The 57,671-nt window shown below is 69.0% G+C and carries 53 protein-coding genes (1 of these 53 running past the window's edge); 9 read left to right on the top strand and 44 right to left on the bottom strand.

All coding sequences use genetic code 11. The annotated features are described in order from the left end of the window. Both RN729_RS00265 and RN729_RS00260 read left to right on the top strand, forming a co-directional pair. A protein-coding gene (locus tag RN729_RS00265; protein WP_310781477.1) for an SPFH domain-containing protein crosses the window boundary here: on the top strand, positions 1-183 show its final stretch. Its footprint begins 1,143 nt before the window's first position; the window shows 183 of its 1,326 coding nt (coding positions 1,144-1,326); its start codon lies off the left edge, out of view; its stop codon occupies positions 181-183. Positions 184-210: 27 nt separating this feature from the next. Then, positions 211-1,092, top strand: a complete 882-nt coding sequence (locus RN729_RS00260; RefSeq protein ID WP_310781476.1) for an outer membrane beta-barrel protein — start codon at positions 211-213, stop codon at positions 1,090-1,092. Between the two features lie 39 nt (positions 1,093-1,131). Here RN729_RS00260 and RN729_RS00255 read toward each other — a convergent pair whose 3' ends face one another. Further along, entirely contained in the window at positions 1,132-2,244 is a 1,113-nt protein-coding gene (locus tag RN729_RS00255; protein ID WP_310781475.1) for a 6-bladed beta-propeller, read from the bottom strand. Between the two features lie 249 nt (positions 2,245-2,493). Here RN729_RS00255 and RN729_RS00250 point away from each other — a divergent pair, with 249 nt between their 5' ends. Next, a complete protein-coding gene (locus RN729_RS00250) occupies positions 2,494-2,736 on the top strand; it encodes an AbrB/MazE/SpoVT family DNA-binding domain-containing protein (RefSeq protein ID WP_310781474.1) in 243 nt (80 codons plus the stop codon). Then, positions 2,714-3,115, top strand: a complete 402-nt coding sequence (locus tag RN729_RS00245) for a hypothetical protein (RefSeq protein WP_310781473.1) — start codon at positions 2,714-2,716, stop codon at positions 3,113-3,115. Before RN729_RS00250 ends, RN729_RS00245 begins: the two co-directional genes overlap by 23 nt. An 84-nt stretch (positions 3,116-3,199) precedes the next feature. Here RN729_RS00245 and RN729_RS00240 read toward each other — a convergent pair whose 3' ends face one another. The 11 genes from RN729_RS00240 to RN729_RS00190 form a co-directional block, all read right to left on the bottom strand. Continuing rightward, the gene (locus tag RN729_RS00240) at positions 3,200-5,023 is read right to left on the bottom strand and encodes a DsbA family protein (protein ID WP_310781472.1); all 1,824 of its coding nucleotides are present in this window, start codon (positions 5,021-5,023) and stop codon (positions 3,200-3,202) included. A gap of 938 nt (positions 5,024-5,961) precedes the next feature. Beyond that, entirely contained in the window at positions 5,962-6,261 is a 300-nt protein-coding gene (locus RN729_RS00235; RefSeq protein WP_310781471.1) for a hypothetical protein, read from the bottom strand. Then, positions 6,258-7,313: a BF3164 family lipoprotein gene (locus tag RN729_RS00230; RefSeq protein ID WP_310781470.1), complete on the bottom strand. Its 1,056-nt coding sequence runs from the start codon at positions 7,311-7,313 to the stop codon at positions 6,258-6,260. Before RN729_RS00230 ends, RN729_RS00235 begins: the two co-directional genes overlap by 4 nt. Positions 7,314-7,323: 10 nt before the next feature. Beyond that, the gene (locus RN729_RS00225) at positions 7,324-7,530 is read right to left on the bottom strand and encodes a hypothetical protein (RefSeq protein WP_310781469.1); all 207 of its coding nucleotides are present in this window, start codon (positions 7,528-7,530) and stop codon (positions 7,324-7,326) included. Then, complete coding sequence (locus RN729_RS00220) at positions 7,527-9,698, bottom strand: zf-HC2 domain-containing protein (RefSeq protein WP_310781468.1); 2,172 nt, start codon at positions 9,696-9,698, stop codon at positions 7,527-7,529. Before RN729_RS00220 ends, RN729_RS00225 begins: the two co-directional genes overlap by 4 nt. A 15-nt stretch (positions 9,699-9,713) precedes the next feature. Then, the gene (locus tag RN729_RS00215; protein WP_310781467.1) at positions 9,714-9,956 is read right to left on the bottom strand and encodes a sigma factor-like helix-turn-helix DNA-binding protein; all 243 of its coding nucleotides are present in this window, start codon (positions 9,954-9,956) and stop codon (positions 9,714-9,716) included. Between the two features lie 69 nt (positions 9,957-10,025). Next, positions 10,026-10,244, bottom strand: coding sequence for a hypothetical protein (locus RN729_RS00210; RefSeq protein ID WP_310781466.1), 219 nt, complete (start codon positions 10,242-10,244; stop codon positions 10,026-10,028). Between the two features lie 714 nt (positions 10,245-10,958). Next, positions 10,959-12,242, bottom strand: coding sequence for a TRAP transporter large permease (locus RN729_RS00205; protein WP_310781465.1), 1,284 nt, complete (start codon positions 12,240-12,242; stop codon positions 10,959-10,961). Continuing rightward, positions 12,239-12,778 (bottom strand): TRAP transporter small permease, encoded by a 540-nt coding sequence (locus RN729_RS00200; RefSeq protein WP_310781464.1) that lies wholly within the window; start codon positions 12,776-12,778, stop codon positions 12,239-12,241. Before RN729_RS00200 ends, RN729_RS00205 begins: the two co-directional genes overlap by 4 nt. 7 nt (positions 12,779-12,785) lie before the next feature. After that, a complete protein-coding gene (locus RN729_RS00195; protein WP_310781463.1) occupies positions 12,786-13,808 on the bottom strand; it encodes a TRAP transporter substrate-binding protein in 1,023 nt (340 codons plus the stop codon). Next, entirely contained in the window at positions 13,805-14,974 is a 1,170-nt protein-coding gene (locus tag RN729_RS00190) for an aminotransferase class V-fold PLP-dependent enzyme (RefSeq protein ID WP_310781462.1), read from the bottom strand. The genes RN729_RS00195 and RN729_RS00190 overlap by 4 nt, the downstream gene beginning before the upstream one ends. 50 nt (positions 14,975-15,024) lie before the next feature. Between RN729_RS00190 and RN729_RS00185 the strand changes: the two genes are divergently transcribed. Beyond that, positions 15,025-18,027: an FAD-linked oxidase C-terminal domain-containing protein gene (locus tag RN729_RS00185; RefSeq protein WP_310781461.1), complete on the top strand. Its 3,003-nt coding sequence runs from the start codon at positions 15,025-15,027 to the stop codon at positions 18,025-18,027. On the opposite strand, the gene RN729_RS00180 is transcribed toward RN729_RS00185, so the two are convergent. Beyond that, positions 17,955-19,103, bottom strand: coding sequence for a hypothetical protein (locus RN729_RS00180; protein ID WP_310781460.1), 1,149 nt, complete (start codon positions 19,101-19,103; stop codon positions 17,955-17,957). The two genes, RN729_RS00185 and RN729_RS00180, sit on opposite strands and share 73 nt — an antisense overlap. 10 nt (positions 19,104-19,113) lie before the next feature. Further along, the gene (locus RN729_RS00175) at positions 19,114-19,575 is read right to left on the bottom strand and encodes a thioesterase family protein (RefSeq protein ID WP_310781459.1); all 462 of its coding nucleotides are present in this window, start codon (positions 19,573-19,575) and stop codon (positions 19,114-19,116) included. Between the two features lie 79 nt (positions 19,576-19,654). On the opposite strand from RN729_RS00175, the gene RN729_RS00170 reads away from it, so the two are divergent. Continuing rightward, on the top strand, positions 19,655-20,335 hold the full coding sequence (locus RN729_RS00170; protein ID WP_310781458.1) for a hypothetical protein: 681 nt from the start codon (positions 19,655-19,657) through the stop codon (positions 20,333-20,335). A 25-nt stretch (positions 20,336-20,360) separates the two neighbouring features. Here RN729_RS00170 and RN729_RS00165 read toward each other — a convergent pair whose 3' ends face one another. The 24 genes from RN729_RS00165 to RN729_RS00050 form a co-directional block, all read right to left on the bottom strand. Further along, complete coding sequence (locus tag RN729_RS00165) at positions 20,361-20,588, bottom strand: hypothetical protein (protein WP_310781457.1); 228 nt, start codon at positions 20,586-20,588, stop codon at positions 20,361-20,363. Between the two features lie 19 nt (positions 20,589-20,607). Further along, positions 20,608-21,135 (bottom strand): RidA family protein, encoded by a 528-nt coding sequence (locus RN729_RS00160; RefSeq protein WP_310781456.1) that lies wholly within the window; start codon positions 21,133-21,135, stop codon positions 20,608-20,610. A 22-nt stretch (positions 21,136-21,157) separates the two neighbouring features. Beyond that, a complete protein-coding gene (asnS, locus tag RN729_RS00155) occupies positions 21,158-22,459 on the bottom strand; it encodes an asparagine--tRNA ligase (protein ID WP_310781455.1) in 1,302 nt (433 codons plus the stop codon). Positions 22,460-22,523: 64 nt separating this feature from the next. Further along, on the bottom strand, positions 22,524-24,653 hold the full coding sequence (recG, locus tag RN729_RS00150) for an ATP-dependent DNA helicase RecG (RefSeq protein WP_310781454.1): 2,130 nt from the start codon (positions 24,651-24,653) through the stop codon (positions 22,524-22,526). Between the two features lie 4 nt (positions 24,654-24,657). Further along, complete coding sequence (gene ftsY / locus RN729_RS00145; RefSeq protein ID WP_310781453.1) at positions 24,658-25,599, bottom strand: signal recognition particle-docking protein FtsY; 942 nt, start codon at positions 25,597-25,599, stop codon at positions 24,658-24,660. Beyond that, on the bottom strand, positions 25,596-27,566 hold the full coding sequence (locus RN729_RS00140) for a VWA domain-containing protein (RefSeq protein ID WP_310781452.1): 1,971 nt from the start codon (positions 27,564-27,566) through the stop codon (positions 25,596-25,598). The genes ftsY and RN729_RS00140 overlap by 4 nt, the downstream gene beginning before the upstream one ends. Continuing rightward, complete coding sequence (locus RN729_RS00135) at positions 27,563-28,846, bottom strand: M23 family metallopeptidase (protein ID WP_310781451.1); 1,284 nt, start codon at positions 28,844-28,846, stop codon at positions 27,563-27,565. Before RN729_RS00135 ends, RN729_RS00140 begins: the two co-directional genes overlap by 4 nt. Before the next feature lie 6 nt (positions 28,847-28,852). Further along, a complete protein-coding gene (gene ftsZ / locus RN729_RS00130) occupies positions 28,853-30,319 on the bottom strand; it encodes a cell division protein FtsZ (protein WP_310781450.1) in 1,467 nt (488 codons plus the stop codon). A 17-nt stretch (positions 30,320-30,336) separates the two neighbouring features. Beyond that, the gene (gene ftsA, locus RN729_RS00125; RefSeq protein WP_310781449.1) at positions 30,337-31,563 is read right to left on the bottom strand and encodes a cell division protein FtsA; all 1,227 of its coding nucleotides are present in this window, start codon (positions 31,561-31,563) and stop codon (positions 30,337-30,339) included. Continuing rightward, entirely contained in the window at positions 31,560-32,324 is a 765-nt protein-coding gene (locus RN729_RS00120) for an FtsQ-type POTRA domain-containing protein (protein WP_310781448.1), read from the bottom strand. The genes ftsA and RN729_RS00120 overlap by 4 nt, the downstream gene beginning before the upstream one ends. Continuing rightward, positions 32,321-33,214, bottom strand: a complete 894-nt coding sequence (murB, locus tag RN729_RS00115; protein ID WP_310781447.1) for a UDP-N-acetylmuramate dehydrogenase — start codon at positions 33,212-33,214, stop codon at positions 32,321-32,323. The genes RN729_RS00120 and murB overlap by 4 nt, the downstream gene beginning before the upstream one ends. Then, the gene (gene murC / locus RN729_RS00110; protein WP_310781446.1) at positions 33,198-34,616 is read right to left on the bottom strand and encodes a UDP-N-acetylmuramate--L-alanine ligase; all 1,419 of its coding nucleotides are present in this window, start codon (positions 34,614-34,616) and stop codon (positions 33,198-33,200) included. The genes murB and murC overlap by 17 nt, the downstream gene beginning before the upstream one ends. Continuing rightward, on the bottom strand, positions 34,613-35,764 hold the full coding sequence (locus RN729_RS00105; protein ID WP_310781445.1) for a UDP-N-acetylglucosamine--N-acetylmuramyl-(pentapeptide) pyrophosphoryl-undecaprenol N-acetylglucosamine transferase: 1,152 nt from the start codon (positions 35,762-35,764) through the stop codon (positions 34,613-34,615). Before RN729_RS00105 ends, murC begins: the two co-directional genes overlap by 4 nt. 3 nt (positions 35,765-35,767) lie before the next feature. After that, complete coding sequence (locus RN729_RS00100; protein ID WP_310781444.1) at positions 35,768-36,922, bottom strand: putative peptidoglycan glycosyltransferase FtsW; 1,155 nt, start codon at positions 36,920-36,922, stop codon at positions 35,768-35,770. Further along, positions 36,919-38,328 carry a UDP-N-acetylmuramoyl-L-alanine--D-glutamate ligase gene (gene murD / locus RN729_RS00095; protein WP_310781443.1) on the bottom strand — a complete coding sequence of 470 codons (1,410 nt, stop codon included), beginning with the start codon at positions 38,326-38,328 and terminating at the stop codon, positions 36,919-36,921. The genes RN729_RS00100 and murD overlap by 4 nt, the downstream gene beginning before the upstream one ends. Further along, positions 38,328-39,434 carry a phospho-N-acetylmuramoyl-pentapeptide-transferase gene (mraY, locus tag RN729_RS00090; protein ID WP_310781442.1) on the bottom strand — a complete coding sequence of 369 codons (1,107 nt, stop codon included), beginning with the start codon at positions 39,432-39,434 and terminating at the stop codon, positions 38,328-38,330. Before mraY ends, murD begins: the two co-directional genes overlap by 1 nt. After that, positions 39,434-40,831 carry a UDP-N-acetylmuramoyl-tripeptide--D-alanyl-D-alanine ligase gene (murF, locus tag RN729_RS00085; protein ID WP_310781441.1) on the bottom strand — a complete coding sequence of 466 codons (1,398 nt, stop codon included), beginning with the start codon at positions 40,829-40,831 and terminating at the stop codon, positions 39,434-39,436. Before murF ends, mraY begins: the two co-directional genes overlap by 1 nt. Then, on the bottom strand, positions 40,828-42,222 hold the full coding sequence (locus RN729_RS00080; RefSeq protein ID WP_310781440.1) for a UDP-N-acetylmuramoyl-L-alanyl-D-glutamate--2,6-diaminopimelate ligase: 1,395 nt from the start codon (positions 42,220-42,222) through the stop codon (positions 40,828-40,830). The genes murF and RN729_RS00080 overlap by 4 nt, the downstream gene beginning before the upstream one ends. A 162-nt stretch (positions 42,223-42,384) precedes the next feature. Continuing rightward, on the bottom strand, positions 42,385-44,409 hold the full coding sequence (locus RN729_RS00075; protein ID WP_310781439.1) for a penicillin-binding transpeptidase domain-containing protein: 2,025 nt from the start codon (positions 44,407-44,409) through the stop codon (positions 42,385-42,387). Beyond that, positions 44,406-44,711, bottom strand: a complete 306-nt coding sequence (locus tag RN729_RS00070; protein ID WP_310781438.1) for a hypothetical protein — start codon at positions 44,709-44,711, stop codon at positions 44,406-44,408. Before RN729_RS00070 ends, RN729_RS00075 begins: the two co-directional genes overlap by 4 nt. A 53-nt stretch (positions 44,712-44,764) precedes the next feature. Beyond that, entirely contained in the window at positions 44,765-45,727 is a 963-nt protein-coding gene (rsmH, locus tag RN729_RS00065; protein ID WP_310781437.1) for a 16S rRNA (cytosine(1402)-N(4))-methyltransferase RsmH, read from the bottom strand. 49 nt (positions 45,728-45,776) lie between these two features. Further along, the gene (locus RN729_RS00060) at positions 45,777-46,208 is read right to left on the bottom strand and encodes a hypothetical protein (RefSeq protein ID WP_310781436.1); all 432 of its coding nucleotides are present in this window, start codon (positions 46,206-46,208) and stop codon (positions 45,777-45,779) included. Positions 46,209-46,385: 177 nt separating this feature from the next. Then, positions 46,386-48,176, bottom strand: coding sequence for a tetratricopeptide repeat protein (locus RN729_RS00055; RefSeq protein ID WP_310781435.1), 1,791 nt, complete (start codon positions 48,174-48,176; stop codon positions 46,386-46,388). A gap of 142 nt (positions 48,177-48,318) precedes the next feature. After that, positions 48,319-48,786, bottom strand: a complete 468-nt coding sequence (locus RN729_RS00050; RefSeq protein ID WP_310781434.1) for an SRPBCC family protein — start codon at positions 48,784-48,786, stop codon at positions 48,319-48,321. A 174-nt stretch (positions 48,787-48,960) separates the two neighbouring features. Between RN729_RS00050 and RN729_RS00045 the strand changes: the two genes are divergently transcribed. Together RN729_RS00045 and RN729_RS00040 are read left to right on the top strand one after the other, a co-directional pair. Further along, on the top strand, positions 48,961-49,845 hold the full coding sequence (locus RN729_RS00045) for a MoxR family ATPase (RefSeq protein ID WP_310781433.1): 885 nt from the start codon (positions 48,961-48,963) through the stop codon (positions 49,843-49,845). Further along, positions 49,842-50,978 carry a VWA domain-containing protein gene (locus tag RN729_RS00040; RefSeq protein ID WP_310781432.1) on the top strand — a complete coding sequence of 379 codons (1,137 nt, stop codon included), beginning with the start codon at positions 49,842-49,844 and terminating at the stop codon, positions 50,976-50,978. Before RN729_RS00045 ends, RN729_RS00040 begins: the two co-directional genes overlap by 4 nt. A 78-nt stretch (positions 50,979-51,056) precedes the next feature. On the opposite strand, the gene RN729_RS00035 is transcribed toward RN729_RS00040, so the two are convergent. Together RN729_RS00035 and RN729_RS00030 are read right to left on the bottom strand one after the other, a co-directional pair. After that, the gene (locus RN729_RS00035; RefSeq protein WP_310781431.1) at positions 51,057-51,350 is read right to left on the bottom strand and encodes an HU family DNA-binding protein; all 294 of its coding nucleotides are present in this window, start codon (positions 51,348-51,350) and stop codon (positions 51,057-51,059) included. 111 nt (positions 51,351-51,461) lie between these two features. Further along, positions 51,462-51,782, bottom strand: coding sequence for a hypothetical protein (locus tag RN729_RS00030; RefSeq protein ID WP_310781430.1), 321 nt, complete (start codon positions 51,780-51,782; stop codon positions 51,462-51,464). 124 nt (positions 51,783-51,906) lie between these two features. Here RN729_RS00030 and RN729_RS00025 point away from each other — a divergent pair, with 124 nt between their 5' ends. Further along, entirely contained in the window at positions 51,907-53,010 is a 1,104-nt protein-coding gene (locus tag RN729_RS00025) for a carboxylate-amine ligase (protein WP_310781429.1), read from the top strand. Between the two features lie 23 nt (positions 53,011-53,033). On the opposite strand, the gene RN729_RS00020 is transcribed toward RN729_RS00025, so the two are convergent. The 4 genes from RN729_RS00020 to RN729_RS00005 form a co-directional block, all read right to left on the bottom strand. Further along, positions 53,034-54,434, bottom strand: coding sequence for an aspartate aminotransferase family protein (locus RN729_RS00020; protein WP_310781428.1), 1,401 nt, complete (start codon positions 54,432-54,434; stop codon positions 53,034-53,036). Beyond that, positions 54,431-55,738 carry a Zn-dependent hydrolase gene (locus tag RN729_RS00015; protein WP_310781427.1) on the bottom strand — a complete coding sequence of 436 codons (1,308 nt, stop codon included), beginning with the start codon at positions 55,736-55,738 and terminating at the stop codon, positions 54,431-54,433. The genes RN729_RS00020 and RN729_RS00015 overlap by 4 nt, the downstream gene beginning before the upstream one ends. Before the next feature lie 73 nt (positions 55,739-55,811). Then, positions 55,812-56,747, bottom strand: a complete 936-nt coding sequence (locus RN729_RS00010) for a CopD family protein (protein WP_310781426.1) — start codon at positions 56,745-56,747, stop codon at positions 55,812-55,814. Positions 56,748-56,775: 28 nt separating this feature from the next. Next, on the bottom strand, positions 56,776-57,671 hold an 896-nt coding region (locus RN729_RS00005), incomplete at its 5' end, for a hypothetical protein (RefSeq protein ID WP_310781425.1).

The following is a 57,671-nucleotide window of genomic DNA, read 5'->3' as shown; positions in this document are numbered from 1 at the left end:
GACGGCGGCCAGGGAGAGGGCGTGTCCAACGCTCTCAACCAGCGGGTGCGAGGCGCCTACGGAACGATGGAGGGACTCGCCTCGGTGCTGGGACTTGACATCCAGGAAGTGCTGCAGCGCGCCGTGGGTTCAGGAGACGCGGACGGCGGTGAGGCGTCAGCCCCCGAGCTTCCGCCCGCCTGACCCGCGAATTCACACGAGGGACGACCCATGAGAGGAGCCGTTTTCGCGCTGGCGCTCGGCTTGGCGGCGGGCGAGGTCGCCGCGCAGCCGTACGTCGGGTCGGAGTTAGGGTTCACGCTCGCTCCGGCCATGCGGCTTGTCGGCACAGACAACGACTGGGGCACGCGCTGCGACCTGCTCATCAACCCCGATGGGGTGGAGGCGGGATCGGAGTGCGACACCCCGCCGCCGCCGACCGAATGGGCGAACGAGTCCGGCGGCACGAGGGGGATGGCGACGGGAATCGCGGCCGGATACCGGTTCGGCAGGTTCCGGGTCGAGGCCGAGTACCGGTACCGAGCCGCGCCGTATCACGACTACGCGCCGACGGAGATCGGCGACGTGGTGACCGCGCAGAAGGCCGACCAGGAGCTGGAGAGGGCGGTCGGCGGCGCCGGCGACGTGAGCGTACACGGCGCATTCGCGAACCTCGCGGTCGATCTCGCCACCGGCGGTGCGCGGCTGACGCCGTACCTGGGGGTCGGCGCCGGCGTGCAGCGCATGGCCGTCGACTATTTCAGCCTGTGGAAGCGCAACAACGATCCGGTGCGGATCAGCACGTTCGAGGATCCGGTGCTCCGCGCGAAGCTGGCCGGGACAACGACGCTGGGCTCAGCGGTGCTCCACGACACCATGTTCGGCGCCCAGGCGCTGGCGGGCGTGGACTACCGCGTCGCCGACCGCTTCACGGTCGGAACCCGAATACGCTACGCGAAGACCCTCGGACCGTTCGAGAGCGAACCTCGCGAGTGGGACCAACTCCGCAGCCACGACTCCACCGTGGGCCGCGGCTCCCGCATCGTGTACACCGTGGAAACACGCGACACGAGCGCCTTCACCGTGACGCTCAGCCTGAGATACGATCTCTAGTGCCTTCGAACGCGAGTCGCCCTACGGAGCGCCTCGGGACTATCCTCCGCCGGGCCGGATACGGTGCACGACCAGCCGTTCCACATCCAGGGCACCGCGAGCGATCCCCACGAGACGGTCCTCCGTGATAGCAAGTGGGGTCACGCCGTCCGGCATCTGAACCGCACCCCTGGCTTCTCCGCCAGAGCCGACGACTCGCCATTCGCCGCCTGCGCCCGGGAGCAGAGGATCGCCGATCCACAGTGCGTCGACAGACGGATCGTACACCTTGACCCAGAGCTGGCTGGCATTATCGACAAGCAGACCCCCGATCTGCGGTATCTCATCCGGCGGCGGTAGTCGGTCCATCAACTGCAGAAACAGTCCGGCGTCACGTCTTTGTAGTTCCTCCCTCAAAAGTGACCATGCTTCGTCCGTCTCGAGATCAACTGTCGGTACCGCGATGGCGGGCTGGAGGTTCCCGTCGGCGTCCAGGTGCCCTATCTCGGGCCCGTACCCGTCCACTGCCCATACAGTGTCACCAAGCACCGCGACAGACGGTATCGGCGTGAACGGCAAAGGCGACCCGACCATTCTTCGAAATCCGCGCAGTTGCCCCAGGAGACCCTGCGGATCACCGTCAAGGCTGAAGCGCCCCAGTGTCCATTGATCCGCAGCCACACCGCTTGAGGCGCGCCCTGCCTCCACGGAGGCCAATATCACATCGTCGTCGTCGAACGATCCGAGGAAGAGCTCCAGGTTTCTCGGCCGTCCCGCCTGCATCTCGATCTTCACACGCTCCGCGCTCACGAGTTCGCCTTCCGCCGAAAACGTAGATATGCGCAGGTTCCCCGCATCCCAAACGCCGATCCGCCCGTCCGATACTGGCCAAACTGCATCTATCTGGAAGAACTCACCCGGACCTTCCCCCCGCCCTCCTACCCGGTGCAGGAAACTCCCATCTCGTCCGTACACACGGAGTTCCACAAGCTCTCCGTCGCACACGACGACGCGTTCGTCGTCCAGCAGAAACGCGCCCGAAATCTTGCTGAACAGGTACGGGTTTTCCCCCTCCGCAACGCCGATCTCCAACAACGGCACGTTGCTGATTTCGATTCCGTCGCGAAGCTGCCCCCCCAGCTCTCCGCCCCATAGCGAACCCAGCAGACTCACCCATACGGCAACTCTGGGACGCACCTCCGTCGCGCCCCCTGGACCGACGCCTGCCGACCGGGAGAGTCGATCCTCCGATACTCAATTCAGTTCCCACGGGACCCTCCTCCTATCCGCGTTGTCTCGAACCCCGAGATGATCTTTCCTCAAGGCGACGGTCGTAAAGCGCGCCCAGAGAGCTTGACTGCATCACCTTACGAAAATAAGCTTTATCGTAAGGTGTCGGAGTCCGCCCAGGGAGGACAACCCATGCTCGTCAAGGTACCGGCGAAGCGACAAGTCACGTTTCCGGCGCATGTCCTTGACGTCATGGGCGTCCGACCCGGCGACCGTCTCGAACTGCTGGAGGGGCCCCACGGCTTCGTCATACGACCCCACAAGATCGATCTGTCGCGTTTGGCCCCGCTAAGGGAGCAAATCGACCCCGACATCGCGCCCTTTGACGTTCACGCCTTCCGCGCCCAGCGACATGATCCTTCGCTACGGGATTGACACATCCGTCCTCGTGCGCCTGCTCACGGGCCGACCCCGGGATCGGTTCGCCCATACGGTGCGGCACCTGACGACGCTGGTCGGAGACGGCACCACCGTGGTGGTTTCCAATCAAGTGATCGGCGAGGCCTACGTCGCCCTCCAGCACCACTTCGGCGTGCAGAAGCCCGCCGCTCGTTCCGCCCTGATCCAGGTGCTGGGCAGCGGCCTGGTCGCACCTTTGAACGGGCTCTCGGTGATGAGGCTCCTGGACGCCTCGAGCGGCGCGGGGCTGCCTGATCGGCTCATCGCCGACGACTACGCGCATTCAGATCTCGACACCCTGACCCTGGACAAGGCGATGGCCAGCCTCCCCCGCGCCCGGTTACTTGACGCCTGACGTTCCCGCGGGGCATATTCGACGATATTCAGCGAAGCTCGTGTGTCACGTGATTGTCGTAATTCCTAAACGGGTAAGTGCTCGTCACACCGCAACCAACGTCTGAATCACGACCCGGTCCACTCCAAAACTGTCCATCATATGAAGCAGTACACGATCCCCTTGTGCATCGAGCAAGGTCGTCGTCCGGGCAAGCCTCACGACGAACTCCATACGCGCACTAGCGACATCCCACACTTGCCATTGCACGACATCCTGGCCGGGCATTACGAATAGACGGAGCCACAGTCGACCATCGAAATCCACGAAGAGCTTATCAACCCCTGGCGTTACCGCATTCGCTGGCACGGTTGGATGTTCCCGACTTGCCATTGCCGTTCTACCGAGTCGTTCCCTTATTTCCGGGGCGTTGAACCGCTGCTCCCTCTCGGCGATTCTCTCATGTCGAGCCAGTTGAACATGGTCCTCCGACACGTCCAGCCCTCGCGGTAACGGGATTCTCCCCGTCACCGCCCCGTCTCGGTTCAAGAGCCGTACGGTCGGTGAATCCGTCTGTGCAACCACGAGTCTCTCGCCAATCCGTCCCTCGAGGACTCGCTGGCCGAAGTGTATCCCGGTCGTACCCTTGCGCCCATCCGCTAATCTGTAACCGTACTTCTCATCGCCTATCTCCTGTGCGATCACCCTGACCTGCTCGTCACCAGACGACTCGATGTATCGCACTGCGGCCCGAGACCGACCTTCCACCCACACGCTGGTGTTCCGGGTGTCACGAAACACTACTGCGCCGTCCACGAACGCTGCCACTGGTCGAACCAGCATGTTTTCGAACTTCATCACGTCGTAGCGTCGCGTGCCGAGCAGTGCCCCTCCGGTAGAGAATGTCGTGAGCCTAGCCAACACGAAATCTCGCAATACTACACCATCGGGACGTCGCAGAACATCAAAAATGGATCTAAACTCCCCAGGTCCCTCTCCAGCCCCCCCCTGCGTCTCCACATCGCCGGTTCCAAGGTCCACGAACTGGAGCCACGCCTCGTCCACAATAAGTATGCGCTCAGGGCTGAGGAACAACGCTGTGTTGAGTTTCTCCAATTCCGACACCGAAGTATTTCCGTGCCGGAACGAGTCGAACATTGAGTGCTCAGACGGCTCACGTATCTCTACCTGCTGCCGCGTCCCAGTCTCCGGCGGCGGTAGCGACCTTACGGCTCGCTCTAGTCCCTCCGCCCCAACGAACACGCCCCCAAGCGTCACAAACGTGGGAGTACCTGCTATGCCCAGTGATGCGGCCAAGTATCCATCTTCATTCAACCGCCCTTCAGCATCCGCACTCACGCACGTACGGAAAGCTGCCGCCGCTACGTCTCCCAACCGGTCGCCGAGCGCCGACCAGTGCTCGCTATCCACCGACACGGGCTCTTCCATCAAGGCTCCGTGAATCTCTCCAAAGGCCCCGACTCGCTCTCCACACACAGCCGCCACGGCGCGATCACGTGCCGTCGCGTGAAGACCCACAAGGGGCAAGTGCCGCACAACTACGGTCACGCCCTCCCGAACTACTGCCTCCGACACCGCACTCGAAACCAATCTGCACGACGGGCACTCGTAATCCACAAACTCAACTATCGTCCTACGCTCATCCGGCGATTGCGGCTCCAATTTGCTGTCCGCGTCCGTCAACTCTACCCACAGCTCCGCGATTCGGCGTTTGACGCTCCGTTCCTCGTAACGGTCACCAATCCAACCGCCGACCGGCCCCGACGGACCAAGCAACAGCACGCACAGTGTTACAATGATTGCAACGTTCGCGACGACGTTCAGTTTTTCCTTCACGACAACCCTCTCCCCTCTCCGCGCGGGTTTTTTGCCGACTTCCTTTTCGTTTGCTTGAGAATTCACGTCCACCCGGGAGCGCTGACGCCTTTCACTTCATCCTCTATCGGACAACATCCGCTTCAGTCTCAATCCTACACTTAGGACCAATGCTAGAACACGCAGTTTGTGAGAATAGGGCCGCCGTTACACAACAGCACCCAGCAATCCGCGTTTGCTACCTCACAAATCTGGCATGTGCCAGGACCCGGGAGATCCTCGGGTCTGCATCTTGCCCAAGATCTGATCGCAGTGGCTCAATCATGTATAATGTCTCCGTTCTTTGGGTTTCGATTGGAGGCGCAGGACCGAGCGTTTCGGTTCCGCGCCCGCGTGGGTCCGCAGATGCTCGGGGTGAAGGTCGGCGGCCGCCGGAGTCGACCGACTCACGGGCACGTCCAGCGCCCAGCACCTTGTCGACGCGGGGCTGGAGCCCGGTAGCCAGATCTTCGAACCAGACGATTTCCGACACCCTGACGTCCCTCAAACCGCGAGCAACGTCGGGGTCGCGGTCGGTCACGAGAACGATGGGAACCCACGCATCGTCCGTTCCAGTTCCTTCAAGAGCCCGGTCATCTCTTTCAGACGTCGGCTGCGGCAACCCAAGACCAGACACTCGAAAGGTCCGTCGCCGTTCGGGAACTGTTTGGAGCCGTGGACCACCCGCGCCGTGCCGCCAACGGCTTGCTCGATGAGCGCGGCGTCGTGAGCGGAATCCGTAAGAACTCCAATCATCTCGCGGCCTCGCCAAGATCATCGAAGACACGCTGCGTGATCTCTGCCTCACACGATGAGAGCCCGAGGCGGTCGACGAGCTCTAGAACGGTGCGGACAACCGGCCTGTTGCGGTGGGTGTAGCTCCGGCTGATGCGCGCGTTGCCTCGAGCTTTACCCATGCGTGCACACACCTGTCCTGCCAGGTCGCTGCAACGGTGGGTGGTAGCGGCTCCGGGGCAGGGGCGACGGCGGCTTCAATCCCGTTTTCCGGCGACGCTGGCCAAGCACTGGGCGAATTCGGTCACGGCTGTCTTGAACTGAGGCACGAAGTCGGCCTGTTCCTCGGACGAGTAACAGCTGAGCGCCCGCTCGAAGTTCGGGACCTGCGATACGAAGGCATCGACTGCCGCTTCGTCGATGCCTTTGACGAGCCGGCGGAGGGTCGCCCTCATCTCCTGCTGCTGAGACGGAGTCGCCGACTTGTAGAGTTCGACGAAGGCCAACTCGAACGCGAGCCAGTCCACCCAGTCGGAGTAGGAGATGTCCGCCTTCATCGCGTGAGCTCCGGGAGCCGGAAGCGGCCGATCCACGGCGTGGGTTCGAGTCCGCTCGCGTAGAGCCACGTGTCGGAGGCGTCGATCGCGATGGCCTCCGCGCTCCGGTCGAGGCGCAGCGTCCTCACGTATGCGCCGTCCCAGGTGTAGACCTGCACCTGCTGCGACGCCCAGACGGGCCCGTCCTCATCCACCCTCCGTCCCGAGAAGACGCCGTACAGGTAGCGTTGGGTGGCGGCCAGGTCCGTGAAGCCGTAACGCGTCTCCGGACTGATGGCCATTACGCCCCGCCCGCTGCTCGATTGTCCCTGGGCCCACGCGGGCTGGAAGGGGTCGGGCACCGCCGCCCGGGCGATCGGAACGCCGTCATGGTCGAAGATCTCGAGCAGCCCGCCGAGGAGCGTCGCGGCGGCCAGGCGGTCCCCTGCGGGATCGGCCACGACCCAGCTCTCGTACGCCTGCGGGAGCGTCGTCCCCGGCGCCTCCGCCACCTCGGGCGGGAAGCCCAGGATGGTGCGGTCGTAGCTCCGGTTCGCGTGGTAGCGACCGATACGACCCTCTGTGATCCATCCGCCGGCGAACCACGTCCCGTCCGAAGCGCGCACGAGTGCTCCGGCGATCGGACCGTTCAGCGGGACGGTCTCCGGGTTCACTTCCGCCCCCGCTTCGATCTCCGGCAGGGACAACCGCGTGAGGCGCTGATGGATGCCATCGAGGATCCAGACCTCGTCGGGCGATTCCGCGGCCCCGATCACGATCTGCTCCGGGTCCTTGAACTCGCCCGGCCCGTCGCCCTGGCGGCCATAGGAACCGAGGCGCCCCGGCGTCTCGAGATCGACGACGTGAACCGACGGCTCCAGCATCGCATCCAGCGCCACCACGCGGTCTCCGGCCAACGCGATCTCGACGATCCAGCCGAGCGAGTCGTCCGCGAAGACGGCCTCCGGCGTCAACTCGGGAAGGCTGCCGGTGTCGAGCGCGGCCGGTTCCGCCTGACGACACGCGCCGATCGCCAAGATCGCGACCGCCAGCCCGATCACCGACCGCCTCATTCCGACTCGATCAGGGCTCAACGCAGCGCGGCTTGCGATTGTTCATCTGCATGTCCGGACAGATGCAATCCACCTTCGATATGCTCCCGCAGTCTGCCTCCGCACACGACGCGGTGGACAACCGCAATCCTGCGGAGCCATCTGCCTTTCCCGCGACCGGAACGGCGGCCGCGATCAGCGCGACTGCAATGATCATGGCGAATCGCTTCAGGGTCATCTTTCGCTCCCTTTCAATTGGGTTAACGACGACAGCGAGCCATCTCGCAGCATGAGTGTGAGGCGGAGTGCCGTTGCAAGATCTTCTCCGCGATACCGCAGAATGCCAGTGGCATCCACAACGAAGCACTGAACACCCTTCCAAGCACCTAGCGCTTCCCAGACTTCGGATCGGCCGTCGTAGAGGAAGGGGGGGATCGAATCGGCGCGATCAGGTGCGCCAGTCTGAGTCTCGTTCGGGGGATCGGGTTCGACGGCGACCAACAACATCTGTGCGCCCTCCGCTCCAAGGTTCGCGGCGTTGGCCTCGAGCAGGTCAAAGCTCTCGGAAGGGACAAGGCTCGGTTGCAGGCTGTGGATCACGAGGGTCACGTCGCCGCCGGTCGCCTCGTGCAACGTGCTCTCTTTGCCGGAGGCAGTCGCGAGACGGGCGCTTCCGTTGACCCACTCAGCGAGCAGTGACGCTGCCAGGTGCTCCCGCCACGCCGCGCGCGCTACAGCCAAGCGGCCTTCCGTCGGTGCAATCGCCCAGTCTTCTCCTTCAGGCACGTGTGGTTCGAGCGGGATGACGGGGTCCGCCTGCGCGAGCGCCAGCAACTGGGCGGCGCGAGTCGATGACCCGGCCTCCGCGTGGAATCTCGCTAACTCCACGAAGACACGGGGGTTCCAGCTGAGTTCGGCGGCGCGCTCGAAGGCATCGAACGCCCCTGCCCGGTCGCCTCGGGTCAGCCGCAGCCGTCCGAGGAGCACCTGCAGGCGGGCCAGACTCTCGGCGGCCTCCGCCTCGAAGTTGGCTCGCGTCCCGGCAAGCGGCCGATCCGGGCCGAGCCAGTCCGGCTGCCCGTTCAACTGTTGCAGGATCCACTCCTCGGCGATCGCCCCAAGAGCGGGCACCTCAGCCATGCCTTCCGTCACTTCGACATCGAGCCGGGAATCTCGAAACACAGCGTCGGATGCGTACCTTTCGAGCCAGACCCTTGTGAGGGCCGGATCGGACACCTCCTGGGCGAGCTGCAGCCCGACCTGGGCAACCGAGGGCATCGGTGCGAGCCTCCAACTCCGGTCCAGCGCGTCCAGTTTTTCTGCAGGGGACGTGGACGACCGCAGGATCGTCCTCAGGCGAGCCTGCGACGCGTACTCGTGCCGGGGATGTTCGGCGGTCAACTCGCTCCGCCAGTAGGCCTCGATATCCTCCCGCCCGAGGAGGCGGGCGTAGAGGCTCAAGGCATGCATTTCGCCCGGCCCGGGGGCCCTCAGCCGTGCAGCCGCGTCCATCCGTTCAAGGCGCTCGCCGTGCGCGCCCGGCGGGGTCTCCCCGGTGTCCTCAAGCGGCGCACCCCGCTCATACAGGAGGAGTGCTGCCCATAGCTCGGGTCGCTCGGGGTACTCCGACAGCGCCTGCCCGGTCACCTCGACGGCCCTCGCGGGGCTCAAATCCGCGGTGGCCAGCACCTGGTACAGGCGGGCGTCCAGCGTCGCTCGGCCTTCCGCGTCCGTCTTGAGATACTCCCAGGACCGGCCGAAGTCGCTGTCGATGTAGTTCCCGTCCAGGTGTTCGACGGCGGCGACCGCGTACACGGCGCCGGGGGGCAGACCGACCGCGCCGGAGAATACGCCGGGGTCCTCCCGGGAGAGTTCGACGACGCGGTATCCGGGTTCGGTCTGCGCGAAACGGAGGGAGTCGGGCACCCAGTATCGCAGCCGCGCCCGGAGGCCGGGTTCCGCCGCCAGCGGCGAGACCGTCTCGTACCGGAGCGTGAGCGCGCCCGGCTCCTCTCGGTGGAACCGCAGGGTGCTCGCACCGGCCATGGCGCGCTCGGGTCCGATCGTCAATGCGAGGACGGCCGCGATCCCTGCGATCAGGAAGGCCCCTCCCGAGAGAACCAAGCGTCGGGAGAACGCAACCGACTGCGCCTCCGCAACGGGGAAAGGGATCGCGGCGGCACTGCCCGCTTCCTGCGGGTAGATCTCTTCGAACAACCCATCAGGTGGATTCGGCGTGGGAAGGGCGCGGAGTGCGGCACTCAACTCGCGAATGAGCCGGACCTCGCGCCGACAGATCGCGCACGAACGAAGGTGTTGCCGCACGGCAGCGGCGGACGGTCCGGACAACTCCCCGTCTGCGTAGCGGTTCAGCGTCCATTCATCGATATGTTTGCAGGATTCCATCTCTCAGCTCCCCTATCACTCCGACAGCCTGGCGCGAAGCTGCTTCCGCGCCATGTACAACCGCCCCTCCGAGGTCGCGCGCTCGATCTGGAGAAGCTCGGCGATCTCCCGGTGTGAATACCCCTCCAGCTCCTTGAGAACGACGACCCTCCGCAGCCCCTCCTCGAGCGAAGTCAGCGCGCGTTCCAGCGCGATCGAATCCAGGATCCGGGACTCCGGCGAGGCGATCACCTCCTCCTCGTCGGGCGCGGCGGCCATCGCGATCTCCTGTCGCCTCCGCTCCGACCGGACGTGTCTGAGGGCGGTGTGAACCGTCACGGAACGAAGCTAGGGGCCCAGCGGCCGCTTGCCATCGAAGCGCCGGAACATCTCGGGAAGGTCGGCAAGGACACCGTGCATCACGTCCCGAGCATCGGCGGACGACTCCGTCAAGCGGTACGCAACGGCGAACAACTGCCCCGAGTACTCCTCGTACAGGGCGTGCAGCGCTCGGCGATCGCCGCGCGCCGCCCTGCGCGACAATTGCTGCTCCCGGTCCGCGGTCATCAAACCGCGCCACCTCGCGCAACCAGGCGTGCCCTCTTGCCTCTTTCCACGGAGGATTTCGTCCTTGTCGTCGGGCCCCTGCGCCGGAACCGATGGAGCCGGCGTGAATCATCCCTCTACAATTAATGGTCCTCCCGAGGGCAAAACTTCGCGAGCGACCATCCGGCTTTTCTCGACGGAGAGGGCCGTAAACGACGTTTTTTTGATCGATAACTGTAGTGATGACAATGTGATATAAGTGTTGAAACTTAAAAAAGCGTCATCGAAAATTGGACGGCGCTCGCTGCCGTTGGCGCTCCTCACGACGGCGTGCCAACTCGACGTGCCGGGCGCGCTTACCGGCCGCCGGGTGGGGCGACGGCGGCCTGCCCCGAGTTGCCGGGGCAGGGCGGCCGTACGCTTCGCGGGGCTCCGCGGGGAGCCGTCGTGCGCGCGGGTCTAACCGAGACGGATCACGCCGCGGCAGTGGTCGGGTCGCATGTGTTTCTCCTTTGAGCCCGGTCGTCCGTTACCGAAAGCGCGCCAGAAAACGGCGCACCCGGTAACACAAACGCCTCCGGCTTCAAAAACCTTACATCACACCCTGCTTCGTCCAGATCACGACGGCGCCGCATCGCGCGTCGGAGCCGCCGAACGCGAGGACCCCGCGTTCATGCGCCGATTCCTCCCCGATCAGGCGATCCCGGGGATACGGCCGGTGAGCACGGCGTCACATCAGTGGTAGAGGACGTTGACCAGGGCGAGGGGGATCGCGGGCACGTACGTCACCAGGAGCAGGACGGCGACGAGGACGGCGACGAAGCGGAGGTTGACCTTGCTCACCTCCCAGATGTCCGCCTTGGCGACGGAGCAGGCGGTCACGAGCACGCTCGCCACCGGCGGCGTCTGCTGGCCGATGCCGAGGTTGAGCGTGACGATGAGGCCGAAGTGCACGGGGTCGATCCCCGCCGCGCGCACGAGCGGCATCACGATGGGGACGACGAGGATGATGGCCGCGGCCGAGTGCAGGAAGAGGCCGATGACGAGGAAGAAGACGTTGAGCAGCGCGAGGATGAGCCACTTGTTCGCCGTGAGCCCCATGATCCCGGCCGCGACCGCCTGCGGGAGCCGCTGTTCGGTGAGGTAGTCGCCGAGCAGGGCGGAGGTCGCGACGAGGAGCATGACGACGGCCGTCTGTACCCCGCCCTCGAGCATCGCCTCGCGCAGGTGAGCGAGGTCGAGTTCGCGATAGATGAGTCCGCCCACGACGAGCGACGCGACGACGGCGAGCCCGGCTCCCTCCGTCGCCGTCACCCAGCCGCTGAAGATCCCGCCGAGGATGATCGCGGGCAGGAGCAGCGCCCACCCCGCCTCGCGCGCCGTCGTCCAAACGCGGCGGAGTTCGAACCGTCCCTCCACGGGGAAGTCGTGGCGGCGGGCGTAGAGCCAGGCCACGAACATCAGCAGCAGGCCGCCGAGCACCCCGGGCACAATGCCGGCGACGAACAGCTCGACGACCGAGGCCTCGGCCATGACGCCGTACAGAATCATGGGGATGGACGGGGGGATGATGACGGCGAGCGTGGCCGAGGAGGACGTCACGGCCGCGGCGAAGGGCGTCCGGTAGCCGCGTTTCTTCATGGCGGGGATGAGGATGGAGCCGAGCGCGGCGACATCGGCCACGGCGGAGCCCGAGATCTCGGCGAAGAAGAGCGAGGCGGAGATGCCGACCATCGCGAGGCCGCCGCGGATGAACCCGACGATCGCGGAGGCGAAGGCGATGAGCCGGCGCGAGATCCCGGTCGCGTTCATGATCGCGCCCGCGAGGATGAAGAGCGGGATGGCGATGAGCGGGAACGAGGTCGCCCCGTCGAACAGCACGAGGCCGGCGTTCGGGAGCATGGCGACGCCGCCCGAGGCGGCTATGGCGACGAGCGCGACGATCCCGAGCGCGACCGCGATCGGCACGCCGACGGCGATGAGGAGCAGCAGGCCGGCGAAGAGAACGAGGAGGGTCATAGCTCCCCCTCCCCGATCGCCTCACCGGCGGCCTCACCGGTCGCATCGCCGGCCGAGACCGTCTCCCCGGAGCGGGCGTCCTCCGGGGAGAGCGCGTCCCTCAGCCCCAGAAGCTGTGCGACGATGAAGAGGACGGCCCCGATGGGGATCACGGACTGCGCCAGCGCCGCGGGCACCGACGGCAGGCTGACGAGCGTCGTCCCCTCGAGCACGCGGACGACCTGCCAGCCGGCCCACGCGACGGCGGCAAAGAAGGCGATGATGGCGCCCTCGGCCGCGAGCACGACGGCGAGCCGCGCGCGCCCCGTGAGGCGCTCGACCAGCGTGGGCACGCCGATGTGCGCCCGGCGCAGCGCCGCGAGCGCGGCCCCGTAGTAGGTGAGCCATGCGAGGAGGATCGACGCGACCTCGTCGTACCACACGAGCGCCGCCCCCGCCTTCCGGAACCCGACTCCCACGACGACAACGATGGCGAGCGCCGCGAGGAGGACGAGCACCGCCCCCTCGAGGAAGCGCCGGACTCCCGTCTTCACCATGGCCCGGTTACGAGCCGGCCTCCCGGGCTCCGGCCGCGCGCGCCCTGTCGATGAGGGACTGTCCGCCTTCGACGGTCGCCGCGAACTCCTCGTACACGGGCTCGCTGGCGGACTCGAAGCGCGCCGGATCCGCCTCGTTGATCTCCATCGCCGTGGCCTCGAGTTCGGCGAGCAACTCCTCGTCCATGCGCGCGGCCGTCTCGTACACGAACGTCTGCATCTCCCGCGCGATCGCCTCCACCTCGGCGCGAACGTCCTCCGGGTGACGCTCCCAGGGCCCGGATCCCGTCGTGACGAAGGCCGGGCTGTACACGTGTCCGGTGAGGGAGAGGTAGTCCTGCACCTCGTGCAGCTTGGAACTCGTCACCTGCGTGAGCGGGTTCTCCTGTCCGTCCATCACCCCCGTCTGGAGCGCGACGAACACCTCGGAGAAGGGCATCGGCGTCGGGTTCGCGCCCAGCGCCTGGAAGAGCTTCACGCGCCACACGCCGCGCGGCGTGCGCAGCTTGATCCCGCTCAGGTCCTCCGGCCCGTGGATGGGTCTGCGGGAGTTCGTGATGTGACGGAACCCGTTCTCCCACACCGCGAGGACGCGGTAACCGCCCTCCTCCGCGCGCGGAGCCAGTTCCGGCCACACGACGGCCTCCTCGATCCGCTTCATGTGCTCGCGGTCGCGGACGAGGTACGGCATCTCGAACAGCCCGAAGGCGTCGACCATCGAGGACATGATCGTGGAGGGGATGGACATGTCGAGCGTGCCGAGCCTCAGCCGCTGAAGCATCGCGTCGTCGCCGCCGAGCTGGCTCGCGCCGTAGACGTGGAGTTCGGCGCGGCCGGCGAGCCGTTCGTTCACGCGGCGCGCGAACTCGTTGGCCGTCACGTCGTAGAGCGAGCCGGGAGAGCCGACGTGCCCAAGGGAGAGTTCGACGACCCCCGGTTCCCCGCCCTCTCCCCCGCACCCGAAGGAGAGGAGCGCCGCGGCGACCGACGCGACGGCGAGCACCGGGGTCCGTCCCACGGGCCGCTTCATGCCCCGGCCAGGAAGTCGGCGGCGGCGGACAGGCCGCCGGGTTCGTGCGCGATTCCGCTCATCTTCAGTCCCATCTCCACCCCGGCCAGCGCTCCCATCAGCGTGAGTTCGTTGAGATCCCCGAGGTGTCCGATCCGGAACACCTTCCCCTTGAGGGGGCCGAGACCCGTCCCCAGCGACATGTCGAAGCGTTCGAGCACGACGCGACGGAACGCATCCGCGTCCTCCCCATCCCCCACCATCACGGTCGTTCCGGCGCTCGACACCGCCGTCGGATCCTGACAATAGTTGCGCAGACCCCAGGCGGCGACGGCCCGGCGCGTGGCCCCGGCGTGGCGGGCGTGGCGGGCGAAGGTGGCTTCGGCCCCCTCTTCGCGCAGCATCGCGAGCGACGCCTCGAGCCCGTAGAGGAGCGTCGTGGGCGGCGTGTATGGAAAATAGCCGCCCTCGTTGTCCTTCAGCATCGCCGTCCAGTCGAAATACGAGCGCGGCGCCCCCGGCCCCGCGCGGTGGCGGGCGAGCGCCTTCTCGCTCACGGCGCAGAACCCGAGGCCGGGCGGGAGCATGAGCCCCTTCTGCGAGCCGCACACGGTGACGTCCACGCCCCACTCCGCCTGCCGGAATGGCGTGGCGGCGAGCGAGGAGACGGCGTCGACCATGAGGAGGGCGGGATGGCCGGTCGCGTCGAGCACCGTCCGCACGGCCGCGATGTCGCTGGTGACGCCCGTGGAGGTCTCGTTGTGGACGACGAGCACGGCGCGGATCTGCCCCTCCCGGTCGTCCGCAAGCCGCGCCGCGATCCTCTCCGGGTCCGCGGGGCGCCGCCAGTCCCCGTCGATGGCCTCCACTCGCAGGCCGAGGTCCCGTCCCACGTCTCCCCACTTCGAGGCGAAGAACCCGTGGTTCCAGAGGAGGACGCGGTCGCCGGGGGAAAGGACGTTGGCGAGCGCGCTCTCCCAGCACCCGGTCGCGGAGGAGGGGAAGATGAAGACGTGCGCGGGGTCTCCGAACACCCATTTGAGTCCCTCGAACAGGCCGAGCACCATCTCGCCGAACGCGGGTCCGCGGTGGTCGATGACGGACCGGTTCATGGCCTGGAATACGCGCTCGGGCACCGGGGTCGGGCCCGGAAGCTGGAGGAAGTGTCTTCCGCCGCGGTAGGTCAAAGGTGGCTCGCTCTTGTCAGGTCGGGGCTTCCGCCGATACAACTTGGCTCGTGACCCGCCCAATCTCTCACGACCGCGCCGGTTCGCAACGGCCCCGGCCCGGACTCGACACTCGACGCGAGGCCCGGCTCGAAGCTCGACTTCGGGCGGGGCTCCGGGGAGAGGTCCGGTTCGACCGTTTCACGCGCGGGCTGTACAGCACGGACGCGTCGATCTACCAGGTCGAGCCGCTGGGGGTCGCGTTCCCGGAATCCGCCGCCGACGTGCGGCGGGCGGTGGAACTCGCGGGGGAGCACGGGACGTCGGTCGTCGTGCGGGGGGCGGGGACGTCGCAGAGCGGCCAGTCGATCGGGCGGGGGTTGATCCTCGACACGAGCCGGGGGCTGGACGGGGTGCGCGACTTCGATCCCGGGGCCCGGCGCGTAGTCGTCGAGCCGGGGGTCGTCCTGGACCGGCTGAACGCGTTCCTGCGGCCACACGGGCTCTTCTTCCCGATCGACGTGGCGACGGCGAGCCGCGCGACGCTGGGGGGCATGGCCGGCAACAACAGCGCGGGGTCGCGGTCGGTGCGCTACGGCCACATGGTCGAGCACGTCCGAGGCATCGAGGCGGTGCTCGCGGACGGCCGGCGGGTCGAGTTCCGCCGCGACGCCACGCCGGGCGCGGTGCCTGGGGACGGCCTCGGAGCCGACATGCGGGCGCTCTACCGGCGCGAGGCGGACGAGCTGGCGCGGCGGGTGCCGGACGTCCCCCGGCACGTGGCCGGCTATGCGCTGCACCGCCTGGGCCGGGAGGGCGCCGGGCTATCGGATCTTCTCGTGGGTTCGGAGGGGACGCTCGCGCTCTTCACCGCGCTCGAACTCGACCTTCAGCCCATTCCCGCCGTGCGCGCGCTCGGCGTGTGCCGCTTCGACGGGACCGGCGAGGCGCTGGCCGCAGTTCCGGCGATCGTCGCGCTCGAACCGACGGCGGTGGAACTGTTCGACGCGACCGTGCTCGGGCTGGCCGCGCAGATGCCGAGTTTCGAGCGCGTGCTCCGACAGCTCGGGGAGGACGGGAGCGGCCCGCCGCGCGACATCCTCGTGGTCGAGTTCGCCGGGGACGACCCGGAGCGCGTTTCGTCCTCCCTCTCGCGGCTCGAATCCGCGCTGGGCGGGACCGCCCTGGGAGTCACCCGCGCGGAATCCCCCGCCTTCCAGGCCCGCATCTGGGCGCTGCGCAAGGCGGGGCTCAGCATTTCAATGTCCCAGCCCGCCGCGCGCAAACCGCTCGCCTTCATCGAGGACTGCGCGATCCCGCTCGAACGGCTGCCGGAGTGGTATCGCCGGCTCACCGAGATCATCGACCGCCACGCCACCCACGCCGTGTGGTACGCGCACGCGTCCGTCGGCTGTCTCCACGTGCGGCCGGCGCTCGACCTGCGGGACGGGGACGACGTGGAGCGGCTGCGCGCGATCGCGGTGGACGCCTTCGCGCTGGCGGGCGAGCTGGGCGGCTCCCATTCCGGCGAGCACGGGGACGGCTGGATCCGGTCGGAGTTCCTCGAGCCGATGCTGGGCGCGCGCCTCGTCTCCGCCTTCGGAGAGATCAAACGCCGCTTCGATCCGGAGGACGTCCTGAACCCCGGGAAGATCGTCGACCCGCCCCGCATGAACGAACCCTCGCTCCTGCGGGCCCGGTACGGACTGGAGGCCCGGAAGCTGCCGACCGCGCTCGACTGGAGGGCGTGGGGCGGGTTCTCGCCGGCCGTCGACATGTGCAACAACAACGGGACCTGTCTCAAGCGGAGTCCCGGCGTGATGTGCCCGTCCTTCCGCGCCACGAGCGACGAACGACATTCCACGCGCGGGCGCGCCAACGCCCTGCGGCTGGCGCTGTCGGGGCAGCTGGGGGAGGACCCGTGGACGTCGCCGGAACTGTACGAGGCGATGGACCTCTGCCTGGGCTGCAAGGGGTGCCGCCGCGAGTGTCCGACGGGCGTGGACATGGCGCGCATGAAGGTGGAGTTCCTGCACCGCCTGCGCGCCGAGCAACCGCTCTCGCCCCGGGACCGCGCGCTCGCGTACCTACCGCGCTACGCGCCGCTCGTCTCGCGCGCGGCCCCGCTCGTCAACCTGCGGAACCGGATCCCCGCGCTCGCCCGCCTCGGGGAACGCGTCGGGGGTCTGGCGGCCGACCGGCCGCTCCCGCGCTGGTCGTCGCAGCCGTTTTCCCTGCCCTCCCGGCTTCCCGCCGGGCTTCCCGCCCGGGAGAACGGCGCGCCGAGGGTCGCGCTCTTCGTCGACACCTTCACGCGCTATTTTGAGCTGGAGAACGCCCACGCCGCCGTTCGCGTGCTGTCGCGGGCGGGCTACCGGGTGGAGGAGGCCGTCACCGCGGGCCGGCCGCTCTGCTGCGGGCGCACCTTCCTCAACGCGGGTCTGGTCGAGGAGGCGCGGGTCGAACTCGACCGGACCGTCCGGGCGCTGAGCCGCTTTGTGGCGCGGGGGATCCCGGTGGTGGGACTCGAACCGTCGTGTCTCCTCACGCTGCGCGACGAACTGCCCGCGCTGGACTCGGGGCCCGAGGCCGCGGCGGTCGCGGACCGGGCCCGGCTGCTGACCGAATGGCTCGTCGAAGCGGCGGCGCTCGACGGGCTCGACCTCGCTCCTCTTCCCGTCCGGCGCGTCCGCGTCCACGGCCACTGCCACGAGAAGGCGTTCGGCGCGGACGGCCAGACGCTGGAAGTCCTCCGCGCGATCCCCGACCTCGAGGTCGAAGCGATCCCCGCCGGCTGCTGCGGCATGGCCGGCTCCTTCGGCTACGAGGCGGAGCACGCCGAAGTCTCGCGACAGGTCGCCGAACTCGAACTCCTCCCCACCGTCCGCGAACTGCGCGACGACGAATGGCTCGTCGCCAACGGCACAAGCTGCCGCCACCAGGTCGCCGACCTCGCCAACGCCACAGGCCGCCACGTCGTCACTGTGCTGTCGGACGCAACCTACCCTCCAGGCCGGGTGCTCAGCCAGTCGCACCCCTCGTCCGAGACCAGGAACATCAGAATCCAGGTCTGAAGTTTCTCCGAATCGTCGATTCGCCGGTCCAGAACGAATAGCGTATCGCCCCGGAAGGTCTCCATCGGCCGGATCTCGAAGTCGTGCGGAACGAGGGTGTCCACACACGCTTGTGAGAGGTCTGGCGAGAGGATCCCGACCCAGGTCTTGGCGGTGAGCACCGGCGTCGGCTCCATCCTCAGTGCCGTCTGGTCGTGGTGGGTGAACAGGAAACCGCCGCCCGGCCGCGGAAAAAGTTGGCGCAGTCGCGAACTCTCCTCCAACTGCTCGCGGCCCGGGATGCGCTCGATGTCGATGCGTTCCCTGAGGTCGGCCGGGACCCCCTTCCGCCTCGCCACCGGGATGGCCGCCGTGTCCACCACCTCGCCCCGCAGGTTCAAGACGAACATTTCGTCCAGTCCGGACCAGCCCTGCACGAACCGTTCGTCGGCGTACGCAAGCGAACCGATCCGAAAAAGGGTCGCATACGACCAGTTGCCGCTCCTGACTGATGCGGCGTATTGCTCCGGGAGTCCGCCCATGCTCACGAATTCGTCCGTGGCCGGCCGCCAACGAGTCAGCGATGTTTCGCGCTGGAGCTCGAAATCCGTCATCCAGACGTCCTCGCCGATCACCACCGGGGGCGTGATTCCGCCCAGCGCGGGAAAGTCCACAACCCGAATGGTCTCTCCGGTGTTTCGGTCGAAGACGTTCACTCGCCGCGACCCTGTGGTCTGGGCGGCTACGGTCGAATCGTCGATGAGCATCGGAGTTCTGGGCCCGCCGCGAAACTCTCCCGGCCCCTCTCCCGGCCGTCCGTACACGAGCATCAGACTGCCGTCTCTGCGGAACCGGAGGACCCGTGCCGAAAAGATGTCCGATATGTAGAAGGACCCGTCGAGGGGGTCGACGACCAGAGCGTATGGGTTGCCGATGTACAGCGTGTCGCCTTCCGGCAGCAGAATGCTGTCGACGGGAGCGAGAGTCGGCCCCGCCGCGTCCGCGGTCACGGGTTCGCCGGACTCGGAGCCGCAGCCCGGGATCAGGAACATCCCGCCGGCGAACAGCGCGACGCCGACACGACGGGACCAGCCCACTCCGCCTCCCTTACTGTCCTGAGATGTTCGATTCGGGGACGGCGGACATCGACTGGAGGCGCTCTCTGAGCGGGGGCGGGATCTCGATGCCACGCCAGTCGCGGCTGCCGTGCTCGCGGCGGGCGCAGACGACGGTCCAGTCGCTGCGGGCCACGACTTCCCTCTCCCCGGAACGGTCGACCGTGAATTCGGCGGCGTAGCGGATCGCCTTGCGGCGCACCTCGCGCACCCGAAGTCTCACGTCAACCTCGTCGCCGTAGCGGACGGCGCCCAGGTAGTCGCACGAGACGGAGACGCGCGGCATCCCGAAAACGGATTCCGCGCTCCAGCGAAAGCCGACGAGGTCGAACGACCGGTAGAGGGCGTGCTCGGCCTCCTCCATGAACTTCAGGAGCGCCGTGAAGTGGATGAGGTTCGCGGTGTCCGTATCCGCGAACTCCACGCGCCGCGTGTAGACGAACTCGGAAGCCATGCGGCAATCTATCACCCCTTCGAACCCAGGCAGCCCGCGACCTGGTCACGACACCAGGGTCGGCGGGTCGGGAGGCGCGGTGTCGGTTGAACCGAGGCACATCACGATCGAGCGGCGGGTGCGATTCGCCGTGCTCGAGCCGCACGAGCGGCCGGTAACGGAGATCTGGTTCGCCCTGCACGGGTACCACCAGCTCGCCCACCGCTTCCTGCGCTACTTCCAGCCGATCCACGAGGGGGCCCGGTGCATCGTCGCCCCCGAGGGCCTGCACCGGCATTACATCGGCGAGTCGCGGAAGGTGGGCGCCTCGTGGATGACGAGCGAAGACCGTCTCACGGACATCGACGACTACGTCGGCTACCTCGACCGGCTCCACGCGCACATCCTCGCCGAGGAGTCGCGACAGACTTCAGGCGGCTCGGCGCCCCCGCGGATCGTCGGACTCGGCTTCTCGCAGGGAGTCCACACCCTCTGCCGCTGGCTCGCGTTCGGCCGCGCCCGCATCGACCGCGCGATCCTGTGGGGCTCGACCGTTCCGCCCGACCTCGACCTGAGCGAGCATGGCGACGCGCTCTCCGCCGCCGACCTCCACCTCGTTGTGGGTGATGAGGACGAGTACTACGACCGCGCCGCCATCGACGCCCACGAAGCGCGCCTGGGCGCGGCCGGCGTCGCGTTCACCTCCCACACCTATCCCGGCGGCCACCGCCTGGACGCCGGCACCCTGAGGCGCCTCGCCGAGCCCGAAATGACTGGATAAGACGTTCCCGCGGGAACGTCTCGGGCTACCCTCTCGGCTCGCGGCCCTCGCGACGACGGCGGCGGCGGGCTTCGAGGCGGCGGAAGAGGAGGGGGCTTACGAGGCCCGACGTCGTGCCGCCGATGAGGGCGAGGATCCCCACGGGGCCGGGGTTCGAGAACGCCGGGAACTCGATCTGGGTGTTCATCCACATCCCGAGCGCCGCGAACACGACCGCGCCGACGACGAAGCCGATCCAGGTGAGACGGATCACGGAGCCGTGCGCCCGGCGTCTATGAGCCGCCGTCCCCGTCGCCGCCGCCCGGGAGACCGACGGTGGCGATGCACTCGATCTCCACGCGCGCGTCCAGCACGAGGCCGCCTACCGCCAACGCGCTGCGCGCCGGCCGGTGGTTGGGGAAGAATTCCATGTACGTGCGGCTCATGTCCCGAAAATCGGCGATGTCGGCCAGGAAGACGGTGCACTTCACGACCTGGTCCAGCGACGAGCCGTAGCGCTCGAGCGCGTCCCCGATGTTCCGCATCGTCTGTTGCGTCTCGGGGATGATCCCGCCCTCCACGAGCCCCTCGCCGGGCACGGTCCCGAGCTTGCCGGCGAGGTAGAGGACGTTCCCCACCCGCACGGCCTCGGAGAAGGGCGAGTTGGACCGTCCGCCCAGGTACTCGACGGAGTGCATCATTTCGGCCATCTCGGCGTGTTCCTGCGCCGCGAGCGGCGTCGCGGGCCCGAGAGCCGTCCCGAGCACCGCCAAGGCCGCGCCCAGTGTGAGAGTCGTGCCGGAAAGCTGTTTCCCTGTCATTTCTCCTCCTTCAAGACCCGGCTCATGGCGTGATGCGGGTCATCATGCGGGGGAAAGCGATCGTCTCGCGCAGGTGATCGATTCCGCACATCCACGTCACCGTGCGCTCGACTCCCAGCCCGAATCCGCTGTGTGTGAAGGTCCCGTATTTGCGGAGGTCCAGGTACCAGTCGTAGGACGCCTCCGGGAGCCCTTCCTCGCGGATGCGCGCGAGGAGCTTGTCGTGGTCGTCCTCCCGCTGGCTGCCGCCGATGACCTCGCCGTATCCCTCGGGCGCGAGCATGTCGTTGCACTTCACCGTGCGGGGGTCCTCCGGGTTCTCCTTCATGTAGAAGGCCTTGACCCCCTTCGGATAGTCGAACACGAAGAGGGGCTTGTCCCGGCCCTCGACGAGCAGCGTCTCCGCCGTGGCGCCGAGATCGGAACCCCATTCGATGTCGCTCCCCTTCGACTGCAGGAAGGCGACGGCGTCGGTGTAGCTGATCCGGTCGAACGGAGGCTGGATGGCCTCGAGTTTGGAGATGTCGCGGCCCAGCGCTTCGAGCTGATCGCGCTGGTTGAAGAGGACGCGCTTCACGATCCAGCAGATGAAGCGCTCCTGGAGCGTCATGTTCCCGTCGGAGTCGATCCAGGGGGCTTCGGGTTCCACCATCCAGAACTCGGTGAGGTGCCGGCGCGTCTTCGATTTCTCGGCCCGGAAGGTGGGGCCGAAGCAGTACACCTTGCCGAGCGCCGCGGCGGCGGCCTCCACGTAGAGCTGCCCCGTCTGCGCGAGGTACGCGGTGCCGAGATCGAAGTACTCGGTCTCGAACAGGGTGCCCGCCGACTCGCCGATGGCGCCGGTGAGGATGGGGGTGTCGACGTGAACGAACCCCTCGTGGTGGAGGAAGTCGTGGATCGCGCGGATGACCTCGTCCCGGATGCGCATGATCGCGATCTGCCGCGCGCTCCGCAGCCACAGATGGCGGTTCTCGAGGAGGAAATCGACGCCGTGCTCCTTGGGCTGGATCGGAAAGTCGGTCGACGGGCCCAGCACCTCGAAGTCCGACCCGGTGAGTTCGACGCCGGAGGGGGCGCGGGCATCGGAGCGCACGACCCCCGTCACGGCGACGCACGCCTCGTGTCCCACGGTGGTCAGCGGTTCCCACACCTCGGGCGGGACCTCGTTGCGCACGAAGACGCACTGGATCTCGTCCGTGCCGTCGCGAAGCACGAGAAAGGAGATCTTGCCGCTGGAGCGGAGACGCCGGACCCAGCCGCGGAGACGGACTTCGTCCCCGATGCGGGCGGGCAATTCGCGTATGGTGACGGTGTGTTCGGACATGGCGGCGACAAGTTGCGGCTCCCTTCGGGACGGGGCAAACGCAGCCGCCGGGGCGCCGGCCGGGTCAGCCGACGTGGTAGAGGGCCTCCCGCTGGGCGTAGCGGAGATCGAGTTCGTGACGGAACCGCCGGTGGGCCGGCTTCGAGAGCCCGGGGTCCGCGTCCACGATGGCGCGGGCCCGCCGGCGCGCGGCGTCCAGCAGGTCGACATCGCGGTCGAGTTGCGCGAACCGCAGGAGCACGGCGCCGTGCTGTTCCTTGCCGAAGAGGTCGCCCTGGCCGCGGATCCTGAGATCTTCCTCGGCGAGTTCGAATCCGTCGGTCTTCTTCTCGAAGGCGACGAGCCGCTCCGATGGCGTCTCGGAGGCGTGGAAGACGATGCAGTAGGACTGCTCGGCGCCGCGCCCGACGCGTCCCCGCAGCTGGTGGAGCTGCGCGAGGCCGAAACGCTCGGCGTCCTCGATGATCATCACGGTCGCGTTGGGGACGTCGATGCCCACCTCGATGACGGTGGTCGCGACGAGGAGGTTCGTGTCGCCCGCCAGGAAGCTCCGCATCGCCTCATCCTTCTCGGCGGAGGAGAGGCGTCCGTGCAGGAGCCGCACGGCGACGTCCGGGAAACGTGCCTGGAGTTGCTCGAACATGACCGTCGCGGCGCGGGCCTCGAGGGCCTCGGATTCCTCGACGAGGGGATAGATGACGTACGCCTGGCGGCCCGCCGCGAGCTGGTCGCCGAGGAAGTCGAACGCGGCGTCGCGGCTCTCGGGTCCGCGCACGGCGGTCCGGATCGGCCGTCGGCCGGGGGGGAGTTCGTCGATGATCGAGAGGTCGAGGTCGCCGTAGAGGACGAGGGCGAGGCTGCGGGGGATCGGCGTCGCGGACATCACGAGCGCGTCGGGCGCCTCGCCGCTCTCCCGGAGCCGGCGGCGCTGCTCCACGCCGAAGCGGTGCTGTTCGTCGATGACGACGAGTCCCGGGGACGCGAAGTCGACCCCTTCCTGGATCAGGGCGTGCGTCCCGACGACGAGACGGGCGTCGCCGGCCGCGATCCGCGCCAGCGTTTCCCGCCGCGCCTTCCCGGTGACGGCGCCGGTCAGGAGTTCGGGCTCCACGCCGAGGGGGCCGAGCATCTTCACGAAGGTGCGCCGGTGCTGCTCCGCCAGCAGTTCCGTCGGGGCCATGATCGCCGCCTGCCGTCCCGCCTCGATCGCCTTGAGCATGGCGAGCGCGGCCACCACCGTCTTCCCGCTCCCCACGTCCCCCTGCAGCAAGCGGTTCATCGGCGCGGGCCGGGCCATGTCCGCCTCGATCTGTGACCAGGCGCGGCGCTGGGCCGCCGTGAGTTCGAAGGGGAGGGCCTGCAGGAGCGCGCGCGTGAGCGTGGCCGGAGCGTCGAAGGCGATGCCGCGGACTTCGTGGCGAAGGCGCGCCCGGGCCCGGGCGTGGAGAAGCTGGAGAAAGAAGAGTTCCTCGAAGGCGAGGCGCCGCTGGCAGCGCCCGACCTGGGCGACGGCCGACGGGCCGTGCAGCGTGCGAAGGGCCTCCGCGAGCGGGGGAAGGTAGAGTTCTTCGAGCCAGCCGCCGGGAATCGGGTCGTCGTCTCCGAGGTCGGAGAGGAGACGGGAGAGGTTCAGCTCGATGACGGCGCGGATCTGCCGGTGCGTGAGCCCCTCGGTGGCGGGGTAGACGGGAAACACCCGCCCCTCGGCGGGACGCTCCCCGGAGTCCGCGGTTCGCTCGGCGGATCGGTCGCCGGAGGCGCCTCTCTCGTCGGAGGCGCGGGCCAGCACGGTGTGTTCCCGCGGCTGGAGTTGCTTGCCGTGGTAGAAGCGCACGGGTCCGGCGGTAAGCAGCAGGTCGCCCTTGTCGATCGTGCGGTCGAGCCACGGGCGTCCCGGCCAGGCGCATTCGATGTGGCCGGTCGCGTCCCGGAGCACGGCCCGGAAAACGCGCAGCCGGCGACGCGTGGGGATGACGCCCTTCGAGACCACGCGACCGATGACCGTCGCATCCTGACCGACCTTCAACTCGGAGATCGCGTCGACCGTAGTCGCGTCCTCGTACCGGTACGGGAGGTGGTAGAGGAGGTCCTGCCCCGTGTGAACGTCGATCTTCGCGAAGCGCTCCGCCCGCCGGGGGCCCACGCCCTTCAGGTACTGCACGGATCCCCGCAGGATGGAGCGCCCGGCCGTCACGCGATCACGGCTCCGGTGCGAGGATCTTGTCGAGATACCGGTCCGGCGAGAACTCCTCGAGGTCCTCCGGGGACTCCCCGACGCCGAGGAAGCGGACGGGGACGGAGAGTTCGCGCACGACGGAGACGACGGTGCCGGCGCGCGCCGTGCTATCGAACTTCGCGAGCACGAGGCCCGTGAGATCGAGCGACGCCCCGAACTGTCGCGCCTGGTTCATCACGTTCTGCCCGGAGGTGGCGTCGACGACCAGCAGCCGCTCGTACGGCGCGCCCTCCACCTGTCGGCCGAGCACTCGATCGATCTTGACCAGTTCGCGCATCAGATCGTCCTGCGTGTGGAGCCGGCCGGCCGTGTCGACGAGCACCCAGGCGGCATCCCGCGCGCGCGCCGCCGCCACCGCGTCAAACGCCACGGAGGCCGGGTCCGCTCCGGGCGTTCCCCCGACGAAATCGGTCTGCAGCCGTTCCGCCCACGCCCGGAGCTGCTCCTGCGCCCCCGCCCGGAAGGTGTCCGCCGCCGCAAGCAGCACGCGGCCGCCCTCCGCCTGCAGGCGCGCGGCCAGCTTTGCCGCGGTCGTCGTCTTCCCCACGCCGTTCACGCCCACGAGAAGGAGGACCCCCGGCGCCCCGCCGCGCGGCAGCGAGTCGGCGGGCGACCCGCCGGCGGGCGGGGCGGCGGCGGCGAGCGCCTCGGCGAGCCGGGCCCTCAGCGTATCGCGCAGGTCGCTCTCCGTCGCGATCGCGCCCCGGCTCGCCGCCCGCTCGAGCGCTTCGACGAGTTCGAGCGTGATGTCGACCCCGAAGTCCGCTTCGAGGAGGACTTCCTCCAGGCGTTCGATGGCGGCGCCGTCGAGTCCGCCGTCGACGAGGGTGTTCACGTCCGTGAGCGCGAAGTCGACGATCCGGCGCCAGAGGCCGCGTTTCGGACGGCTGAGGGTGCCGGTCACCGGAGTCCGATCCGGTGCCGCCACACCCATTCCCCGCACAGGAGCAGGACGGCGAGGAGGAGCGGCCACACGGGCCGGGGCGACCGGACGTCGACCGGAGCGCGGGGGGAAGGCTGCGCGCCGATGGCGAGCGGTTCGGACGGGGGCCCTGGAAGAAACTCGCGCGGATCGGGTTCGACATCGACGGGCCGGCCGAGATCGACGGGGCCGTCGGGGCCGGTCGCCGTCACGAGCGCCTCGTAGCGGCCCGGCGGGAGACCGGGGCCCACGATCTCGGCGGGAGGATCCGCGATGGACTCGCTCCACGCCTCCGCGCCCGTCTCATCGAGCAGCCGGATCGTGAGGTCCGCGGATCCGGGACGGATGCGCCACACCTGCGGCTCGCCGGGGGCCGGCGTCCGCACGAGCGAGGCGAGCCGGGGCGTCGCATCCTCGACGAGCCAGCCGACGATGCCGCTGAACACACCCTCGTAGACGCTGCGCGGCTCGTCCGCCCGCAGCGACCAGCGCCACCAGTCGGCGGCTGCGGAGAGCGCCCACCGGCGCGTGCCGTCCTCGTCCGCCGTCAGGAGCGGCCTTCCCTCTCCGCGCCGGTTCCGGCTCGCGTTGATCACAGACCATCTCCCCGCGGGCTCCACGGCGTAGAGTTCGCGGACCGGAGGCAGGAGGTCCAGGTCGGCCTCGGCGAGGAGCGCCGCCGAAGGGCTCGCGGGCACCGGCCCGGCGGGGTACCACTCCCCGGGCAGGGGACCCGTCACGCGCGCCCCCACTCCCGGCACGTCACCCGGCCCCCCCGTGAAGAAGAGCGTCCGCGCGTGAGCCCGCAGCGCGCCGGCCAGCCACGGCGGCAGATCCTCCGGCGAGGCCTGCACAGCAAGCAGCCGGGCGCCCTGTACCGCTTCGCGCACCCGGGATGCCTCGACGATGCGGGGAGCGGCGCCCATCTCGAGATAGCGGCCATCCGCAAGGCGCAGGTAGCCGCGCGCTCCGCCCAGAACGAGCCGGTCGAGGGCGGGGACGAGGAAACGCGCCTCCCAGTTGGGGGCCAGCGACACGAGCACGGCCCCGGCCGAGGATTCCGAGACTTCGATCCACGCGCCCGTCCGGCCGGAGACATCGAAGGGATCCGGCGGATCGACGAGCACGGCCTCATAGCGTCGCCAGGCGGACTCGGCGCCTTCGTCCCGCGGCACGAAGGTGATCTGCGCGCGACCCGTCCGTCCGGCAGCCGGGCGGGGCGCCCGCACGGTCGCAATGACCGTGCCGTCGCGCTCGAGCTGGAAGCTCACGCTGTCGGGCAACCCGCCCCCGCCGCCCGCTTCGCCGCCGCCCGATCCCCCGCCGGCGTGGAACTCGAGCGTGGCGCGGACGGTATCGCCGGCTCGGGCCCGCTCCGGTGCCTGCAGCGCAGCGAGCGCTACCCGGGGCTCGCCCGCGGCGACCCGGAGTTCACGTACCCCGAGGCCCAGCCCCGTGGCCGTCTCGCGGGCCGCGTCACGATCCGTCAACTCGCCGTCGGTGAGCACCCACACGCTGTCGGCTCCACCCAGGCGCGCGGCCTGCAGCGCCGGTTCGAGCCGGCTCGCGTCGTGCGTCGCTCCGAGCGCATCCAGCGAATCGAGCCGGGCGGGGACGGGGCCGTCTCCGAACAGGTAGATCCGATCCGGCGCGAGTTCGGGAAGCAGGGCCACGGCCGAGTCGAGCCGCGTCGCCCCGCCGGTGTCGCCGGCGCGAACCGGGAGCGTCATGCTGCGCGAGACATCGAGAAGCACGACGCGTTCGGGCATTCCCACACCGCTGCCGCGCAACGCGGGCAGGGTGAGCGCGCCCAGAATCAGGAAGACGGCCACCGCCCGGACGGCGGCGGGACCGGTGCGCCCCGCGACACGTTCCTCACGCGTGCCATAGGCCCAGCCGGCGAGTGCGACTGCGCCCAGCGCGACGAGAAGCCAGAGGCCGGGGCTCAATCCTGTGTGCGGCGAGCGCGCTGCGTGGGATGGATGGGCATCGGAAGGCTTCGCAACCGCGCGAGCACGGCGTGCTGAACGATGTCAAACCGCTCGCGCAGTTCCGCGGGGATCGGCTCGGCCCTTGGCAACTGCAGACGGGCCGGGTTCACCTGCGCGCCGTTCCGGAGAAACTCGTAGTGAAGGTGAGGCGCGGTCGCGAGACCGGTGTCGCCCACATATCCGATGACCTGCCCCTGTTCCACCTGAGTCCCGGTCGCCACGCCGCGCGCGACGTTGGCGAGGTGCGCGTATCGGGTGCGGATGTTGTTCGCGTGACGAATCTCGACGGCGTTCCCGTAGTTGCCCCACCACCCCGCCCGCGTCACGCGTCCCGCTCCCGTCGCGCGCACGGGCGTGCCTCTCGCCGCCCCGTAGTCGACGCCGAGATGCGGTCGGGTACGCCGGAGCACCGGGTGGAACCGCCTGAGATTGTAGCCGCTCGTCACACGGACGATGTCCAGTGGCGCGAGCAGGAACTGGCCCCGGAGGGCTTCGCCCGCTTCGTCGTAGTACTCCGCGCGCTCGGCCGCGGCATGCTCGAATCGCACGCCCGTGAGGACCCGCCGGTCGTTCCGGAAGTCCGCGGCGAGCACCGTGGCGTCGCGCACGGATCCGTCCGGCCGCACCTCTCGCTCGATGAGAAGCCGGTAGGCGTCATTCCGGCGCAGGTCCCGCCAGAAGTCGATCTGCCAGGCGAAGACCTGCGAGATGCGGTACGCCACATCGAAACGTTCCCCGTCGCCGAGCGCCTCCACGTCCCCCGACATCTCCGCGTCGAACAGGTTCGACTGGATGAGACCCGCGAGGAGAAGCGTGTCTCGTACGACCTGCACCGAGTCCAGCCGCGCCGACCACAAGGGCGCGGCTCCGTCGCCGGACCAAAGGTGGAGGATGCGGTCGGGGTCGAGGTGGACGCGGATGCGCGCCGGAGACTCGCCGGGTCTGCTCACGAAGTGAATCGCGACGCCGGGCCGCAGCCGGCGCGGACTCTCGAATTCGCCCATCGCCTCCGCGATGGCGTGCGTCGCTGCGGGGCTCAGGCCATGGTCCTCGAACACATCGCCCAGCGTCTCGCCCCGCTGCAGACGATGCACCAGCGTGACGGGCGCAGGTGGCGTCGGCACTTCGACGACCTTGACGTGCTCCGTCTGCCCGGCCCGGGGGCCCAACGCGGCCCAACCGACGACCAGGACCCCCGCGAGGGCGAGTCCAACCGCAGCAGCAAGTCTTGTTCTCAAGCGTGCTCAGTCCATCTGTCGCCGAATGAAAGTCGGGATCTCGAGATCCTCGAACTCGACGCGGGCATCGGTCCACGCGTCGCGGTCCTGCACTTCGGGCTCCACCTCGGCCGTCACTTCCTCGGCCGTCACTTCCTCCGTGGTCGGGTCCGGTGTCGCCGGTTCGGCTTCGTACCCCATGCCTTCGGGCATCGATCCCTCGGACACCGGCACGTCGAGCGCAGGCTCCGGTTCCGGCTCGGACTCGGTCGTGGCCTCGGCCGGCGGCTCGAACACGGGCTCGGCCGCCGGCTCCTCGGCGGCGAGCGCCTCGAACGCGATGCCCGCCTGTTTCACCTCCACGGGGGCTTCGACGGGCTTGGACTCCGGTTGCGTCGGCGGCGCCGAGCGATCGTCGAACACATTCGGACGCTCGTACTTCGAGCCGATGACCACCGGGGTCGCGGGAGACAGGGGCGACGGCTTGCGCGCGGAGATCACCCGCTCGGCCACCGGTGCCGGCTCGTCCTCCACCATATCTCCGAAGCCCGTCGCAATCACCGTCACGCGGAGCTTGCCCTCAAGCTGGGGATCGTGCACGACTCCGAAGATCATCTCGCCTTCGTCGCCCGCAGCCTCCTGAATGATCGAGTTGATCGTCGTGACCTCATCGATCGTCAGGTCGGGACCGCCGCTGATGTTGATGAGGACGCCCGTGGCGCCGTTGATGGATACGTTGTCGAGGAGGGGTGAGCAAATGGCCTGCTGCGCCGCCTCCACCGCGCGGTCCTCGCCCGTCGCGCCGCCGGTTCCCATGAGGGCGGCCCCGCGGTTCGACATCACCGTACGCACGTCCGCGAAGTCCACGTTCACCTCGCCGGTGACGGAGATCAGGTCGGAGATTCCCTGGGTCGCCTGGAGCAGGACCTCGTCCGCCTTCTTTAGCGCCTGGCGGAAGGTCATCTCCTTTCCCACGACGGCGAGCAGACGCTCGTTCGGCACGACGATCATCGTGTCCACCGCGCGCCGGAGCTCCCGCAGCCCGATCTCGGCGTGCCGCATCCGCTTCTTGCCTTCGAAATGGAAGGGGCGGGTGACGATCGCGATGCAGAGCGACCCCATTTCCCGTGCCATGCCGCCGATGATCGGGGCCGCACCCGTGCCCGTGCCTCCACCCATCCCGGCCGTGACGAAGACGAGGTCCGCACCCGCGATCACCGATCGGATCTCCTCGGAGCTCTCGGAAATCGCCTGCCGCCCGATCTCGGGACGGGCGCCGGCCCCCAGACCTCGCGTGAGTTCCTTTCCGATCTGGACTCGGAGGTGGGCGCCGGATTCCTTCAGCGCCTGGGCGTCGGTGTTGACCGCGATGAACTCCACGCCCTCGAGTTCCTCGTCGATCATGCGGTTGACGGCATTGCCGCCGGCGCCGCCCACGCCGACGACCTTCATTTTTGCGTTACGCACGCCGTTTTCGTCGAATGCGAAGACCATATCTCCCCTCCCTCCCATCAGAAAAACTCCCGTAGCCACCCACCGACTCTTGCGAATGCGCGGGTCGCTCCGACCAACCCTCCGGCCGAGGCCCGCGAAGCGCCGTACAGCGCCAGTCCCGCGGCGGTGCTGTACGACGGGCGCGCGACGCCCTCCGCCATGCCCGCGAGACCGAGCGAAGGAATACCGGTGCGAACGGGCCGGTTGAAGACGGAACGGGCCAGGTCTTCCGCGTGCGCGAGCGAGACCCCGCCGCCGCTCAACACGATCCCCGCCTCGAGTCCGCCCAGCGTTCCGCTCGTCTCCAGCTCCTCGTATACCAGACCCAGGATTTCGTCCAGACGTTGTTCGATAATGTGCAGCAGCAACTCGCGCGACACACGTCGAGCGCATCCGTGGCGAGCCCCCGAGACGTCGAGCAGTTCCTGCGAATCGGCCCGGTCGCGCAGCGCCCCGCCGTGTCGCTCCTTGAGTTGCGCGGCTTCGTCTTCGTGCACGCCGAGGCCGCGAGCAATGTCCCGCGTCACGATCGATCCGCCCCAGGGCAGCGTCGCCGCGTGAAGGAGGCGGTGTCCTCCGTACACGAGCACGTCCGTCGTTGCGCCCCCGACCTCGACCAGGGCCACGCCGGCTTCGCGCTCGGCATCCTCAAGCACGGCGAGCGCCGTGGCAAGCGGCGCCATGACCAGCTCGTCCGGCCGGTACCCCGCGCGGTCGACGACTTTCGAGATGTCGTGGCAGATCGCCACGTCCGCCGTCACGATGCAGAGGTCCGCCTCGAGACGGGTGCCGGCCATGCCGACGGGATCCCGGATCCCGTCACGATGGTCGACGGTGTACTTCTGGGACAGGGCGTGTATCAACTCGTGGCCGGGCGGGATCGGAACGGCCCGGCCCACCTCCTGCACGCGCTTGACGTCGGCGGGCGTAATCTCCGAGCCGGAGACCTGAAGCACGCCCTTCGATCGGGACGTCCGGACGCTCCCGCTCGGCACGCTCACGTAGGCGGCCTCGACTTCGCGGCCGGCCGTGGCTTCCGCCTGTCTGACGGCGGTGCGAACGGCCTGGGTCGCTGCCTCGATGTTCCCGATGTCCGGGCCGTTCATGCCGTCGGAACGCGTGACGCCGAGGCCGAGAATCTCGAGCGGGTCCGTGGGCTGGCGACCGGGATGCACTGCGGCGACGACCGCACAGGTTTTGGTCGACCCCACATCCACCCCGACAATGCCCGCCCCCTGAATCATCGCTCCTCCACGCGCGTCAGTACAACTTGGCCTCTGAACCGCGCATCCGCACGTGCGACGCGTCGATCCTCGATCTGCCCGAGCGCGATCGATACCCGGTCGAGGGCGCGCAGGGGCTCATCGCCGGGCAGAAGCACGACATCCGCCCCGGCGCCGGGCAGGAGGAGGAAACGGTATCCGCCCTCCGCCGCGGCCCCGACCTCGGAGACGAGCGACATGAAATCGCTCCGCGTCCGATCCATGCGCGCGAGCGCGAGGATGAGCTCCCGCATTCCCGGGTCCTTCACGAATCCGCCCTCCGTTTCGACCGGGCCCCGGATGATCGGCAGGTCGAGCGACTCGGCGGAGGGGTCGAGCGGCAGCACGTAGCCATCCGCGCTCACGGGACGCAGTTCGGGCGTCGCCACGAGCGCGATCGGACGTCGCTCCACGATGGCGATCTCGAGGGTGTTGAAGCCCTCTCGGCGGGCCGTGGCCTCGCGAACCATCGGATGTGCGCGGACGCGCTCCTCCCACGTCGCGGGGTCGTCCCACACGGACGCGTCCGGGGTGACGGCGAGTGCCCTGATCTCGTCGGGCGGGATGTGCTCGGTCCCGGTCACGTGGAGTTCCGCAACCTGAAACGCGGACAGCGCCGCGAGGAGGGGCGGCACCCAGATGGGAACGGAAAGGCCGATCGAGGCGGCCATCAGGGCGAAGAGGAGCCTGCGGCGTCCTCGGCGGGTGATGCGTCGGGAGCGCGACGTCCCGGGAGAGATCATGCGGCCCCCACGCGGGCGAGTTGCGCGGGATCGAACCCCCACAGGTGGATCTCCGGCTCCAGCGCCACGCGGAGACGCGCGAGGGCGCGGCGGCGAGTCTCCGCCATGAGTCCGATCACGTCGGCGGCGCGCGCCCCGCCGAGATTGACGATGAAGTTCGCGTGCCGCTCGTGGATCCGCGCGCCCCCGACCCGGGCCCCTCTCATTTCGACCTCGTCGACGATCTTCCAGGCCGGCGGATGCGGCGGACCCGGGTTCTTCCAGGTCGAACCCACCGAGGGCAGGTCGTACACCTGATCCCGTACCTTTCGTTCGCGGAAGTTCAGGTGTGCATCGCGAACGGCGTCCGCCTCGGCCGGCTTCGCGTCGAGGCGCGCGCGCACGAACACCCAGTCGGCCGGCACGCGCACATGGCGATACGCGGGCTGCGCCTCCTCGGGCCGGACCCGCACGAGTTCGCCCTCCGGCGTCACGGCTTCCGCCCATTCGACGCGGTCCCAGAGTCCCTCGTCCCTCGACCCGGCATTCATCCGCAGGCCTCCGCCGAGGGTGCCGGGGACGGCCTCCAGGAAGTGGAATCCCGACCGTCCGTTGCGGCGTGCGGTCTGGGCAAGGGCGGGCAGGCGGGCGCCGGCCCCCGCCTCGATGGCGGTGGCCTCGACCCGGACGGCCCCGAAATCGCCCTCGAGGACGAGGACGGGTTCCGCCACTCCGTCGTCCCCGATGAGGAGGTTCGCACCGGTCCCCAGCACGCGGCAGCCGCGGCCGGACGTTTCGCGCAGCGCGGTGTCCAGCTCCGCCATCGAGCGAGGTCGCGCGAGCCGCGCGGCCGGCCCGCCGATCCGGTAGCGGACCAGGGGCGCGAGCGGGACGTCACGTTCCCACCGCATCGCCCGCCCGCCGCTGGACCGCCGCGTGCGCGAGGTCGGTGACGTCGCCGGCGCCCATGAAGACGAGCACCGCCTCTCCGGCGCCGACCTCCGCCGGCACGAGTTCCCGCGCGTCCTTCCGGTCGATCGGCGCCGCGGTCGCTCCGGCCCCGCCGATGATCAGCTCCGAGGTGACGCCTGGAAGCGGCGTTTCGCGCGCGGGATAGATGGGGAGCACGCGCGCCTCGTCCGCAGTCGTCAGGGCGCGGGTGAACGCGTCCGCGAAGTCGCGCGTCCGGGTGAACAGGTGCGGCTGAAAGACGACCGTCAGCCGGGCGTCCGGATAGGCTTCCCGCAGCGCGGCGAGCGACGCCGCGACCTCGGTCGGATGGTGCGCGTAGTCGTCAAAGACCGTGAGGTCGGGCCAAGCCGCGATCATCTCGAGCCGGCGCGCCACGCCGCGGAACTCGCCGAGCCCGCGCGCCGCCGCCCGAGGATCGCCGCCGAGCCGCAACGCGGCGAGGAAGGCCGCCGCGGCGTTGAGCTGGTTGTGGCGCCCGGGCACGCGGAGCGTGAGATCGACCGTCCCGTCCGGCCAGGAGAGGCGCAGCGTGCGCGGCCCCGCCTCTTCGAGCCTGCACCAGGCTCCGTCCCCGAAACCGTACCCGAAACCGCGCCCCGTGCCGGAGAACCCGCACGCCTCCGCGAGTTTGCGGGCGCCCTCGTCATCGCGGCAGTAGATGAGACCTTCGGCGTTCCGGGTCCGCCCGGCGAAATCCGCGAACGCGGAACGGAGACTCTCCCAGTCCCCGTAGGTATCGAGATGCTCAGGCTCGAGCGAGCTGATCACGGCAAGCGTGGGATGAAGTTCGAGGAAGGAGCGGTCGAATTCATCGGCTTCCACGATGGCGGGACCATCCCCCAGCCGCGTAAACCCCTTCCACGCGTCGACGCGGCCGCCGACGAGGACGAGGGGATCGAGCCCGGCCGCGGCCGCCGCGTGCCCGGTCATCGCGGTGATCGTCGTCTTCCCGTGCGTCCCCGCAACGCCGACCATCGCCTGCCCGTTGAGGAGGGCGCCGAGCGCCCGGGCCCTGCGCATCACCGGTATGCCCGCGACTTCCGCTCCGACGACCTCCGGCTCGTCTGCCGGCACGGCCGAACTTCGAACGAGCAGATCGACCCCGGACAGGTGGGCGATGGAATGCCCCCGCTCGACCCGGATCCCTTTCGCGGCAAGGTCGCCGAGGGCATCCGCGGGGGCGCGGTCGCACCCGCTCACGACGTAGCCGGCACGGTCGAAGAGAAGGGCGAGTCCGCGCATGCCGGCGCCGCCGATCCCCATCAGATGGACGTGGGCACCGGGTGCCGGGAGATCCGCGGTCCCCGCCGGACGGGGCGCAGCCGTCGCCGCCCCCGTCACGCCGCGCGCCGATCCAGGAGCGTGAGCATCTCGCGGGCGATCTCGAGGGCCGCGTCCGGCCGGCCGCGGCTCTCGGCGGCCGCGGACATCCGGGCCAGGCGCCCATCGTCGGTGAGGATATCGCGACAGAGCGACCACAACTCGCCGGCCTCGACGCTCTCCTCCTCGCGGACCTCCGCCGCGCCCGCCGCCGCCAGCGCCCGGGCGTTCGTCAGCTGGTGCCCCCCGGCGGAGGTCGGAAGCGGCACGAGCACGGCCGGTCGGCCCGCGGCGCATAACTCGGCGAGCGACATCGCCCCCGACCGGCACAGCGCCAGTGTCACCCTGTCCAGCTGTCGGCCCAGGTCATCGATGTAGGACACGACGTGCACGCGGTCCGCGAGGGGGAGTTCCGACGTGCGCGCGGCGAGTTCGGCCGCGTGCGCCGGTCCGGCGATCCACACGACCGAGACGTCGTCCGGCCACGCCGAGGCGTCCCGCGCCGCCCACTCGAGGTCTCGCAGAAAGGCGCGGTTGAGGCCGAGCGCGCCCTGGCTCCCGCCGAAGACGAGGAGGTTCCGGCCCGCGGGCCAATCGAAGCGCGCCGGAGCCGGGCGGCTTGAATCGCCGGCGTCCGCCGTACGGTCCATCGCGGGGGCGACGGGGTTCCCCAGCGCGCTCAGACGCGTGCGGCCGCCGACCCGGAGGCGGGCTTCGGCCTCGGGGTATCCGAGGTGGACCTGGTGGACGCCCGGCGCGAACAGGCGCGTCACGAGACCGGGCGCCGCATTCTGCTCCTGGATCGCCGCCGGGACTCCGCGGAGGCGGGCTCCCGCGAGCGCGGGCCCCGCCACATATCCCCCCGTGCCCACGACGAGCCCCGGATCGAAATCCCGGAACGCGCGCCGCACGCCGGCGAGGACGGTCGGAGCCGATGCGAACAGGCGCCAGTTCCGCCAGGGCCGCTGCCGGTACAGCGGTTGCAGCGGCAGGAGCCGGAACTCGTACCCGGCGTCAGGCAGCACGCGGGCCTCCAACCCCCGCCGTCCGCCCAGGAACACGCATTCGACCTCGGGGGCCAGCCGGCCGAAGGCCGCGGCCAGGTTCAGGGCGGGATACAGGTGGCCGCCGGTGCCGCCTCCCGCGATCAGAATACGAGGCGACGCCATGCGTCAGCATCTCCGCCGCGAAGCCACGTTGAGCAGGACGCCCGTGACGCCGAGCGCCATGACGAGCCCCGTGCCACCGGAACTGATGAAGGGGAGGCTCACCCCCGTCGTGGGCAGCAGCCCCATCGTGATTCCAATGTGTCCGAACGCTCCGATGGCGATGATCGTCGTAAGCCCGATCGCGATCAGGCGCCCGAACAGATCCGGGGCGGACTTCGCGATCCGGAATCCGAGGTGCGTCCACGCAAGGAAGAGGACGATCATCGTGACCGCGCCCACGAACCCCCACTCCTCTGCGATAATCGGATAGATGAAGTCGTTCTGCGCTTCGGGCAGGTAGTGGAGCTTCTGCGTGCTTTCGCCATAGCCGGCGCCCAGTATCCCGCCCGAGCCGATCGCAATCTGCGCCTGCTGCAACTGGTAGCCGGCGCCCGACGTGTCCGCCTCCGGATTGAGAAACGCGAGAATCCGCGTGAGCTGGTAGCTGTTCGAGCGCACGAGCCACACCACCCCGGCGCCGATGAGCAGCGTGAGGAACAGAAAATGCCGGATGCGCATCCCGGCCGCGAAGAGCACGGTCGCCGCCAGCGCCGCCGTGATCAGCGTCGCCGAGAGGTGCGGCTCCGCCGCGATGAGGACGAGCAGGGGGCCCAGGACGAGGAGGAACGGGAGCACTCCGCGCAGAAAACTGTTGAAGGCCCGCTGCTTGCGAACGGCGAGCGCGGCCGTCCAGAAGACGACGGCCACCTTGGCGAGTTCCGAGGGCTGAAAGGTCGCCGGCCCGAGCATCAGCCAGCGGCGGGACCCGTTCCGGGCGGGCGCGATGTCCGTCGTGAACGGGAGGATCATGACGACAAGAAGAGCCGCCACCGCCGCGAGGATCGGCCACGCGAACCGCCTGTACACGCGATAATCGATGAAGGCGGCGACGATCAGGGCCACGAGGCCGACGGCGGCGCGAGCCAGCTGGCTCATGAGCACGTGGTTCCCCGGCAGTCCGCTCTGCTGCGCCGCGAAGGAGCTCGCGGAATAAACGGAGAGGAGCCCGAACACGACGAGGACGAGCGTGATCCCGATGAGCGCATTCCGCACCCACGCCGGCGCACCGGCGAACTCCTGAACGCGCGGGAGTTCCCGTGAAAGGGCGTGCTCCGTCACGTCGCCCGCTCCGGGGCCGGTCCCTCATACGATTCGCGGACACACGCCTCGAAGGTCCGGCCGCGCTTCCGGTAGTCCGGGAACATGTCGTAGCTGGAGCAGGCGGGGGAGAAGAGGACGACATCGCCGGGTTGGGCCGCCTCGCGGGCGAGGCGCACGAGCTGCGGAAATCCGCGGGCGACCTCGACCGGCGCCACATCGCCCAGCTCCCGCACGATCTGCGGCGCGGCCTCTCCGAACGCGATCAGGGCTCGCGCGTTCTCGCGCAGCGCGGGGGCGAGCGACCGGTACGACTCGCCCTTGTGCCGGCCTCCGAGGAGCGCCACGAGGGGCCGATGGAACGCGTTGAGGGCCACGCGTGTCGCGGAGACGTTCGTTCCCTTGGAGTCGTTGATCCACAGCACGCGCTCGAACTCGCCCACTCTCTGGAGGCGATGGGGAAGTCCCTGGAAGGAAGCGAGTCCGGCTCCGATCGCCGCAGCCTCGCATCCGGCGAGCGCCGCCCCGAGCCCCGCCATGAGCGCGTTCATGACATTGTGGTCGCCGACCAGTTGTAGCTCGCCGGCCGCGATCCACGGCTCCGGCGCCCCCCCGGCCTCGAGACGCTGGACGAGCGTCCCCGCTTCGTCCAGCCACGCTCCCGGTTCCGCGTGCGGCCCGATCGAAGCGATGTAGCGGTGTCCGGCGACCGGTTCCGCCATGGCGAGCACATCGTCGTCATCGCCGTTCAGGACCCATCGGCTGTCCTCGTTGGCGTTCGCGAACAGGCGCGCCTTGTCCTCGTAGTAGCGCTCGATGCTCGAATACCAGTCAAGGTGGTCCGCCGCGAGGTTCACGAGCAGGCCGACCTCGGGTCTGAACGCCCTGAGGTCGGCGAGCTGGAATGAACTCAGCTCGACCACGAGCCAATCCGGCTGCCGCTTCATCAGCGGTATCTCGGAGAGCGGGCGGCCGATGTTCCCCGCGGTGAGCGCGTCCACGCCGGCCTCCTGCAGCAGGTGCCCGCAGAGCGCGGTCGTCGTCGTCTTGCCGTTCGTGCCCGTGATGCCGATGACCCGCGAGCGGAGGTGCCGATAGGCGACCTCGATTTCGGCCACGGTAGGCACGCCCGCGTCCGCCACCGTCCGCCGGATCTCGGCCGTCGGCGATATTCCCGGACTCGTCACGACGAGGTCGGCGTTCAGGATTCGCTCCACGTCGTGCTGTCCCACCTCCGCGTCGATGCCCTCGGCGGTGAGGGCTTCCACGGCCTCCCGCTGGCGAGGCCCCTCGAACGCATCGCTCGCGTATACGTCCGCTCCGAGTGCGTGCAGGAGACGCGCCGCGGCGGTCCCCGACACGCCGAGTCCGAGGACGGCCACGGGCTCGCCGGGCCCGAAGAGCGGAGGACGTCGGTCGTCTGCCATCAGCGGATCTTCAGCGTCGCCAGGCCGAGGAGCGCGCAGATGACGCCAAGGATGTAGAACCGCGCGACGACGCGCGTCTCGGGCCAGCCGAGTTTCTCGAAGTGGTGATGCAGCGGGGCCATGCGCAGGATCCGGCGCCCCTTTCCCCAACGCCGGCGACTGAATTTGAACCATCCGGTCTGGAGCATCACGGACAACCCTTCGAGGACGAACACGCCCCCGACGATGACGAGGAGGAATTCCGACTTCAGGAGGACGGCGACGGCCCCGAGCGCGCCTCCGAGAGCGAGCGACCCGGTGTCGCCCATGATGACCTCTGCCGGATGGGCGTTGAACCAGAGAAAGCCGATCGCCGCCCCCGCCAGCGCGGCGCAGAACACCGACAGTTCCCCCGCCCCGTTCAGGTACAGGACGCCGAGGTAGGCCGACGTATCCACCCGGCCGATCGCGTAGGCGAAGGCGCCGAACGTGAGCGCGGCGATCGCGGCGAGTCCCGTGGCCAGCCCGTCGAGACCGTCCGTCAGGTTCACCGTGTTCGCGCTCCCCGCCACGACGATGGCGACGAACAGCGGGAAGATCGCCACCTCGATGACGACCGTCAGATCCTTGAAGAACGGGAGCATCGTCTGGGTCGCCCCGTAGGAGGAAAGGGGCTGCCAGAGGAGGAACCCGCCGAGCGCCAGACCCAGCACGAACTGCCAGATGAGCTTGTACCGCGCGATCAGGCCGCGCGAGTGACGGCGCACGATCTTCAGGTAGTCGTCCATGAAGCCGATCGCGCCCATCCAGGCGGTGACGACGAGGGCGACCCACACGTACGTGTTGTCCAGACGTGCCCAGAGGAGGGTGGGGAGGAGACAGGCGGTGAGGATGATGATGCCGCCCATCGTCGGCGTGCCCGCCTTCACGAGGTGCGTGGCCGGCCCCTCGGCCCGCACGATCTGGCCGATACCGTGCTTCCTGAGTTTGCGGATCACGCCCGGCCCGATGATGAACGCGGTGAGGAGGGCCGTCACCATGGCGCCGGCCGCGCGGAACGAGATGTACTGGAAGACGTTGAACAGGATATGCTGGTCCGCGAGTGGGAAGAGGAAGTGGTAGAGCATCAGGCGTCCCCTCCGAAACGGGCTTCCAGTTCGTCGATGACCCGCTCGAGGCGGGCGCCGCGCGAGCCCTTTACGAGCACGACCTCATCTCCTTCCAGGGCGTCGGCAAACGGCCGCAGGGCCGCTTCGGGGTCCTCCGCCCGGATCAGGGCATGACCTTGCACGCCTTCGAACGGCGCGTCGCAGAAGAGGCCCGTCGCCGCGATGACGTCGAAACCCGCCGCCCGCATCTCGTCGCCGATCTCGCGGTGCGCCTTCACCTCCTGGGAGCCGAGTTCGAGCATCGAGCCCGCGAACACGGCGCGGCGGCGTCCCGGGAGCAGGTCGCGCGTCTGGGCGATCGCCGCGCGAAACGAATCCGGGTTGGCGTTGTAGCAGTCGGCCAGCACCGTCAGGCGCCCGATGCGGCGCAGCGCGCCGCGCAGGCCGAGCGGTTCGTAGCGCGACAGCCCCTGGGCCGCGGCGTTGGGCGGCACCTCCAGCGATTCCGCCAGCGCCGCCGCGATCAGCGCGTCCCGCAGGTGGTGCTCGCCGCCCACGCCCAGCGCGACGCGGGTTCCGCCGCGGCGGAACTCGATCCTGTCCGCTTCGACCGCGTGCGTCTCGGGTGCGAAGTCGGCCCCGGGTCCGAAGCCGGCCACGATCGCGTCGGGCCGGTGGGCCCGTGCGGCCTCCGCGAGGATCGCGGGTTCCTCTCCCACGATGAGCGCACCGCGGCCCGAGGCGCCGTGCGCCAGCGCCATCTTCTCTCGCAGGACGCCGCGCACATCCCCGAAACACTCGAGGTGCGCGGCGCCGACGGTCGTGATGACGACGTGGTCGGGCCGCGCGATCTCCGCCAGGCGGGCGATCTCCCCGGGCTCGCTCGCTCCGACTTCCAGCACCCAGACGTCCGCATCGGGAGAGGCACGCAGGATTGTGAGCGGAAGCCCCACCTGGCTGTTGTAGTTCCCTTCCGTGCGGTACACGCGGCGGGATCCGGAGAGAGCGCAGGCGATCATCTCCTTCACGGTCGTCTTGCCCGAGCTGCCCGTGATCGCCACGACGGTGGCGCCGGATTCGCGCCGGACCCGGGCCGCGAGATCGCCGAGCGCCTTCAGAGGGTCGGCGACGGGAAAGTACTCCATCCCGAGCGCGAGATCTTCCCGTCCGGCGCGAACGATCGCGCCCGGCGCGCCCCGGGCCGCCGCCTGGGGGAGGAAATCGGCGGCGTCGTGCCGTGCACCGGCGAGCGCGACGAACAGCTCGCCGGGCTTCAGCGTCCTCGAATCGCACGATGCCCCGGTGTACGCCCGCTCTCCGCCCTCGCCGGGGCTTCCGGCGCCGCCGGCGTCCAGGCGGAGCGCCGCCCGAATCCAGCCCGAGCGCACCGCCGGAGCCTGCGTGGCCGCCGTCACGCCGTCGCTCCCGGCAGCCCGGATGCGTCCGGAAGCGTGGGAAGGAGGTCCTCGACGATCCGGCGCTCGTCGAAGGGCAGTCGCTCTCCACCGATGACCTGGTACGTCTCGTGCCCCTTGCCGAGGAGCGCGACGGCGTCGGCGGGGCCGGCCTCGGCGAGTCCCCGCGCAATCGCCTCTCGTCGGTCGACGACGATCTCGTAGCTGTCCGGCGGGAGCCCGACGACCATCTGGCGGCAGATCTCCGATGGATCTTCCGACCGGGGATTGTCACTCGTGACGATCGCGACATCGGCCAGGCGCGCGAGGATGCTCCCCATCTGCGGCCGCTTGCCCGGGTCCCGGTCGCCGCCGCAGCCGAGGAGGGCGATGACCCGGCCCGGCACGATCTCCCGCAACGAGGAGAGCGCGCGCTCGCACGAATCCGGGTTGTGCGCGAAATCGCGGACCACGAGAACCGGCTCGCGCGAGAGCACTTCCATGCGCCCGGGCACGGAAGGCGCCTCGGAGAGTCGCGCGGCGATCCTTTCGAGCGGCATGCCGAAGCCCCACGCGATCGCGGCGGCCGCGAGGGCGTTGCGCACGTTGAAATCGGCCGGAAGCGGCAGCGACACGGCGGCGGCCTCGCCCGGCGCCCGCAAGGTGAAGCGCGCGCCGCCCGCGCAGAGCACGAGTTGATCCGGCCACAGGTCGGCCGTCGACTTGAAGCCGTAGCGGAGCACCGTGGCGTTCGGCGGCGCGATCTCCTTCCAGGCGGGTTCATCGTCGTTCACCGCGCAGACGCCGCCCGGCGCAAGCAACTCGAGCAGGCGCAGCTTGGCCTCCCGATACGCCTCGAGATCGGGGTGGTATTCGAGGTGTTCGCGACTGAAGCTCGTAAAGCCCACGGCATCGAAGGAGAAACCATCCGCGCGGCGCTGGTCGAGCGCGTGCGACGAAACCTCGAGCACCGCCGCCTCCGCGCCACTCGCCCGCAACGCGGAGAGTTCGAGGGCCAGGTCGATCGGATCGGGCGTCGTCAGCCCCGGAGCGCCGATTTCACCGTCGATGGATACGGTGCCCAGGGTGCCCAGCGCCGCGGCGGGTCCCATGTCGGCCAGGATCCACCGCGTGAGCCACGCGGTAGTCGACTTGCCGTTGGTTCCCGTGATGCCGACGAGGCGGAGCGCTTCGCCGGGGTCGCCGGCGAAGAGTGCGGCGAGGTGGGATACGGCCGCCCGGGCGTCGCGGACGGCCAGTTGCGGGAGGTCGACGTCGGCGACGCGCTCTACGACGGCGGCGCCGGCTCCGGCACGCCCGGCGGCTTCCACAAAAGCGTGGCCATCGACGCGCGTCCCCGGAATCGCGCAGAAGAGGTCGCCGGCGCCGACCAGGCGGGAGTCCGAGCGCAACGCCGGGAACTCCGCGGGAGGAACCCCTCTCCACCTTGGTTCGAGGCCCGCTTCGTCAAGCCTGCGCTCAACGTGTCGGTTCGTTGTGGTCTGTTGCGGCAAAGTCCAGTGGTTAACCTCCCTCCAACCTTGTATCCCCGAGACCCTTCTTCGTTCGCCCGGTTACCTCAGCACGACGGTCTCACCCCGGAGCAGCTCGCTCCCGGGCGCGGGGCTCTGTCCCGCGACGCTCCCCTGTCCGCGCCATTCCACGCGGAGGCCGAGCGCGTGCAGGCGCGCGGCGGCCGCCCGTGCGGACAATCCGGCGAGGTCCGGCAGGGCGACGACGCCTCTCCCGCTCATGTCGGTGACGTCGTCCGTGCCGGGCGCGCCCGTGCCGCTGGAGACGAAGATGACGGTGCCTTCCGGCGTGCCGGCGGAACCTCCGCCCGACCACGGCCGGGGACGGGCGTCGGAAACGACGAGACGCGGATCCACCTGCACGCCGTCGGCCGCGAGCGCCGCCTTGAGGGTCGCCTGGCTGGTGGGCGCCGCGATCGCGCCCCCGTAGTAGACCCCGCCCGTCGGGTCTTCGAGTCGCGTGAGGATGACGATTCGCGGATCGTCCGCCGGCGCGAAGCCGACGAAGGAGGCGCGGTAGCGTCCCGGTGCGTAGCGGCCGTCCACGGCGAGGCGGGCCGTTCCGGTCTTTCCGGCTACCGCGAACCGCGCCATGCCGGCGAGCGTCCCGGTGCCGTCCCGGACGACCTCCTCCAGCACGCCGCGAACCGCCTCCGCCACCTCTTCGGATATGACGCGCCGCACGGGGATCGGGTCGAAGCGCCGCACCAGTCGCCCGGACGGGTCCCGTATCTCTCTGACGAGGCTCGGCCGCATCAGCACGCCGCCGTTCGCAATGGCGCCGTAGGCCAGTGCGAGTTGCAGCGATGTGGCGGAGATCTCGTACCCGATCGCGTGCGAAGCGGGGCTGAGCGAGGTCCACGACTCGGGCCGGCTGAGGCGTCCCGGCGACTCCGAGAGGTGCCCCAACTGCGTCCGCATGCCGAAACCGAAGTCGCGAAGGTAGCGATGCTGCACCGCAGGCGTCAGGCGCGCGGACAGCTTCGCGGCCCCCACGTTGCTCGATTTGGAGATGATCCGTCGCACGCTGAGCGTGTCGTAGCCGTGGACGTCCGAGATCACCCTCGAGCCGATCCGCAGCCTCCCGTCCTCCACATCCACGATCTCGTCAAGATCGACGACGCCCTCGCTGAGGAGGGACGCGAGAAGGAACGGCTTCAGCGTGGAGCCGGGTTCGTAGGGATCGCTGAGACCCGAGATCTGGTCGACCGCTCCGTCGGTGCGTTCGCTCGCCAGCGCGAGGATTTCGCCGGTACGCGGATCGAGGAGGACGATGTCGCCCCCGTTCGCCCCCGTCTTCGCGAGCGCGCGCGCAAGTTCGTTTTCGGCGATCCGCTGGAGTTCGGAGTCGAGCGTGAGCACGACGTCGTGACCGGGCACCGCATCGATGACCTGTCCGCCGGGGGGACGGTACGCGTTGCGATGGCCATCGAGTCGCACCTCCGCGCGGCCGGACTCGCCGACCAGCCATGAGTCGAGATCGGCCTCGAGGCCCGTTCCGCCCTTGCCATCGGAGCCCACGGCGCCGATAAGACGGCGGCCCATGCTGCGGGGGTATTCTCTCGCTGACCGGCTCTCGAAGTAGATCCCCTGCCCGATCGTCCGCTGCAGCCGCACGCGCTCTTCGTCGCTCACGTCGCTCGCGACGAGAGACCAGCCGCCCGAGGCTTCCGCGATGGCGCTCCGGCGCTCCGGCGCCACGGGCACGACCGCGGCCACCGTCTCGATGGCCTCCGCCCGGTCGACGCGCAGTTCGTTAACGGCGAGGAAAGCCTGGTAGCGTGTGTCCGGCGCCGCGAGGACGCGGCCGTGCCGATCCAGAATCCGTCCGCGCACCGCGGGCAACGACTCCCACTCCGCGCTCTGCGCGACCTGCCTCGCGCGATGCGCCTCGCTCTCGAGGATCTGGAGGTCGCCGAGACGCACGGCATAGACCAACGCGACGAGGGTGAACGCGACGCCCAGCGCACGATGCCGGACGCGCTGCGTCCGTGCGATCGCCGCCTCCTGCGCATCGCCCGCGAAGCCCTCGAGCTGCGTCGTGCTGTGAATGCCGAAACGCGTCACCTGTCCGCTCCCCTGCCGGAGACGTCCACCTCTTCTTCAGCCGGCGAGGTTCCGGCGTCGACCTGCAGCAGTTGCTCTTCCGCTGCCCGCTGCAGCCCGAGCGCCTCCGCCTCGCGTTCTATCCGCGCCGGCGCCGCGAGTGAATCGACTCTCGTCCGCGCCGCGTCGATCCGGTCCGTGACGATCCGATCCTCCGCCTCGAGTCCTCGAAGTTCGGCCGTCAACCTCCGCCCGTCCTCGCCCCGACGGACCACGCTCATCAGCGAGACTGCCAGCGCGATGACGGCCGTCGCGGCCGTCATCCACCGGATCAGGGTTCTGCGACGGATCCTCCGTACGCTCCCGCTCCAGTGGTTCATGCGCCGCCCGCCTGCTCGTCCGTCCCGCGCTTCTCCCACACCCGTAGTCGCGCACTGCGCGCCCGCGGATTACCGGCCACCTCCTCGGCCGAAGGGCGCAGAGGCCGACGCGTCAGCGTGCGCCCCAGCGACCTCCCGCGACACCGGCACTCCGGGAGACCCGGAGGACAGCGGCAGTCGGCGGACCAGTTGCGAAACGCGTCCTTCACCAACCGGTCCTCCAGCGAGTGGTACGAGAGCACCGCCAACCGCCCACCCGGAGCGAGCCGGCCCCGTATCCCTTTGAGCCCCTCGCTCAGCGCGGCCAGCTCGTCGTTGACCGCGATCCGCAAAGCCTGGAACAGCCTGGCCTTCTGCTTCTCCTGCGCCGAACGACCCAGGACCGCCGACAGCGCGGCCACGAGGTCGTCGCTCGTGCTGAAGGGCCGGATCTTCCTCCGCCGCACCACCTCACGTGAGAGCGTCCGCCACCTACGCTCTTCCCCATCACGGAAGACCCGGCCCAACTCGCGTTCGTCCGCCCGATTCAACAGCTCGGCTGCGGACCTTGTCTCGCGCGCCCTCTCGTCCATCCGCATACGCAGCGGCGTGCCCGGACGGAACGAAAACCCGCGCTCCTGTGTGTCGATCTGGTGCGACGAGACGCCCAGGTCCATCAGGGCTCCCGCCAGACCGTCCATCTCCGCGGCGAACCCGGGACGAGCCACATCCCTGAAGTTCGCCCGTATCAGCTTCACCCGTTCGCCCGCCGAGGCGAGCCTCCGCCGCGCGGCCTCGATCGCCTCCGCATCCTGATCGATCCCGATCACGCGCACGGCCGACCCGGTCTCCAGCAGCCGGATCGCATGCCCCGCACCGCCGACCGTCGCATCCAGGAAAACGCCTCCGCACTCCGGGCGAAGCCACCGCAGCACCTCATCCGGCATGACCGGCGTGTGCTGAAACGTCTCCTCTGTCACTCCGTCGGCTTCCTCGACTCCCCCCACCGTGCCGCGATCGGAAAACCCGTCAGGCGAACACCGTCTCTATCAATCGGTCGAAGTCCTCGTCCGTCGCCCTCGTCACACGCTCGAACGTCTCCGGATTCCAGATCTGGACGTGGCTGATCGCGCCGACGACCAGAGCCTCACTTCCGAGCGCGACCGCCTTCCTCATCCTCTCCGGTATCAGGATCCTGCCCTGCGCATCCGGCGTGACCTGAAGGGCGTCCGCCGTGATGCGAAGCAACTGGGGGCGGAAATGCGGTTGCCGTCTCGACATCTCCCGGAGTTCGTCCTGCACGCCTTCCCAAGCCTCCTCCGGATAGAGCGACAGCGCGTCGGGTTGCGTCTTGAGGAGGACGAACGGCTCCCGTTCCCGGCCCCTTCGAAAAGGCGCCGGTAGGCTGACCCGACCCTGCGAGTCGAGTTGATGTCGATAACTCCCCAGAAAGCCTGGCAAATCGTGCCTTCGACATTCTTCGAGGGTGTCCCTCCCAGAACGACCCGTTTCCACCCACCGAATCCCACCTTACACACCCTTGCGATGGGTGTCAACCCCTTTTCTCCCCATCTTGCCCCATTTCGAGGATAAAAAAAAGTCCCGGCCCGCACCGACGCGGGCCGGGATCCTCGGGGTTCAGCGGCTGCAGGACGCCTCGATAATCGACTCCTGGCGGTACAGCTGGACATCGATCGCCTCGCGGATCTGCTGCTGGCTGGCGGCCTGATGGCTCCCTGCCTGCGCCAGGTGCGTGCTCACCCGCTGGAACGCGTTCAGGGCGCTGCGCGCGGGCGCGCAGGCTTCATCGTTTTCGTTGCGGCCGTCGTAGGCGCTTCCCTGCAGGTAGTACCCGAACGCGATGAAGAAGTGCATCTGTTCCGATGCAGCCGGATCCACGACGAACTCCGCGGCAACCGTGAACAGTTCGAGCGCCGTGGCGACCTCGCGCACATCGATCGTGGCCGGGTTGGACAGCGCCCTGGACTGGGCCTCGAAGTGATTCGTGTACGCAAGACTGAAGATCGCGTTCGCGATCTGGTTCGGGTCCGCTCCGTCTTCGACTGCGGCACGAAAATCGGCGATCGCCCCTTCGACGTCGCCGGTCTTCAACTTGAGCACCGCAAGTTGCTGCCGTCCGTTCGGCACGTTCGGGTCGTACGCAAGCGCTTGCTCCAGCTCGGCCACGCCCATCGCCGGATTGTCCATCCGATCATAAATCGTGGCGCGTGAAGAATGGACCTGGGCGAGCAACTCCTCGCGGGACATCTCGCCCTCGCCGTTCCCGTCCGAGCTGGAGATCGACTCGAGCGCACGGTCCGAGAACGCGAGCGCGTCGGCGTACTCCTCGATGAGCATGTACGCATTCGTCGCGTTGGAGAGCGTCGAGGGGGTCACGGCGTCCCCCTGCAACGCGACCAGCTTGTCGGATGTCTCGACGGCGACGCGAAGCATCGCGGCATCGGTGACCTCGCCTGCCGTCTGTCCGGCCTCAAGCGACGCGGCGGTCAGGTACTCGAGGAGGGCCACGTTATCCGGCGCGCGCTCCACGCCATCCTGGAGGAGTTGCACCGTCTCGGCCCAGCGCTCGGCCTGCGTGAGCTCGTAGGCGATCCGCAGCCGCGTGTCGACATCGTCCGGCCGGAAGTCGAGGAATTGCTGGTAGTAGCGAAGCGACGCGGCGCCGTCGCCCAGCTGCGCGTACGTGAACGCGAGCGATTCGAGGGCGTCGGTGTTCGACGGGCTGTTGTCGACGACGCCCTGCAGGTCGGCGGCCGCATCACTCCACGCCTCGTTGAGCATGTACGCGCGGCCGCGCAGATAGTGCGCCCGGTCGCTTGCGGGGTTGAGCGCCAGGGCCGCGTTGCAGTTGGAGATCGCGTCCATGGGCTGTTCCGACGCCAGGTAGTCGCCGCAGAACGCGAGCGAACGGAGGTATTCGACGCCCTGCCCGAGCTGCCCCACGATCTGAGCGCCCGCCTCCTCGTGGGAGTCGTCGTCCGCCACCGTGAACGGCTCCATCGGGAGTTCGTCCCCGCTCCGGGGTTCGACGAAGGTGACGTCGACTTCAACGCCTCCGGCGGCCGTGACCGCTGTTCCGGTCATGACGAGAGCGGCATCCATCTGCCCCCCGAGTTGCCGCCAGTCGATCGGGGTCATCGTTCTCTCGTCGAGATCGAAATCGTCGATCCGATCGCGGGCATCATCGCGTTCGATCGCGATGTAGCCGGGGAAGATCCTGAGCGCATCCCGGACTTCCTCGGCGATCCGCTCTCCGAAACGGCGGTCGACCGGCTCGGTCGTCGTGACCGGCGCGACAAGGATCAGCAGGTCGCTCGTCTGCGCTTCGAGCGCCCGAGGCGCCGCCGGAAGGGAGAGGACGGCGACTCCGGCCGCCACCCACGGGAGAATGTTCCGCGTGCTTCTCATCGAGTACCTCGGACGGTTCGTGCAACAGACAGCGCACGGATCACAGGGCCGTGCGACACACCAAAACCGGCATCACTTCGAAACAAGGGTATCAAGGTCGATTAATGCAAGCTGCCGCCGCGCGCAAGTCGTGACCCGCGGATCACCGCGCCAGCTTCTCACGCACACAGCCCGTGAAGCGGTTGAACATAACATTCGACACCGATTGAATCACGCCGCCGCGCCCGAACGACGCAAGCCGTCCGGTCAGCGCGATGGACTGCGACACCCATATCCGGGTTCCTCCGCCCTCCTCCTCTTCTACAGACTGGAGTTGACTCAACATCGTCATTCTCACGTTGCCGCTGCCTCGGCGATCCCGTCCCTCCCCCGTCATCTTCATGTGATGGCGCCGGGCGTCGAGTTCGTCGAAGCGGATCTCGCCCAGGAAGCGGGTCCCGATGGGGCCGAGCTTCAGTCCGATCTCGCCCCGGTACGTACGCTCGTCGACAGCTTCGAGCAGTGTCGCGCCCGGCAGGCACTCGACGATGCGCTCGGGATCCGTCAGGAAGCTCCAGACCTCGTCCACGGGCTGCGGAACCTCGAAACTCTTTTCTATCTCGATCGCCATCGTCGTTCCTCGGGGGTTGCGTGTGCGTGGAGCGAAGCCGGACGGGAACGGATCGCGGGTCGGGCGTCGTCTCCGGGGGAGCGGTTATATTGCCGGGAGCGGCTCTACCGCGGATCGGCTTCCACCGGAAGCTGAGATTGCCGCGTCGCACCCGCAACCGGGGAGGTCGCCGCCTTGCAACCGGACATCGCGAAGATCATCGAGGAACTCGAAGCGGTGGGCTATATCGCCGACCGGGGGATCGCGACGGCGGTCCATCTCGGCCTCGCCATGGAGAAGCCGCTGCTCGTCGAGGGGGCCGCCGGCGTCGGCAAGACCGAGATCGCCAAGGCGATCGCCACGTGGCTCGAAACGGAGCTCATTCGCCTCCAGTGCTACGAGGGGCTCGACCTTCCCACGGCCCTCTACGAGTGGAACTACCAGAAGCAGCTCCTCCACATCCGCCTGCAGGACGGCGACCGCGATGCCGAGGCGGTCCAGCGCACGATCTTCGGGCCGAACTTCCTCCTCGAGCGGCCGCTCCTGCGCGCGATTCGCTGCGAGACGCGTCCGGTCCTTCTCATCGACGAGGTGGACCGGGCGGACGAGGAGTTCGAGGCGTTCCTGCTCGAGTTGCTGTCGGACTTTCAGGTCTCGATCCCGGAGCTGGGTACGGTCGAGGCCCGGACGCGACCTGTCGTCGTGCTCACCTCGAACGGGACGCGCGAGCTGTCCGACGCGCTGCGCCGCCGATGCCTCTATCTGTGGATCGATTATCCCGAGCCGGCGCGGGAGATCGAGATTCTGCGGCGGCGACGACCGGACATCGCGACCGCCCGGGCGCGGGAGGCCGTGAGGCTCGCCCAGCGGCTGCGGCGCGAGCGGCTGGCCAAGCCCCCCGGCGTAGCGGAGACGCTGGACTTCGCCGCGGCGCTCGAGCACCTGGGGCCGGAGCCGTTGCGTCCGGCGACGGCGCGCGACGCGATCGGGGCGCTCGTGAAGGACCCGAACGACCTGGCCGGACTGACGGAGGAACGGCTGGGGGAGCTGCTCGCCTCATCGGAGGACGGCGCGGGTTGACGCCGGAGCGCGTCGTCGACCTGGGCCGGCGGCTGCGCGGCGAAGGGGTGGCCTGCGCGCTTTCCGAGTCCACGACGGCCGTCGCCGCGCTCCCGCATATCGACACGGAGGACGTGGAGGATGTGAGAGCGGGCCTCCGCGCGGCGTTCTGCTCGAGCGCCGCGGATCTCGAGATCTTCGAGCGCTGCTTCCCCGCGTGGTGGCGGGGAGTACAGCCGTCATCCGCGGTCGAGAACCTCCTGTCGAAAGCCGCGGCGGATCGGGGGGCTCGCCAGCCGCCCGGCGTTTCCGGACCCGACGGTCCGCCTCCGGTGGCCCGGCACGACCTCGGGGAGCACGTGCGCGAGGAGCCGGACTCCCCGGAGCGCCCGACCGGCGCCGTCTACAGCGCCGCCCACTCGCTCGCGCGGCGTTCCTTCGCCTCGATCGGCGACGAGGAGCTGCGCGAGGTCGACGCCTGGCTCGAGCGGCTGATGGTGCGGCTTTCCACGCGACGCAGCCGCCGACTTGAGCCCGGCGGCCGCCGGGGACCGATCGACGTCCGGAGAACGCTGCGGTCGCTCGTCGCGCACGAGGGCGAACTCGTCCGGCTGGCGCGGCGACGGCGACGGCACGTACCGCCGCAACTCGTCGTCCTGTGCGACGTGAGCGGCTCGATGGAGCGCTACAGCCGCTTCCTGCTGCGTTTCCTGCTGGGGTGCGGGCGCGCGCGGGACATCCAGACCTTCGCGTTCAGTACACGCCTCACGCACCTCACGCCATGGCTGGCCGGCGAAGAGATCGATCCCGCGCTGGACCGCCTGAGGGCCCGCGGCTGGTCGAGCGGGACGCGGATCGGCGAGTGCCTGGAGACGTTCGTGACCCGGCACGGCCGCCGGATGCTCGGTCGGCGGACGCTCGTGATCATCCTCTCCGACGGACTCGACCAGGGCGAGGTCGAACCCCTCCGGCGCGCGATGGGCTGGATTCAGCGGCGAGCGCGCCGGGTGATCTGGCTCAATCCCCTGCTCGAGAGTTCACGCTACGCGCCCGAAGCCCGGGGCATGCGCACCGCCCTCCCGTACGTGGATTACTTCCAGTCGGGACACAGCCTCGAAGCGCTGAGGACGCTCCCGGGGCTGCTCAGGTTGTGACGGAGGAACGACGAGACGGAGATTGAAAGCGACCGCGACGGGACCCGGGGGACTCCGGGTCCCGTCGCGGTGACCGATCTAGGCTCGGACGCGGTCCTTGAGCCCCTTGCCCGCCTTGAAGGTGGGAACGTTCATGGCCGCAATCTGAATCGACTCGCCGGTCTGCGGGTTCCGACCCATGCGCGCCTTGCGGTGCCGGGTGCCGAACGTGCCGAAGCCGGTGACCGTGAAGTCGCGGCCGGCGTCAAGCTCGCCTGCGATGATCCCTTTGCCCGAATCCGTCGAGAAAATGCAGTCGATCACATCCCTGGCGCTGGCTTTGCTCAGGCCGGCCTGTGAGGCGAGCTTCGCCGCGAAATCGTCTTTGGTCATCCTGGGTTCTCCCTGTTGAAAGTAAGCTCCGACGAGCGATCCGGGCGCATAATTCGCCCGCCATCGCGGGATTGCAAGTGTGGCGCTCGATATCGCCTGCGGAAGGGCCGGCTAGTGGGCGTCCGCCGAGAACACTTTTCGTGTCATCGTGACACCGGCGAGCTTGAAAACCACGTTCCCGATCCGGCCGATCAGCATCGTCGGCAGGGCCGTGGGCAGGACGGTCCCCCACACGGTGCGCAGGAAGGCGCTCTCCCCGCCCAGGCCGCCGAGTGCGAGCCGCAGCACGGCGAAGATGCCGAGGAAAACGACGAAGTTGAGCAGAAGCCCCAGCACCTGGCGGCCGGGCGAGCCGGTCTCCGCGTCGTAGAGGCCGCCGAAGAAGACCGCAGCCACAAGCCAGAAGATGCAGATTGCGAAGAGCCAGTCCATCAGTGCAGCCTCCGTGTCGGGAAACCGGGTCGGGTTGGGGACGGGGGAACATACATGGCCTCCGGCGATCCTCGAAAGTAGCTTGCCCCCGCGGCTTCGAAACGCTCTCCCGGAGAGGGTCACAATGAAAGCGCCTTCACTCACGCTCGGGATCGAAGAGGAGTACCAGGTCGTCCATCCGGAGACCGGCGAACTCACGTCGTTCATCACCGAGATTCTCGAAGGTGATCCGGAGACGCGCGGGCAGATCCACCCGGAACTTCACCAGGCGTGCGTGGAGACGGCGAGCGAGGTCTGCCGGGATGTGGCGGAGGCGCGCGAGGAGGTCGTGCGCATGCGACGCCTCGTCAGCGGCACGGTCGCCGAGAAGGGGCTCGCCATCGTGGCCGCGGGCACGCACCCCTTCTCGACCTGGGAGCAGCAGGACATCACGCCGCTCGACCGTTACGTCGGACTGCGGGAGGATCTGCAGCAGGTCGCCGAACGGAACCTGATCTTCGGCACCCACATCCATGTGGGCATCGAGGATCGGGATTTCATGGTGGATGCGATGAACGTCTCGCGGTACTTCCTCCCGCACGTCCTCGCCCTCTCCACCAGTTCCCCCTTCTGGGAGGGGTCGAAGACGGGCCTTCATTCGTACCGAAGCATCATCTGGCGCAACTTTCCGCGCACGGGCATCCCGATGAGCTTCGGAGGCTGGAGCGAGTACGACCACTTCATCGAGACGATGGTCCGCTCGAACACGATCCCGGACCCGACCAAGATCTGGTGGGATGTGCGTCCCAACCACAAGTTCCCGACGCTCGAATTCCGCGTGTGCGACATGTGCACGCGGGTGGAGGAGGTCGTGTGCATCGCCGCCATCTTCCAGGCGCTGGTGGCGAAACTCTGGAAGCTGCGGCGGGACAACCTCACCTTCCGCCTCTATCCCGAAGTCCTCCTGGCGGAGAACAAGTGGCGCGCCGCCCGGTACGGGCTGACGGGCAAGCTCATCGATTTCGGGCGGCAGAGCGAGCACCCCGCGACCGACCTGATCGTCGAACTCATCGAGTGGTTCCTCGACGACGTGGTCGACGAACTCGGCACCCGCGCGGAGGTGGAATACGCGCTCCGGATCCTCAGGGAAGGGTCGAGTTCGCAGCGGCAACTCGCCGTGTACGAAGAGACCGGCGACGTGCGGGCCGTGGTCCGGCACCTTATGGCGGAGACGCTCGAAGGGGTCTGAAGGCAGCCCCCGCGCGCGGACCGCTACATCATGCCGAGGTCCCGCGCCGTCCGATCGATGCCCGCCCGGGCCTTCGTCACGAGTTCGTCGACCTCGTCGCGGGTGATCGTGAGCGGCGGACTCGTGCAGATGACGTCGCGCATGGCGCGGAACACGACCCCTTCGTCGTAGAGGTGCTCGTGACAGAGGGCGCCCACCTCGCCCATGGGCTCGAACAGCTCCCGGGTCGCCTTGTCCTTCGAGAGTTCGACACTGGCCACGAGTCCGACGCCCCGCACCTCGCCCACGAGCGGGTGATCGTTCAACTCCCTCAGCCGCGCCTGGAAGTAGGGGCCGGTGTCCTCCCTCACCCGGTCGACGACGCCTTCCTCCCTCATGATCCGGAGGTTCTCCAGGGCCACGGCGGCGGAGACCGGGTGGCCCGAATAGGTGTAGCCGTGCGGGATCACCCCGCCTTCGGCCAAGACGTCGTACACCGCATCGGTCATGAGCACGGCGGACATCGGCAGATAGCCGGACGTGAGTCCCTTGGCGATCGTCATGAGGTCGGCCTCGATCCCGAACTTCTCGGCGCCGAACCACTCGCCCGTGCGGCCGAAGCCGGTGATCACCTCGTCGCAGACCACGAGCACATCGTTCGCGCGGCAGATGCGCTGGATCTCGGGCCAGTAATTGTCCGGCGGCACGATGACGCCTCCGGCGCCGATGACGGGCTCGCCGATGAACGCCGCCACGCGATCCGCACCGAGTTCGGCGATCTTCTCCTCCACCGCCCGCGCCGCCCGCGCGCCGGTCTCTTCCGGCGTCTCGCCGGGCGCTCCCATGGCAAACCAGTACGGGGGCATTACGTGCTCGAAGCCGGGCAACGGCAGGTCGCCCACCGCGTGCATGGCCTCGAAACCGCCCAGACTGGCGGCGGCCATCGTGCTGCCGTGATACGCGTAGGTTCGGCTGATGAACGTCTTCTTTTCGGGTTTTCCGCGGAGGTCCCAGTATCGGCGGACGAGGCGGACGATGGTGTCGTTCGCTTCGGAGCCGGAGCTCGAGAAGAAGGTGTGCGCGATCGCGCCGGGCGTGAGCTCCGCGAGGACCCGCGACAGCTCGATCGTGGCCGGGGGCGCCGAACGGAAGAACGTGTTGTAGTAGGGGAGTTCGACCATCTGGTCGTACGCCGCCCTCGCAAGTTCCTCCCGTCCGTAGCCGAGATTCACGCACCACAGGCCGCCCATGCCGTCGAGGATGCGCCGGCCATCGGAGTCGATGAGGTGGCGGCCCTCCGCGCCCACGATCACGCGCGTCCCCTTCTCGGCGACGACCCTGGGGTCGATGAAGGGGTGGACGTGGTGGCGTCGGTCGATGTCCTGCCATTGCGCCGTTGCGGTCCCGGCGGGGTTCGCCGTGGCGGGGTTCGTCGTGGCGGTCACGCGGCGCCTCCTAGTTGGTGTGTCGGCGCGGACAACATATCAGCCGACGTCGGCTCCACGAGTGCGAGCGCCGCGTGGAGGAGGACGTTGGCGCCCGCCTCCGCCTGTGCGGGCGTGATGTTCTCCGCCTCGTTGTGGCTGATGCCGTCTTCGCAGGGGACGAAGACCATCCCCGTCGGCGCGACGTCGTTCGTGTGCACGGAGTCATGGCCGGCGCCGGCCACCATCGGCATGGAGGCATAGCCGCAGAGATCCGCCGCCGCGCGGACGGCGTCGATGCAACGGCCGGAAAACCGCACCGGAGGAGAGCGCCAGACGTCATCGAGCCGCCACGCCGCTCCGCGTTCGAGGCAGGCGCGGTTCGCCGCCTCGCGCAGACCGTCCTCCATGTCGTCGAGGGTCGCGTCGTCGGGGTGACGGAGGTCCACGCTCACCGTGACGCGCCCGGGCACGGTGTTCCGCGACGCCGGCTCCGCCGCGAGAACCCCGAAGGTCAGCCGGCCGTGGGGCGCGAAGTCGCGTTCGATGCGGTGAAACGCGTCGACGAGAAACCGCCCGAACACCGCCACCGGATCCGTCCGCCGGGACAGCGGCGTCGACCCTGCGTGCGCCTCCTCTCCCGTGATCGTCATGTCGAACCAGCGGGCGCCCTGCACGCCGGTCACCACACCGATCTCGCACCCACTCTCCTCGAGAATCGGGCCCTGCTCGATGTGCAACTCGAGAGCGGCGGCGAGCGGGCGGCCCCCGACGGGAAGCGCGCCGCGATAGCCGATGCGGTCGATGGCGTCGGAGACCGTGACCCCGTCCGCGTCCGTCGCGCCGAGCGCGTCCGCGAGCGCAAAGCGGCCGGAGAAGGCGCCCGAGCCCATCATGGCGGGCGGAAAGCGGGCGCCCTCCTCGTTCGTCCAGTTCACCACTTCGATCGGTAGAGCCGTCCGCACCCCGTGCTCCTCGAGCGTTTCCACGACCTCCAGCGCCGCGAGGACGCCGAGCGGCCCGTCGAACCGCCCCCCCGTCGGCTGGCTGTCGAGGTGACTCCCGAGCACGAGAGGGGGTCGGCCTTCGGCCCCGGCGCCGCCGGTCCCATCCCGGCGGGCGAACATGTTGCCGATCCCGTCGACGGACACCGCGAGGCCCAGCGACTCGGCCCACCCCCGGAAGAGATCGCGCGCCCGACGGTCCTCGTCGCTCAGGGCGAGGCGGTGGACGCCCCCGGCCGGAGTGGCGCCGATGCGCGCCATCGCCTCGAGGCGCCCCCAGAGCCGGTCTCCGTTCACCCGGAGTCCGGAGATCGCGGTCACGGTCCGGGACCCGCCAATGCGTGTCTCGCCGAGCGTCTCATCGGCTTCAATGGGCCGGGGCCGTCATGCCGGTTCAATGGGCCGGGGGCGTCGTGCCGGTGAGGACGGCCGTGACGAGGAGAAGCAGACCCGCCGCGCCCAGTTCGACGGTGACGGTCGGCGGGAGACGCGGTGGATCCTCGGCTTCCCCCACCCGGCCGCGAGCGCGTCGCCAGTTGTACGCGCCGCAACCCGCGATCGCGAGAACGACGAAGAGCTTCAGACTCAGCGTCCGGCCCCAGGGTTCGGTCCAGAGCGCCGAGATGGAGCCGAGATGGAGCCATGCCGCGAAGAGTCCGGTAACGGCGATGACCGCCGCCGAGCCCAGCGCGAGCGGCGAGAAGGCCGAGATCCAGTCGACGATGCGGCGTTTCGACAGCGAAGCCCCCCGGCGCCGACCGAGATAAAGGACCCCCGCCATCACGGCCAGCGTGCCCAGCCACACGCCTCCCGCCACCATGTGGAAGATATCGGCGGTGATCGCGGGAGTGACGAAGTGCTCGGCTCCGGCTGCATGCCCGGCCAGCGCCGGCGTATACGCGAGGAGGGCCACCCCCGCCGTGGCCGCGATCCAGCCGAATTCCGCCCGCGCCCCCCGCGCCGCGGCGAGTGCGAAGGCCAGTCCGGAGACAACGACCGCCGCGACCTGTCCGAGCCACGCCCGGCCCCACGAAGTCCCGGTCACGAGCAGGCGAAGCTCCGCCCCCAGGGGTTCGAACGGATCGCGAAAGATGCTCGCCTCCGCCGCGAGGCGACCCAGCGTGCCCGCGCCGGCGAGGAGTACCGCCAAGCCGCCGATCCGCGCGGCCAGCCTCTCGGGCGTCACGCCGGCGGCTCCATCCTCCTCCGGCTCGAACCCCGGAAAGCGCCGGAGGATGACCAGCTTGAAGGCCACCGCCCCCACCGCGACGAGGAGGCCCGCGAACAACGCCCAGCGCGAGAGCGTGCCGATCAGAAACCACATGTCCATCCCGCCGCCGCCTCCGGGCTGCCCGCGTTCAGCTGATCACCACCCGCCTCCAGTTCGTAATGATCTTCGGCGCGTCCTCCAGGAGGTCGTTGAGGTCGGCGATCACGCCGTTCACGATGCCGGAAAGCTCCTCGGCCCGCTGAGCGGCGCCGGCTTCGATCTCGGTCAGCACCTCCATCTGCCCGACCGTCGGTCGCGCCTGCGGGCCCGAGACCGCGCGGGAGATGTTGCGAAGCTGCTCGATGAGGCGCGGCCAATCGCGGTAGCCCATCGATCCCGGCGGACGCCGCACTTCGCTCGACACCGCCGTCAGCTGACTCTGAGCATCGTCGGCGACGGCTTTCACCTGTTCTTCGTTGGACAGGTTCTTGCCTTCGATGGACTCGAGGAGTCCGTCGATCTGTCCGTCCAGGTCGTTGATCGTGCCCATCATCCGATTGAGTTGCGTCTCGAGGTCGCGTGCGCGCATGGCCGCGGTGAAGCGCTCGTCGTACACGGCCTGCGAAGCCGCCACGTTCGGGTCGCCTCGGAGCTGGAAGTCCTTCGACAGCTCGGTGCCGCCCACGTCGATCGTCGCCGTGTAGGTGCCCGGGACGGCGGGCGGGCCCGACGGGCCGAAGAAGAAGAACCCTCCACCCGGAGGACCCTGTCCCGGAATCGGTTCCGCACCGGCCCAGCGGAGGTCCCAGACCGCGCGGTTGAGGCCCGGCGTGACGTCGCGGTGCTCGAACTCGCGCACGAGGGTGCCGTTGCGGTCCGTGATGCGTACGTCGACCGAGTTGCCTGCCGCTTCCGCGGCGTCCTCCGAGAGATGGAAGTGGATCCACGCGCCGGGGGCGGGGTTCTCCCCCGCAAAGCGGCTCTGGCCGAAGTTGCTGGTGCGGCCCCACATCTCCCACTCCGTCGCCGTGCGGATGTCGAAGA

It is taken from the genome of Candidatus Palauibacter polyketidifaciens, assembly GCF_947581785.1.
Taxonomy (GTDB): Bacteria; Gemmatimonadota; Gemmatimonadetes; order Palauibacterales; family Palauibacteraceae; genus Palauibacter; species Palauibacter polyketidifaciens.
The sequence above is the reverse complement of the archived record's forward strand: the minus strand, read 5'-3'. Positions and strand labels throughout refer to the sequence as shown.

Excerpts from the sequence above, each read along its gene's own strand:
- RN729_RS00260 (WP_310781476.1), top strand. The coding sequence starts at position 211 with ATGAGAGGAGCCGTTTTCGCGCTGGCGCTCGGCTTGGCGGCGGGCGAG.
- RN729_RS00250 (WP_310781474.1), top strand. The coding sequence starts at position 2,494 with ATGCTCGTCAAGGTACCGGCGAAGCGACAAGTCACGTTTCCGGCGCAT.
- RN729_RS00245 (WP_310781473.1), top strand. The coding sequence starts at position 2,714 with ATGATCCTTCGCTACGGGATTGACACATCCGTCCTCGTGCGCCTGCTC.
- RN729_RS00235 (WP_310781471.1), bottom strand. The coding sequence starts at position 6,261 with ATGAAGGCGGACATCTCCTACTCCGACTGGGTGGACTGGCTCGCGTTC.
- RN729_RS00230 (WP_310781470.1), bottom strand. The coding sequence starts at position 7,313 with ATGAGGCGGTCGGTGATCGGGCTGGCGGTCGCGATCTTGGCGATCGGC.
- RN729_RS00225 (WP_310781469.1), bottom strand. The coding sequence starts at position 7,530 with ATGACCCTGAAGCGATTCGCCATGATCATTGCAGTCGCGCTGATCGCG.
- RN729_RS00220 (WP_310781468.1), bottom strand. The coding sequence starts at position 9,698 with ATGGAATCCTGCAAACATATCGATGAATGGACGCTGAACCGCTACGCA.
- RN729_RS00215 (WP_310781467.1), bottom strand. The coding sequence starts at position 9,956 with ATGGCCGCCGCGCCCGACGAGGAGGAGGTGATCGCCTCGCCGGAGTCC.
- RN729_RS00210 (WP_310781466.1), bottom strand. The coding sequence starts at position 10,244 with ATGACCGCGGACCGGGAGCAGCAATTGTCGCGCAGGGCGGCGCGCGGC.
- RN729_RS00205 (WP_310781465.1), bottom strand. The coding sequence starts at position 12,242 with ATGACCCTCCTCGTTCTCTTCGCCGGCCTGCTGCTCCTCATCGCCGTC.
- RN729_RS00200 (WP_310781464.1), bottom strand. The coding sequence starts at position 12,778 with ATGGTGAAGACGGGAGTCCGGCGCTTCCTCGAGGGGGCGGTGCTCGTC.
- RN729_RS00195 (WP_310781463.1), bottom strand. The coding sequence starts at position 13,808 with ATGAAGCGGCCCGTGGGACGGACCCCGGTGCTCGCCGTCGCGTCGGTC.
- RN729_RS00175 (WP_310781459.1), bottom strand. The coding sequence starts at position 19,575 with ATGGCTTCCGAGTTCGTCTACACGCGGCGCGTGGAGTTCGCGGATACG.
- RN729_RS00160 (WP_310781456.1), bottom strand. The coding sequence starts at position 21,135 with ATGACAGGGAAACAGCTTTCCGGCACGACTCTCACACTGGGCGCGGCC.
- asnS (WP_310781455.1), bottom strand. The coding sequence starts at position 22,459 with ATGTCCGAACACACCGTCACCATACGCGAATTGCCCGCCCGCATCGGG.
- ftsZ (WP_310781450.1), bottom strand. The coding sequence starts at position 30,319 with ATGGTCTTCGCATTCGACGAAAACGGCGTGCGTAACGCAAAAATGAAG.
- ftsA (WP_310781449.1), bottom strand. The coding sequence starts at position 31,563 with ATGATTCAGGGGGCGGGCATTGTCGGGGTGGATGTGGGGTCGACCAAA.
- RN729_RS00120 (WP_310781448.1), bottom strand. The coding sequence starts at position 32,324 with ATGATCTCTCCCGGGACGTCGCGCTCCCGACGCATCACCCGCCGAGGA.
- murB (WP_310781447.1), bottom strand. The coding sequence starts at position 33,214 with ATGCGGTGGGAACGTGACGTCCCGCTCGCGCCCCTGGTCCGCTACCGG.
- RN729_RS00105 (WP_310781445.1), bottom strand. The coding sequence starts at position 35,764 with ATGGCGTCGCCTCGTATTCTGATCGCGGGAGGCGGCACCGGCGGCCAC.
- murD (WP_310781443.1), bottom strand. The coding sequence starts at position 38,328 with ATGGCAGACGACCGACGTCCTCCGCTCTTCGGGCCCGGCGAGCCCGTG.
- mraY (WP_310781442.1), bottom strand. The coding sequence starts at position 39,434 with ATGCTCTACCACTTCCTCTTCCCACTCGCGGACCAGCATATCCTGTTC.
- RN729_RS00070 (WP_310781438.1), bottom strand. The coding sequence starts at position 44,711 with ATGACGGCCGCGACGGCCGTCATCGCGCTGGCAGTCTCGCTGATGAGC.
- RN729_RS00055 (WP_310781435.1), bottom strand. The coding sequence starts at position 48,176 with ATGAGAAGCACGCGGAACATTCTCCCGTGGGTGGCGGCCGGAGTCGCC.
- RN729_RS00050 (WP_310781434.1), bottom strand. The coding sequence starts at position 48,786 with ATGGCGATCGAGATAGAAAAGAGTTTCGAGGTTCCGCAGCCCGTGGAC.
- RN729_RS00035 (WP_310781431.1), bottom strand. The coding sequence starts at position 51,350 with ATGACCAAAGACGATTTCGCGGCGAAGCTCGCCTCACAGGCCGGCCTG.
- RN729_RS00030 (WP_310781430.1), bottom strand. The coding sequence starts at position 51,782 with ATGGACTGGCTCTTCGCAATCTGCATCTTCTGGCTTGTGGCTGCGGTC.
- RN729_RS00025 (WP_310781429.1), top strand. The coding sequence starts at position 51,907 with ATGAAAGCGCCTTCACTCACGCTCGGGATCGAAGAGGAGTACCAGGTC.
- RN729_RS00010 (WP_310781426.1), bottom strand. The coding sequence starts at position 56,747 with ATGGACATGTGGTTTCTGATCGGCACGCTCTCGCGCTGGGCGTTGTTC.